At 69.6% G+C, this 56,573-nt stretch carries 48 protein-coding genes and 1 pseudogene (1 of these 49 running past the window's edge); 21 read left to right on the plus strand and 28 right to left on the minus strand.

All coding sequences use genetic code 11. The features are described from left to right. Positions 1–2,178: pseudogene (locus AC1DCG_RS13525) on the minus strand (hypothetical protein); the annotation flags it as partial. Between the two features lie 594 nt (positions 2,179–2,772). Between AC1DCG_RS13525 and AC1DCG_RS13530 the strand changes: the two are divergent. The 15 genes from AC1DCG_RS13530 (at position 2,773) to AC1DCG_RS13600 (ending at position 15,637) form a co-directional block, all read left to right on the plus strand. Further along, positions 2,773–2,955, plus strand: coding sequence for a Flp family type IVb pilin (locus AC1DCG_RS13530; protein ID WP_165255114.1), 183 nt, complete (start codon positions 2,773–2,775; stop codon positions 2,953–2,955). 98 nt (positions 2,956–3,053) lie between these two features. After that, entirely contained in the window at positions 3,054–3,947 is an 894-nt protein-coding gene (gene cpaB, locus AC1DCG_RS13535) for a Flp pilus assembly protein CpaB (protein ID WP_477036672.1), read from the plus strand. A 71-nt stretch (positions 3,948–4,018) separates the two neighbouring features. Next, positions 4,019–5,404, plus strand: coding sequence for a type II and III secretion system protein family protein (locus AC1DCG_RS13540; protein ID WP_477036673.1), 1,386 nt, complete (start codon positions 4,019–4,021; stop codon positions 5,402–5,404). Then, positions 5,376–5,693, plus strand: a complete 318-nt coding sequence (locus AC1DCG_RS13545) for a hypothetical protein (protein WP_477030299.1) — start codon at positions 5,376–5,378, stop codon at positions 5,691–5,693. Before AC1DCG_RS13540 ends, AC1DCG_RS13545 begins: the two co-directional genes overlap by 29 nt. A 2-nt stretch (positions 5,694–5,695) precedes the next feature. Continuing rightward, the gene (locus AC1DCG_RS13550; protein WP_477030300.1) at positions 5,696–7,180 is read left to right on the plus strand and encodes a TadE/TadG family type IV pilus assembly protein; all 1,485 of its coding nucleotides are present in this window, start codon (positions 5,696–5,698) and stop codon (positions 7,178–7,180) included. After that, the gene (locus AC1DCG_RS13555; RefSeq protein ID WP_477030301.1) at positions 7,173–7,673 is read left to right on the plus strand and encodes a TadE/TadG family type IV pilus assembly protein; all 501 of its coding nucleotides are present in this window, start codon (positions 7,173–7,175) and stop codon (positions 7,671–7,673) included. The genes AC1DCG_RS13550 and AC1DCG_RS13555 overlap by 8 nt, the downstream gene beginning before the upstream one ends. Continuing rightward, positions 7,670–8,263, plus strand: coding sequence for a TadE/TadG family type IV pilus assembly protein (locus tag AC1DCG_RS13560; protein ID WP_477030302.1), 594 nt, complete (start codon positions 7,670–7,672; stop codon positions 8,261–8,263). The genes AC1DCG_RS13555 and AC1DCG_RS13560 overlap by 4 nt, the downstream gene beginning before the upstream one ends. Continuing rightward, on the plus strand, positions 8,260–9,474 hold the full coding sequence (locus tag AC1DCG_RS13565) for a CpaE/TadZ family protein (protein WP_477036674.1): 1,215 nt from the start codon (positions 8,260–8,262) through the stop codon (positions 9,472–9,474). The genes AC1DCG_RS13560 and AC1DCG_RS13565 overlap by 4 nt, the downstream gene beginning before the upstream one ends. A 2-nt stretch (positions 9,475–9,476) precedes the next feature. After that, positions 9,477–10,823: a TadA family conjugal transfer-associated ATPase gene (locus AC1DCG_RS13570; RefSeq protein WP_165255101.1), complete on the plus strand. Its 1,347-nt coding sequence runs from the start codon at positions 9,477–9,479 to the stop codon at positions 10,821–10,823. A gap of 4 nt (positions 10,824–10,827) precedes the next feature. Next, entirely contained in the window at positions 10,828–11,823 is a 996-nt protein-coding gene (locus AC1DCG_RS13575) for a type II secretion system F family protein (protein WP_477036675.1), read from the plus strand. Between the two features lie 9 nt (positions 11,824–11,832). Further along, complete coding sequence (locus tag AC1DCG_RS13580) at positions 11,833–12,792, plus strand: type II secretion system F family protein (protein WP_477041517.1); 960 nt, start codon at positions 11,833–11,835, stop codon at positions 12,790–12,792. A 2-nt stretch (positions 12,793–12,794) separates the two neighbouring features. Beyond that, complete coding sequence (locus AC1DCG_RS13585; RefSeq protein WP_477036677.1) at positions 12,795–13,310, plus strand: tetratricopeptide repeat protein; 516 nt, start codon at positions 12,795–12,797, stop codon at positions 13,308–13,310. Positions 13,311–13,331: 21 nt separating this feature from the next. After that, positions 13,332–13,838, plus strand: coding sequence for an A24 family peptidase (locus AC1DCG_RS13590; RefSeq protein ID WP_165255094.1), 507 nt, complete (start codon positions 13,332–13,334; stop codon positions 13,836–13,838). A 291-nt stretch (positions 13,839–14,129) separates the two neighbouring features. Then, positions 14,130–14,756 (plus strand): helix-turn-helix transcriptional regulator, encoded by a 627-nt coding sequence (locus tag AC1DCG_RS13595; RefSeq protein ID WP_165255092.1) that lies wholly within the window; start codon positions 14,130–14,132, stop codon positions 14,754–14,756. 476 nt (positions 14,757–15,232) lie between these two features. Continuing rightward, positions 15,233–15,637, plus strand: a complete 405-nt coding sequence (locus AC1DCG_RS13600; protein WP_165255091.1) for a hypothetical protein — start codon at positions 15,233–15,235, stop codon at positions 15,635–15,637. 92 nt (positions 15,638–15,729) lie between these two features. Here AC1DCG_RS13600 and AC1DCG_RS13605 read toward each other — a convergent pair whose 3' ends face one another. The 10 genes from AC1DCG_RS13605 to AC1DCG_RS13650 all read right to left on the minus strand — a co-directional run bounded on the left by AC1DCG_RS13605 (position 15,730) and on the right by AC1DCG_RS13650 (position 24,440). Beyond that, a complete protein-coding gene (locus tag AC1DCG_RS13605; RefSeq protein ID WP_477030309.1) occupies positions 15,730–16,725 on the minus strand; it encodes a hypothetical protein in 996 nt (331 codons plus the stop codon). A gap of 1 nt (position 16,726) precedes the next feature. Further along, the gene (locus AC1DCG_RS13610) at positions 16,727–19,282 is read right to left on the minus strand and encodes a fimbria/pilus outer membrane usher protein (RefSeq protein WP_477036678.1); all 2,556 of its coding nucleotides are present in this window, start codon (positions 19,280–19,282) and stop codon (positions 16,727–16,729) included. Beyond that, positions 19,248–20,057 (minus strand): fimbrial biogenesis chaperone, encoded by an 810-nt coding sequence (locus AC1DCG_RS13615; RefSeq protein WP_165255086.1) that lies wholly within the window; start codon positions 20,055–20,057, stop codon positions 19,248–19,250. Before AC1DCG_RS13615 ends, AC1DCG_RS13610 begins: the two co-directional genes overlap by 35 nt. Positions 20,058–20,099: 42 nt before the next feature. Continuing rightward, positions 20,100–20,675: a hypothetical protein gene (locus AC1DCG_RS13620; protein ID WP_477030311.1), complete on the minus strand. Its 576-nt coding sequence runs from the start codon at positions 20,673–20,675 to the stop codon at positions 20,100–20,102. After that, positions 20,672–21,286, minus strand: a complete 615-nt coding sequence (locus tag AC1DCG_RS13625) for a hypothetical protein (protein ID WP_165255083.1) — start codon at positions 21,284–21,286, stop codon at positions 20,672–20,674. The genes AC1DCG_RS13620 and AC1DCG_RS13625 overlap by 4 nt, the downstream gene beginning before the upstream one ends. 13 nt (positions 21,287–21,299) lie before the next feature. Further along, positions 21,300–21,866, minus strand: coding sequence for a hypothetical protein (locus AC1DCG_RS13630; RefSeq protein ID WP_165255082.1), 567 nt, complete (start codon positions 21,864–21,866; stop codon positions 21,300–21,302). A 3-nt stretch (positions 21,867–21,869) separates the two neighbouring features. After that, positions 21,870–22,457: a hypothetical protein gene (locus AC1DCG_RS13635; protein ID WP_165255080.1), complete on the minus strand. Its 588-nt coding sequence runs from the start codon at positions 22,455–22,457 to the stop codon at positions 21,870–21,872. A 16-nt stretch (positions 22,458–22,473) separates the two neighbouring features. Then, the gene (locus AC1DCG_RS13640; protein ID WP_477030314.1) at positions 22,474–23,037 is read right to left on the minus strand and encodes a hypothetical protein; all 564 of its coding nucleotides are present in this window, start codon (positions 23,035–23,037) and stop codon (positions 22,474–22,476) included. 25 nt (positions 23,038–23,062) lie between these two features. Further along, positions 23,063–23,650, minus strand: a complete 588-nt coding sequence (locus AC1DCG_RS13645; RefSeq protein ID WP_477041518.1) for a hypothetical protein — start codon at positions 23,648–23,650, stop codon at positions 23,063–23,065. A 118-nt stretch (positions 23,651–23,768) separates the two neighbouring features. After that, on the minus strand, positions 23,769–24,440 hold the full coding sequence (locus tag AC1DCG_RS13650; RefSeq protein WP_477030316.1) for a hypothetical protein: 672 nt from the start codon (positions 24,438–24,440) through the stop codon (positions 23,769–23,771). Between the two features lie 338 nt (positions 24,441–24,778). Between AC1DCG_RS13650 and AC1DCG_RS13655 the strand changes: the two genes are divergently transcribed. Beyond that, positions 24,779–25,360, plus strand: coding sequence for a helix-turn-helix transcriptional regulator (locus tag AC1DCG_RS13655; RefSeq protein ID WP_477030317.1), 582 nt, complete (start codon positions 24,779–24,781; stop codon positions 25,358–25,360). Between the two features lie 4 nt (positions 25,361–25,364). Here the strand turns inward: AC1DCG_RS13655 and AC1DCG_RS13660 are convergent, their stop codons facing one another. The 5 genes from AC1DCG_RS13660 to AC1DCG_RS13680 all read right to left on the minus strand — a co-directional run bounded on the left by AC1DCG_RS13660 (position 25,365) and on the right by AC1DCG_RS13680 (position 33,470). Next, complete coding sequence (locus AC1DCG_RS13660) at positions 25,365–27,206, minus strand: acetyl-CoA hydrolase/transferase C-terminal domain-containing protein (protein WP_477030318.1); 1,842 nt, start codon at positions 27,204–27,206, stop codon at positions 25,365–25,367. A gap of 39 nt (positions 27,207–27,245) precedes the next feature. Next, positions 27,246–29,576 carry an acyl-CoA dehydrogenase gene (locus tag AC1DCG_RS13665; protein WP_477036681.1) on the minus strand — a complete coding sequence of 777 codons (2,331 nt, stop codon included), beginning with the start codon at positions 29,574–29,576 and terminating at the stop codon, positions 27,246–27,248. A gap of 143 nt (positions 29,577–29,719) precedes the next feature. Continuing rightward, entirely contained in the window at positions 29,720–31,300 is a 1,581-nt protein-coding gene (gene aceB, locus AC1DCG_RS13670; RefSeq protein WP_477030320.1) for a malate synthase A, read from the minus strand. Between the two features lie 244 nt (positions 31,301–31,544). Continuing rightward, positions 31,545–31,781 carry a hypothetical protein gene (locus tag AC1DCG_RS13675; RefSeq protein ID WP_477030321.1) on the minus strand — a complete coding sequence of 79 codons (237 nt, stop codon included), beginning with the start codon at positions 31,779–31,781 and terminating at the stop codon, positions 31,545–31,547. Between the two features lie 66 nt (positions 31,782–31,847). Then, positions 31,848–33,470, minus strand: coding sequence for an isocitrate lyase (locus AC1DCG_RS13680; protein WP_477030322.1), 1,623 nt, complete (start codon positions 33,468–33,470; stop codon positions 31,848–31,850). 150 nt (positions 33,471–33,620) lie between these two features. Here AC1DCG_RS13680 and AC1DCG_RS13685 point away from each other — a divergent pair, with 150 nt between their 5' ends. After that, complete coding sequence (locus AC1DCG_RS13685) at positions 33,621–35,045, plus strand: helix-turn-helix domain-containing protein (protein ID WP_165255068.1); 1,425 nt, start codon at positions 33,621–33,623, stop codon at positions 35,043–35,045. Between the two features lie 4 nt (positions 35,046–35,049). On the opposite strand, the gene AC1DCG_RS13690 is transcribed toward AC1DCG_RS13685, so the two are convergent. The 4 genes from AC1DCG_RS13690 to AC1DCG_RS13705 form a co-directional block, all read right to left on the minus strand. Then, the gene (locus tag AC1DCG_RS13690) at positions 35,050–36,150 is read right to left on the minus strand and encodes a pectinesterase family protein (protein WP_477030324.1); all 1,101 of its coding nucleotides are present in this window, start codon (positions 36,148–36,150) and stop codon (positions 35,050–35,052) included. 89 nt (positions 36,151–36,239) lie between these two features. Further along, positions 36,240–39,302: a TonB-dependent receptor gene (locus tag AC1DCG_RS13695; protein WP_477036682.1), complete on the minus strand. Its 3,063-nt coding sequence runs from the start codon at positions 39,300–39,302 to the stop codon at positions 36,240–36,242. 135 nt (positions 39,303–39,437) lie between these two features. Then, the gene (locus AC1DCG_RS13700; RefSeq protein WP_477030326.1) at positions 39,438–40,394 is read right to left on the minus strand and encodes a FecR family protein; all 957 of its coding nucleotides are present in this window, start codon (positions 40,392–40,394) and stop codon (positions 39,438–39,440) included. After that, a complete protein-coding gene (locus tag AC1DCG_RS13705) occupies positions 40,369–40,950 on the minus strand; it encodes an RNA polymerase sigma factor (RefSeq protein ID WP_477030327.1) in 582 nt (193 codons plus the stop codon). The genes AC1DCG_RS13700 and AC1DCG_RS13705 overlap by 26 nt, the downstream gene beginning before the upstream one ends. Positions 40,951–41,111: 161 nt before the next feature. On the opposite strand from AC1DCG_RS13705, the gene AC1DCG_RS13710 reads away from it, so the two are divergent. Continuing rightward, positions 41,112–42,263 (plus strand): lactonase family protein, encoded by a 1,152-nt coding sequence (locus tag AC1DCG_RS13710; RefSeq protein ID WP_477036683.1) that lies wholly within the window; start codon positions 41,112–41,114, stop codon positions 42,261–42,263. Here AC1DCG_RS13710 and AC1DCG_RS13715 read toward each other — a convergent pair. Together AC1DCG_RS13715 and AC1DCG_RS13720 are read right to left on the minus strand one after the other, a co-directional pair. Beyond that, complete coding sequence (locus tag AC1DCG_RS13715; RefSeq protein ID WP_477030329.1) at positions 42,260–42,940, minus strand: HTTM domain-containing protein; 681 nt, start codon at positions 42,938–42,940, stop codon at positions 42,260–42,262. The two genes, AC1DCG_RS13710 and AC1DCG_RS13715, sit on opposite strands and share 4 nt — an antisense overlap. Then, positions 42,937–43,362 (minus strand): hypothetical protein, encoded by a 426-nt coding sequence (locus tag AC1DCG_RS13720; RefSeq protein ID WP_477030330.1) that lies wholly within the window; start codon positions 43,360–43,362, stop codon positions 42,937–42,939. Before AC1DCG_RS13720 ends, AC1DCG_RS13715 begins: the two co-directional genes overlap by 4 nt. A gap of 142 nt (positions 43,363–43,504) precedes the next feature. Between AC1DCG_RS13720 and pip the strand changes: the two genes are divergently transcribed. After that, entirely contained in the window at positions 43,505–44,602 is a 1,098-nt protein-coding gene (pip, locus tag AC1DCG_RS13725) for a prolyl aminopeptidase (protein WP_477030331.1), read from the plus strand. A gap of 179 nt (positions 44,603–44,781) precedes the next feature. Here pip and AC1DCG_RS13730 read toward each other — a convergent pair whose 3' ends face one another. From AC1DCG_RS13730 to AC1DCG_RS13755, 6 genes are all read right to left on the minus strand, one after another. Beyond that, entirely contained in the window at positions 44,782–45,006 is a 225-nt protein-coding gene (locus AC1DCG_RS13730) for a hypothetical protein (protein WP_477030332.1), read from the minus strand. Position 45,007: 1 nt separating this feature from the next. Continuing rightward, entirely contained in the window at positions 45,008–46,594 is a 1,587-nt protein-coding gene (locus tag AC1DCG_RS13735; protein WP_477036684.1) for a carboxylesterase/lipase family protein, read from the minus strand. Between the two features lie 15 nt (positions 46,595–46,609). Beyond that, complete coding sequence (locus AC1DCG_RS13740; protein ID WP_477036685.1) at positions 46,610–48,805, minus strand: beta-glucosidase; 2,196 nt, start codon at positions 48,803–48,805, stop codon at positions 46,610–46,612. Between the two features lie 13 nt (positions 48,806–48,818). Beyond that, positions 48,819–50,795, minus strand: coding sequence for a glycoside hydrolase family 3 protein (locus AC1DCG_RS13745; protein WP_477036686.1), 1,977 nt, complete (start codon positions 50,793–50,795; stop codon positions 48,819–48,821). Positions 50,796–50,877: 82 nt separating this feature from the next. Then, the gene (locus AC1DCG_RS13750) at positions 50,878–53,067 is read right to left on the minus strand and encodes a TonB-dependent receptor (protein ID WP_477036687.1); all 2,190 of its coding nucleotides are present in this window, start codon (positions 53,065–53,067) and stop codon (positions 50,878–50,880) included. Between the two features lie 320 nt (positions 53,068–53,387). Further along, positions 53,388–54,407 (minus strand): LacI family DNA-binding transcriptional regulator, encoded by a 1,020-nt coding sequence (locus AC1DCG_RS13755; protein WP_477030337.1) that lies wholly within the window; start codon positions 54,405–54,407, stop codon positions 53,388–53,390. 403 nt (positions 54,408–54,810) lie between these two features. On the opposite strand from AC1DCG_RS13755, the gene AC1DCG_RS13760 reads away from it, so the two are divergent. Next, positions 54,811–55,545: a response regulator gene (locus AC1DCG_RS13760; RefSeq protein WP_477030338.1), complete on the plus strand. Its 735-nt coding sequence runs from the start codon at positions 54,811–54,813 to the stop codon at positions 55,543–55,545. After that, on the plus strand, positions 55,542–56,573 hold the 5' portion of the coding sequence (locus AC1DCG_RS13765; RefSeq protein WP_477030339.1) for an ATP-binding protein. Its footprint extends 1,011 nt past the window's final position; only the first 1,032 of its 2,043 coding nucleotides appear in the window; the start codon lies at positions 55,542–55,544; its stop codon lies off the right edge, out of view. The genes AC1DCG_RS13760 and AC1DCG_RS13765 overlap by 4 nt, the downstream gene beginning before the upstream one ends.

Genomic DNA, 56,573 nt, shown 5'->3' on the forward strand with positions numbered 1-56,573 from the left:
GCCCAGGGCCACGACGCCGCCTGAGCTGGAGCCGCTGCCGCCGCCGCCGCCCACCGACTGGGCGAAGATGGCGTCGGCGCCCTGCTTGGTGGTCTTCACCGAGCCGCCCGCGCCGGTGGTGACGGTGACCGAGCCGCCCGCGCCGCCGGCCGCGCCGGAGCCGCCCAGCGAGACKAGGCCGCCCGTGCCGGACGCCGCGCCGCCGCCGCCGCCCACGCTCTGGCCGAAGACGCCTCGGGAGTCGACGCCGTCGGTCGAGACGACGCCGCCGCTGGAAATCTCGACGGCTCCGGCCACGCCGCCGGCGTCGCCCTTGGCGCCCAGGGCCACCAGACCGCCGCTGACGCCGGCGCTGCCGCCGCCGCCGCCGACCGACTGGGCGAAGATCGCGTGAGCGTCGGCGCCCTTGGTCGAGACGGCCGCGCCGCTTTCGACCGTGACCTTGGCCAGGCCGCCCGCGCCGCCGGCGCCGCCGCCCGAACCGAGGGCCACCAGGCCGATGGAGACCCCGCCGTTGCCGCCGCCGCCGCCCACGCTCTGAGCGAACAGGGCGTGCGCGCCCTGGCCTTCGGTGCTGGTGGACGAGCCGGTCTTGGCGATGATCTCGGCCTTGCCGCCGACGCCGCCGGCCTTGCCGGTGTCGCCGAAGCTGACGATGCCGCCCGCGTCGCCGGCGTTGCCGCCCGAACCGCCGATCGACTGGGCCAGCACGCCGTGGGCGTCCTTGCCCTTGGTCTGGATCAGGCCCGCCTGCTGGACCAGCACCGCGCCGCCGTTTCCGCCGATCGTGCCGCCGCCCGCGTCGCCGATGATGCCGTAGCTGTCGCCGCCGCCGCCGGCCGCGCCGCCCAGGCTCTGGGCCAGGATACCGATCGCGCCGGCCTTGCCGGTGTAGATGGCGCCGGTGTTGGTGACGGTGACCGCGCCGCCCTGCCCGGCCGAACCGCCCGTGCCGCCGTCGCCGGCGATATAGCCCGTGCCGCCCTGGCCGCCCTTGCCGCTGCGGCTCTGGGCGAAGATGCCGTGAGCCTTGACGCCGTCGGTGACGATGGTCACCGCGCTGCTCAGGGTGACGTTGCCGCCGATCCCGGCCGCGCCGCCGGGCGCGCCCTTGAGGTTGCCGAAGGCGTCGCCGCCGTCGCCGCCGTCGCCGCCCACGCTGGAAACGACGACGCCCGGCAGGTTGTCGGAGACGACCTGGATGTCGCCGTTGTTGGCGACGGTCAGGTCATGGGTGATCGCCGGTCCGGCCTGGCCGGCGCCGCCGCCGCTGGGCGGATAGCCGATGGTCGCGCAGCCGATGAACGGAATGCAGATCCGCACGCCGCCGCCGTCGTGCCCGTCGCCGCCATTGGCCCCGAACTTGGAGTCGGCGAAGGTGTTCACGTCGCCCGTGGCCGGCGTGAACGCGAAGCTGCCCGCGCCGCTGCCGCCCGTTCCCGGCGGGGTCGTGACGGCGCCGATGTCAGTCGACTTGTTGGTGACCACGGCCAGGCTGGAGCTCGCGCCCGAGACCGCTTCCTTGACGGTGACGCCGACCACCCGGTTGTCGCTGTTCTTGGTGACCGCGGTCACCTCGTAGCCCTTGCCGGTCTCCGGGTCGGTGAAGGTGTCGCCGACCGTGGTCGCCAGCAGGATGATGTTGCCCGCCTCGGTGCGGACCGCCACCGTGGTCAGCTTCTCGACCACCTTCTCGCTGACGCCCGACACGGGGTTCACGATCATGTCGCCGACACTATAGACGGGCAGCGCGCCCATCAGGGCGATCGACGCCGCCGACGAGCCCATCAGGGTTCCGCGCAGGCCCGCGCCGGTGTCGCGCGCGGCCGCGGCCATCGGCGCCGTCAGCACCGCGCCCGCGGTGACGATCATGGCCAGGCGCTTGAGGCGCTTGGCGAAGCGCGAGCCGGCGACGGTGGTCTCGACGGCGGGCGTCTCGGGCGCGGCCGGGTCGTCCTTGGCCTGGGCCAGGCGTTCGGCCAGGCGGCCCAGGGCGGCCTTCAGGGCGGCGGCGTCCGGATCGCCCCGCAGCGACAAGGTCTGCACAAGGCCCAGAACCTGGGCGGCGGCCGAGGCGGCTTCGCTTCGGGAGAGGCCTTCGGTGTCGATGGCCAGGATCAGCTGATCGACCAGCGCGGCGGCCTGGGCCAGCCGGGACACGGTTTGCTTCTTCGCCACGATCCTAACCCCCCAGGCGCCAAACGGTGACTGGATGGTGATATTCGAGTTCGCAAACCAGCAGTTTCTCTCCGGGGTTGACGAACGCTCCCTCGTCAATCGGCGCGCGGCGCCGTGCAGCCGGTGCGCGCCCGGGGCGTCATCCTGTCGCACCACCTAGCGACGGCACGCCGAAAAGATCAATTATTTCAAATAGAAACTCGATCTCGGTGTGCGCATCGAACCGCCTGGGCGATCGAGCCGACCTAGTCGAGGGGCCTGCGTTACAGCACCCCCAAATTGAGTAGTACAATCTTTTGGCGATTTTAGGCCGCCTCTCGCCTAGCGAAACACTCGCATCGACAACCTGTCAGCGGCATACGTCGACACACATCTAAAAGTATATTCCCCATATGCGCGACGTTTGCGCCCCAAATACTGAAAAATAGTGCGTTTGACGTATGCCTTCGGGGCCGCCGTACCGATTTTGCATTACGCCGACCGATGTATTTACTTACCAAATCATTAAGACCTTAATTCACGTCGAAGGGGGAAACCTCTTCTTTGCCCGCGAACAAAGATGCGCGGTTGAGAACACTTAGAGGAGGATACGACATGAATACTCTGCGCGAACTGATCTTCGAAGAAGACGGCGCGGCCGCGGCCGAATACGCCCTGATCCTGGCCATCATCGGCAGCGCGATCGCCGTCGCCGCCGTGCTGCTGGGCACCAACATCGGGGTCGCCATCACGGACGCCGCCACCTGCGTGGCCAATCCGTCGGCCGCCAACTGCTGAACCAAGTCGTCGGCGGCGCGGGGCGGCAAGCCGCGTCGCCGACCCATGGTGGTGAGCCAGGACAGGCTCCCCGCTGACGTGGGGAGGGGGTTGCAACAATGCAGACGAAAACCGTCATATCCCTTGGCGCGGCCGCTGTGCTGGGCCTGGGCGCCGTGCTCGCCGCACGGGTCTATATGAGCGCCGGGCGCGTGGACGCCCCGGTGGTCAAGGAAACCGGCTCGACGCCCGTCGTCGTCGCCGCCCAGCCTCTGGCGAGAGGCTTCAAGCTCCAGTCCGCCGTGCTCAAGGTCGCGCACTATCCGACCGACGCCGTGCCGGCCGGCGCCTTCCGCTCCATTCCCGAGGCCGCCTCAGGCCCCGGCGGCGCGCGCATCGCGCTGAAGGACATCGCCGCCAACGAGCCGATCCTGTCCGACCGCGTGTCGGGCTCGGGCGGCCGCTCCAACCTCGCCAGCTCGCTGGGCGAAGGCATGCGGGCGGTGTCGCTGCGGGCCAACGACGTCGCCGGCGTCGGCGGGTTCGTGCTGCCGGGCGACCGGGTGGACGTGCTGCTGACCCGCAGCAAGGACAACAACCAGCCCGAGACCAGCCTGACCCAGGTGCTGGCCGAGAACGTCCGCGTCGTCGGCGTCGACCAGTCCGACGACCAGGGCGCCGACAAGCCGGTGGTGGTCAAGGCGATCACGGTCGAGGTGACGCCCGACCAGGCCCAGGCCATCACCCTGGCCCAGGCGGTCGGGGCGGTGTCGCTGGCTCTGCGGCAGATCTCCGACCAGGCGCCGCTGGGCCGCCGGACCATGACGCTGGCCGACCTGTCGCGGGGCATGGGCCCCACCCAGGTCAACGCGCCGGCGCCGACGCCGGTCCGGGCCGTCGCCCCCCGCCGTCCGGCCGCGCCGCGGCCCGCGGTCTCGTCCATGCCGCCGTCTTCGACCGAGGTCCGCGTGACCCGCGGCGTCGAGACGACCGGCTATCGCGTGGGGCTGTGACCATGGCCGCCACCACTCCCCCTCCCTCCCGCCGGCGCGCCGCTGATGCGCGCGGCGCAGGACCCGCCCACATGACCCTGAAACGCTCGCTGCTGGCCGCGGCGGCCGGCCTGCTGCCCCTGCTGGCGGCGGCTCCGACCACCGCCCTGGCTCAGCCCGCCGCCGCCCTCTCCGACGTCGCCGTCCGCAAGGTCGAGGTCAACGTCGCCGTCGGCAAGGCCCAGGTGCTGGAGCTGCCCGCTCCCTACACCGACATCATGATCGGCAACCCCGACACCGCCGACGTGCTGCCCCTGACCTCGCGGTCGGTCTACGTCGTCGGCAAGAAGCTGGGCGGCACAACGCTGACCGCCTACGGCCCCGGCCGCCGGCTCGTGGCCGCCGCCAACGTGGTGGTCGGCGCCGACGTCGAGACCCTGCGCCAGCGGATGCGCGACGCCCTGCCCAACGAGGAGAACCTGAAGGTCGCCTCGGGCAACCAGTCGATCGTGCTGACCGGCACCGCCAGCAGCGGCGCGGTCGCCGGTCGCGCCGCGGCCCTGGCCGAGAGCTATGCGCCGGGCCAGGTGGTCAACATGCTGTCGGTGCAGGGCAGCCAGCAGGTCACCCTGTCGGTGCGCATCGTCGAGATGGAGCGCGCCACGGCCAAGGCCCTGCGGCTGAACATGAACACCGCCAACCCGGCCTCGCCGAACTACCACAACTTCGTCATCGGCACCGGCGACACCGGCGTGGCCACGACGCTGACCGACACCTTCGGCCTCCTGAAGTTCCCGCTGCGGGCCGGCGACGTCGACCTGGACGTGCTGTTCGACGCGCTGGAGACCAAGGGCCTGGTCAAGACCCTGGCCGAGCCGAACCTGACGGCCATGTCGGGCGACACCGCCAACTTCCTGGCCGGCGGCGAGTTCCCCGTCCCTGTGGCCCAGAACCAGAGCGGCGGCCAGACGACGATCACAGTCGAGTTCAAGCAGTTCGGCATCGGCCTGGCCTTCACCCCCACCGTCCTGCAGGACGGCTTGGTGAACCTGGTGGTCAATCCCGAGGTCTCGAGCATCGATCCCAACGCCTCGTTCGTCAGCAACGGGCTGCGGATCCCCGGCATCAAGGTGCGGCGGGCCAAGACCACGGTCGAGCTGCGCGACGGCGAGTCCTTCACGATCGCGGGCCTGATCCGCGACGACTACCAGGACCAGATCCGCCAGTTCCCGATGCTGGGCGACCTGCCGATCCTGGGCTCGCTGTTCCGCTCGACCAGCTACCAGCGCAACCAGACCGAACTGGTGATCCTGGTCACCCCGCACCTGGTGCGCCCGACCCGAGCCCGCCAGGCGACCCCGGCCGACAACTTCGTGCCGCCGTCCGACACCGAACTGTTCCTGCTGGGCAAGACCCAGTCGAGCACGCAACCAGTCAAGGGAGGGGCCGATGCGCCTCAAGGCCATGTCCTTCAATAGGATCCTGCTGGCCGCCGCGGCGCTCGCCGCGTCCGGGGCCGCCCTCGCCGGCTGCGCCGACGCCCGCAAGGACCTGTCGCCCGACTTCGGGGTGGCGCTGCGGACCAACCTGGCCGCCCAGAAGGCCGACCCGGGCGCCCGCTACGAAGGCGTGCTGCAACCCGGCGGCGACGGCGTCCGGGCCGCCCTGGCGGCCACCCGCTACGGCAAGAACCAGGTGATCCAGCCCGTCCAGGCCAGCACCTCCAGCATCGACAACAAGGGAGCGGCCAAGTCTCCGGCCAACTGACCATGTCGCGCGCGCCCCGCCTTCTTCATCGCTTCGTCCAGGACCGTTCCGGCACGGTGGCCACCCTCACCGGGGTGGCCCTGATCGGACTGGTCGCCATCGGGGGCCTGGCCTTCGACGTCAGCCGGGCCCTGGCCCTTAGGGCCGAGCTGGAGAACGCGGTGGACGCCGCCGCCCTGGCCGGCGCCAGCCAGCTGGACGGCACGAGCGGCGCGATGGGACGGGCCCAGACGGCGGCCATGGGCAGCCTGGTCAGCAACCGCCAGGCCCTGGGCGACACCTTCGAGAGCAACGTGGCCGTCGCGGCCAGCGACATCATCTTCCTGTCCAGCCGCGACCCGGACGTCACCGCCACCACCGACGCCACGGCCAAGTTCATCCGCATCAACCTGACGCCGCGCCCCCGCGGCCTGGTGTTCGGCGCCCTGACCGGCGCGGCGGGGTTCAACGCCACGGCCCGCGCGGTGGCCGGCTACGGCACGGCGATCTGCAAGGTGCCGCCGCTGATGATCTGCAACCCGAACGAGGCCACCAGCCTGGTGTTCGACGGCGACAGCTACATCGGCAAGAACTTCGTTCTGACCCCGCCGCCCGGCGGCAACGGAGCCTGGGGCCCGGGCAACTTCGGCTTCCTGTCGGTCGGCTCCGGCGCGGCGGACGTCAGGAACGCCATGGGCCGCTATCCGCCGCTGACCGAGTGCTTCGGCACGGTCGTGCAGACCCAGACCGGCAACATCGCCTCGGCCGACGACTACTTCAACGTCCGCTTCGACATCTACAAGTCCTCGGCCAGCGGCCTGAAGAGCGACCCGCTGTTCCGCCCGGCCATGAACACGCTGGTCGGCGCCAAGACCAACGCCGGCAACAGCGCCTGCAGCCCCACGGTCTCGGTTCCCAGCAACAGCTGCTCGAGCAGCGCGGCGGTCGCCGGCGGCATGGGCCTGCCGCGCGACTGCAACCAGACCGGAACCGTGGGCAGCGGCGTGTGGAACGTCGCGCAGTACTTCGCCACCAACCATTCGGGCATCAACCCGACCACCTACATCCCCCAGGTTCCAGCGGGATCGACGGGCACGGGCTGGGCCGCCTATGGGCCAACGCCGGTCGCCGGGGCCACCAGCCCGAGCCGGTATCAGGTCTACAAGTGGGAACTGGCGATGCTGAGCGGGTCGATCTCGACCCCGGCCGGCGCCTTCTCCGACGGCCAGACGGCCAACAGCGGCTCGCACGACTACGCCGCGCCCCAGTGCAACAAGAACGGCGGCCAGGCCACGCCCGACCGGCGCACCATCTCGGCCGTGATCGTCAACTGCAACGCCGACAACGTCCACGGCAGCTCCACCGTCAACGTCATCGCCCATGTCGACCTGTTCCTGATCGGCCCGGCCGTCAGCAACTCGATCTACGGCGAGGTCGTCGGCTCGACCACCGACACCTCGTCGGTCGGCGCGGAGACTATGCTCTACTCGGTGCGGCTCTATGACTAAGCGCGCACCCCTCGCACGACGACTGCTGGCCGGGCGCGAAGGCTCGGCGGCGGTCGAGTTCGCCCTGGTTCTGCCGTTCATGGTGCTGCTGTGCTTCGCCTTTGTCGGCGCGGGACGGCTGTTCTGGAACTACCACATCGCCGTCTCGTCGGTGCGCGACGCCGCCCGCTACGCCGCCCGCCTGCCGATGACCTGCGCGGGCCTGACCAACGCCGGCGACGTCGCCAACATCCAGAACCTGACCCGCACCGGCACCAAGGACGGCTCCGGCGCGCCCTTGATCGCCACCTGGACCAGCAACGCCACGGTGACGGTCACCGTCACCTGCGTCAGCAACGCCGGCGGGACCTATTCGGGTCGCTACGACGGCATGACCGACGTGCCCCGGGTGCAGGTCGCCGCGACCCCGCCCTACATCGAATCCTTCGGTCCGCTGACCGGCATCACCCTCACCTCGTTCACGGTCAGCTCGCAGCAGGCGTGGACAGAATGACCCGTCTTCCGACCATAGCCTCGCGGTTCGCCCGCGACGAAAGCGCCGCCACGGCGACCGAGTTCGGCCTGGTGTGCTTCGCCTTCATCGTCATGCTGCTGGCGGTGATCGACATGGGCCGGCTGGGCTGGACCATCAACACCGCCAAGACCGCCACCCGCGAGGGCGCGCGCCTGGCCGTCGTCAGCCCGATCGTCTCGACCTACATGGCGACCTACGACGGCACGGCCACCTATGGCGGCGGCGGCACCGTGCCCGACATGGCCTTCAGCTGCACCGGCTCGAACACGACCTGCACCCAGACGCAGGGCAGCGGCGGCTCGCCGGGCTTCGACAACACCACCTTCAACGCCGTGCTGAACAAGATGCAGGCCTACCAGCCCGACATCACCGCAGCCGACGTGACCATCACCTATCGCCATGTCGGCATCGGCAAGGTGGGCAACCCCTACGCCCCCGACATGGAGCCGCTGGTCAGCGTCAGCGTCGCCAACCTCACCTTCACGAGCGTGGCGCTGCAGATCTTCGGCGTCGCCCCCTTCAACCTGCCGACCATGACGTCGACACTCAGCGGAGAGAGCCTGTCATGAGCCTGCTCCACTTCGGCCGTCCCAAGACCGTCGCGCCGCCGCCCCAGCCCAGCCGCCCCACGGCCTGGCGGGTGGGACTGTGCGGCGCGGGCCTCGGCGCCGATCCCCCGGTGGCGATGCTGTCGGCGATGTTCCCGGCGGTGACCTTCCGCCTGCTGGACTGCGCCTGGCCCGAACGCGCCGCCCACGCCTTCGACCTGCTGATCGTCGGCGTCGACGCCGGGGATGCGGCCGAACTGGAGCGCATGACCTCGCGGATCGCGGCCAGCGCCGGCCGGTTCGAGGTGCTGGTGGCCATGCGCGGCGCCGACATCGAGGCCACCCGCCGCCTGCTGCACCAAGGCGCGGCCGACGTGCTGCCCGCGCCGGTCAGCGACACCACCCTGGCCATCGCCCTGGAGCGGATCTTCTGCCGGCTCGACACCGGCCGGGCCCACAAGCGCAGCGGCGAGATCATCAGCGTGCTGAAGGCCGGCGGCGGCGTCGGGGCCACCTCGCTGGCGGCCCAGACGGCGGTGATGCTGGCCGGGCGCACGGGCGCCGGCGGCGTCTGCCTGGCCGACCTGGACGTGCAGATGGGCGCGGCGGCGCTTTATCTCGACGTCGGCGACGCGGTGACGGTGGGCCAGGTGCTGGCCGCCGGCGGCGCGGTCGAGGAAATGCCCTTCGCCACCTCCCTGCCCTGCCACCGCAGCGGCGTGGCGGTGCTGGGCGCCCCGCAGGAGATGATGCCGGTCGAGGCGCTGAGCCCGACGCTGGTCGACGGCCTGATGGCCGCCTTGCGGCGCGACTTCGAGACCACCCTCGTCGACCTGCCCACCGTGTGGACCGCCTGGACCAACCGCCTGCTGCGCCAGTCGCAGAGGATCGTGCTGGTGACCCACCTGTCGGTGCCGCACGTGCATCTGGCCCGCCGGCAGCTGCACATGCTGTCGGCCCAGCGCCTGGACGACGTGCCGGTGACGCTGGTTTGCAACCAGGTCGAGCCCGACAGCGCCAGCGGCCTGTCGCTGAAGGCCGCCGAACAGGCCATCGGCCGCCCCTTCGACCTGGTGGCGCCCGAGGACCGCAAGCTGATGCAGCAAGCCATCAACCAGGGCGTGGCGCTGAGCGCCGTGCGCCGGGGCAGCAAGCTGGAGGCGGCGATCGCGCGCCTGGCCGACACCCTGGTTCCGGCCCAGCCCGTCGCCCTCGCCCAGGTCGGGAGGTAGCCATGCTCTGGAGCGAAGAGACCCGCCGGATCGAAAGCCAGGCCGCGGCCGCCGATTTCGCCCAGCCCGCGCCGATCGACGACGCCCTGGGCCTGAAGGTCAGGCTGCACCAGCGGCTGATCGACCTTCTGAACCTCAGCCTGCTGGACCGCACCCCGCGCGAGACCCTGCGCCAGGAGATCCGCGGCGCCGTCAGCGGCCTGCTGGCCGACGAGAAGCGCCTGCTGACCCCGGCCCAGACCGACCAGCTGGTCGACGAGATCCTGGACGAGCTCCTGGGCCTTGGCCCGCTTGAGCCGCTGCTCAAGGACGACAGCGTCACCGACATCCTGATCAACACCCACGAGACGGTCTATGTGGAGCGGTCCGGCCGCCTGCATCGCACCAACGTGCGGTTCCAGGACACCCGTCACCTGGTGCGGATCATCAACAAGATCGTCGCGGCCGTCGGCCGGCGCATCGACGAGAGCCAGCCGATGGTCGACGCCCGTCTGGCCGACGGCAGCCGCGTCAACGCCATCATCCCGCCGCTGGCGGTGGACGGGCCGCTGGTCTCGATCCGAAAGTTCTCGCGCGTGCCGCTGGCCATGACCCGGCTGGTCGAGCTGGGCAGCATCACCCAGGAGATGGCCCTGGTGCTGGAGGCCGTCGTCCAGGCCCGCCGCAACGTGCTGATCTCGGGCGGCACCGGCTCTGGCAAGACCACCCTGCTCAACGCCATGTCGGCCTATATCGACGAGCGCGAGCGGATCATCACCATCGAGGATTCCGCCGAGCTGCAACTGCAGCAGCCCCACGTCGGCCGCCTGGAGACCCGCCCCGCCAACATCGAGGGCCAGGGCGAGGTGCAGCAGCGCGAACTGGTCCGCAACGCCCTGCGCATGCGGCCCGACCGCATCATCGTCGGCGAAGTCCGCTCGGGCGAGGCCTTCGACATGCTGCAGGCCATGAACACCGGCCACGACGGCTCGATGACCACGGTGCACGCCAACACCCCGCGCGACGCCCTCTCGCGGGTGGAGCAGATGGTCGGCATGGCCGGGCTCGACATCCCCGCCCGCTCGGTGCGGGGCCAGATCGCCTCGGCCATCCACGTCGTGGTGCAGGCCGAGCGGATGGAGGACGGCCACCGCCGCATCGTGTCGGTCTCGGAGATCACCGGCATGGAGGAGGACGTCATCTGCATGCAGGAGATCTTCCGCTTCCGCCGTGCGGGTCGGACCACCGACGGCCGGGTGGCCGGCTCCTACGAAGCCACGGGCGTGCGCCCGCGGTTCATGGAGGTGCTGCACGCGCGCGGCGTCGACCTGCCGCCCAACCTCTTCTCACCTGGCCGGATCTCGGGGTGACGCCATGCAGGGACTGCTCTTTCCGATGGCGCTGGTGCTGGCCTTCGTGGCCGCGGTGCTGGCCGGCCAGACCATCTTCGGCCTGCTGCTCTCGGCCCGCGAGCAGACCCAGCGGGTCAATCGCCGCCTGACCCTGATGGCCGGCGGCATGAGCCAGGAAAAGGTCTACGAGGCCCTGGTGCGCGACCCGCGCGGCACCTGGATCGACCGCACGCCCTACGGCGCCCTGCACGGCCGCGCCACGCTGTACCTGCGCCAGGCGGGGATCACCGCCGGCCCGCTGCAGGTGCTGGGCGTCGTGGCCGCGATCGCCGCCGGCCTGTGGCTGCTGGCCCTGGTGTTCCTGCGCGGCCAGCCGGTCGAGACGCCGGTCTCGCAGGTGCTGGTCACCGCCGTCGGCGCGATCGTGATCAGCGCCGGCGTCACGGCGATGTGGATCGTGCAGCGGCACGGCGCGCGCCTGGCCAAGCTGGAAGAGCAGCTGCCGCTGGCTCTCGACGTGATGATCCGCGCCCTGCGCGCCGGCCACCCGGTGATCTCGGCCGTGGGCCTGGTCACCCAGGAGATGCCCGACCCGATCGGCACCGAGTTCGGCCTGGTGCTGGACGAGACGACCTATGGCGTCGAGTTCCGCGACGCCCTGGCCAACCTGTCGCGGCGCACCGGCTCGCCGGACGTGGCCTTCTTCGCCGTCAGCATCGCCATCCAGAGCGAGACCGGCGGCAACCTGGCCGAGATCCTGTCGGGCCTGGCCAACGTCATCCGCGGCCGCGCCTCGCTGGCCAAGCGGATCCGGGCGCTGTCGAGCGAGGGCCGGATGTCGGCGCTGATCCTCAGCCTGCTGCCGCTGTTCTGCGTCGGCGTGGTCAGCGTGTTCCGCCCCGAATTCTACACCACCAAGTTCTCGGATCCGGCGTTCTGGCCCGTCGTGGGCGGCGTCGTGGTCCTCTACCTCATCGGCCAGCTGATGATCCGCCGGATCGTCACCTTCAAGTACTGAGGCCTCGCCATGGACCTTTTCCTTTCCGTCGGACTGCAGGTCGCCGTCTTCCTGGCGGTGGGCGCCATGGCCCTGCTGGTCTTCCGCCAGGTCGACACCGGCGCGGCCCTGAAGCGGCGCATGCGCGAGCGGGCCGCGGGCGGCGCGGCCCTGGCGACGGGCCCCGCGGGCGGACTGCTCAAGGACTCCAAGCCCAAGACCCCGCTGATGGGCTGGCTGCAGGCCAAGGCGCCGGGGGGCGAGAGCGCCGAGAAGCGCTCGCGCCTGGCCAAGACCCTGGCCGAGGCCGGCTTCGAAGGACCGGCCGCCGTGCCGGGCTACTTCCTGGTGCGGGTGCTGAGCGCCGTGGGCCTGCCGGCCATCCTGCTGCTGGCCCAGAAGCTGTCGGCCAAGCCCGTGGTCGGACTGCCGCTGATCGCCGGCGCCCTGCTGCTGTGCGGCCTTGGCCTGGTGATCCCCGCGATCATCGTCGACCTGAGGGCGGTCGGGCGCCGCGAGCGGCTGGAGAACCAGTTCCCCGACGCCCTGGACCTGATGGTGGTCTGCGTCGAGGCGGGCCTGGGCGTGGATGCGGCCTTCATCCGCGTCAGCCAGGAGATCAAGCCCTCGCACGCCGACATCGCGCGCGAGTTCAGCCAGGTCTCGCAGGAACTGCGCGCCGGCCGCAGCCGCGCCGACGCCCTGCGGCGGATGGCCGACCGGGTCAATGTCGACGCCCTGCGCGCCTTCGCCGCGCTGATGATCCAGACCGACAGCCTGGGCGCCAGCATCACCCAGACCCTGCGCTCGTACTCGGGCGAACTGCGCGAGCGGCGCTTCCTGCGCGGCGAGGAGAAGGCCATGCGCATCCCGGTGCTGCTGACCATCCCGCTGGTGGCCTGCATCCTGCCGGTGATCATCACCGCCCTGCTGCTGCCCGCCGGCCTCGACGTCGTCCACAACCTCATGCCCGCCATGAAGAGGCACTAGAGATGCGCAAACTGCTCGTCGCTTCCGCCGCCTGCGCCCTGCTCGTCCCGCTGTCGGGCTGCGCCACCCTCAAGCAGCTGGCCAGCGCCCTGATGGGCCCCAAGCCGGCGCAGACCGAGATCCGCGCCCTGGCGGCCCTGCCCCCGCCCGATCCGGCCGCCGCGGTCGACCGGCTGTACGGCCGCGCGGCGGAGGCCATCAAGGCGCGGGACTACGCCCTGGCGCTGGAGCTGCTGCAACTGGCCGCGACCCGTGCGCCGACCGACGTGCGGGTGCTGAACGCGCAGGGCGTGGTCTACGACAAGCTGGGCCGCTTCGACCTCAGCGAGCGCTACTACAACCAGGCCCTGGCGGCCGATCCGCACTCGCGCATCGTGCTCGGCAATATGGCCTATTCGGCCCGCCTGCAGGGCCGCGAGCCGCCGGCCGGCGTGCTGCAGGCCCTGGCCGAGCCCCAGACGACCCTGGCCGGCGGACCGCCGGCCGAGATCGTGCACATGCCCGGCGGCGGCTCGTAAGACCGATCAGGAGATCCTCCGATGGAAATCGACCTCGTCCGCCTGACCGGCTCGGTCGCCTACGCCGTGCTGTTCATCGTCGCCGCCGGCTGGGACGCCTGGACGCGCAAGATCCCCAACTGGACCGTCGCGGCCCTGGCCGTGCTGTTCCTGTTCGCCCAGCTGCTGACCTGGTCGACGCCCAACTGGCTGTCGAGCTTCTGCGCCTTCGGTCTGGTGATGCTGGCCGGCGTGCCGATGTTCGCGCGACGCCTGGTCGGGGCCGGCGACGTCAAGCTGCTGGCCGTGGCGGCGCTGTTCGCGGGGATGGAGAACCTGCTGCTGCTGCTGGTGGCCACGGCCATCGCCGGCGGCGCCCTGGCGCTGGTGGCCCTGGCCGCCCGCCCCTACGCCGGCGCCTTCGGCGGCTGGATCCGCGGCCGCGCGGGCGTGCCCTACGGCGTGGCCATCGCGGTCGGCGCCCTGCACGTCGGCACGACCACGGGAATGCTGGCGATCAGCCAGCGCCTGACCCACTTACAACTTTGAAAGCAAGAAAAGGCGATCTCCTGTATTTGCGCGATTATCTCCTGACAGGAGAAAACCACGTTTTTCGCGCAGATCTGATAGCGTTATCTTCCTGGTTTAGTCATTTCAGCTACCCAATGCAGGGTATGCGAGCCCGCTGGAAATAATATCCAATCAGTAAACCAGCCGTCGGCGGGCAGAATAAAGCAATATGGTTTTTAATCGCGACAGCATTGCAATCGAGAGTTTTATCGCGATCTCGGACCTGATCTTTCTTCCTGCACCGGCGGCGATCCTTACGGGGCGTCGCACATGGGACTGATAAAGATGATCGAGGTGGTGGATTCGGAGGTCGAACGCGGCGTGTTCGAGTCGCACGTCGCCAACGCGATCCTCAATCTGGTGAATTTCGGCGTCATCGTCGCCGACAGCGAAGGCTGCGTCTACGCGGCCAACGACATGGCCTGGAGCTACGTCGCGCAAGGCGACGGCCTGGCCGAGAAAGGCGGCCTGCTGACGGCCGAGAACGGCTTCGAGTCCGAAGCCCTGCACAACCGCATCGCCGCGGCCGTGCGCCAGGGCCGCTCTGGCGCGATGCTGATCCATCGCTCGCGCAGCCAGAAGCCGCTGGTGGTCCTGATCGAACCCTTCAGCACCGACGACAGCGGCTTCCGCTGCGCGCTGGTCACCGTGCGCGAGGTCGGCCGCGCTTCGCCGCACATCGCCGAGCGCGCGCGCATGATGTTCAACTTCTCGCCCGCCGAGGCCGAGATCGTCTCGCGCGTGGCCCAGGGCCGCGAGCCGGCCGAGATCGCCGCCGAGCGCAAGGTCAGCATCAACACCCTGCGCGTGCAGATGGCCTCGGCCATGGTCAAGGTTGGCGTCCACCGCCAGGCCGAACTGGTCTCGGTGATTTCTTCGGCCGACATCCTTGAATGAAATATCTATAGGCAACTATTCTTGCCATTAGTAAGAGTGAGTTATTGCAGCGCGATCTGTATATGTTAATATTTACAGGTCGCGAGGGCAAATCCCCCCGTTTTGTCACCGCCGCGACGAATGACCGGCTCGCCGAGGCTGTCCGCAACGCCATCGACGATCCTCGGCGGCGCGCCCCGCCCGCCGAGCGCCGGGTCTGGACATCAGCACCCCCTCGTCCAGACCCGGCGCCGGTCGATCGCTCGATACACCCAGCACAACCGAACATTCCACGCCGCAGCCCAGCTCGCGGCGCGCTTTGCATTGCTCATAGTAAGAATGCACTACGCAATACACGTTAAACATTAGATTTAGACAATATTTAAGTGCGACACCCTGTCATTCTTACTATGCAAATCGTTTACCATGCTTTAGGGCGCTCTGCTTAACCCTCCCTCGCGATGATCCTCCCATCATCCTCACTCTTGGGGTTTGCAATGCGCTTTCCGATGATCCTGGCCGCCGCCTTCACCGCTCTGGCCGCCACCACCGCCTCCGCCGCGCCGGCCAGCTACGAGCTTCGCCTCGAAGGGCACGTGCCGGTCATCTGCCGCGTCAATCTAGACGCCACCACCGCCTCGGCCGCCGAACCGACCGACCTGGGCCGCATGACCGAGTTCTGCAACAGCGCCTCGGGCTACGAAGTGCGCCTGACGCACGCCCAGGGCCTGACCGACGCCGCCGTCTATGTCGACGGCCAGAAGATCCAGCTGTCGTCGACCGGCGTCACCCTGATCAGCCGCTCGAGCACCGCGGCCTCGCAGAGCCACAGCCTGCGCCTGGACCCCGGCGCCGACGCCGGCCAGGTCGGCGATCTGTCGGTGAACATCACCGCGCTCTGACACCGTTTTGCTCCGCCCTTCCCCCCGGGCGGTCGGCAAAAAGAAAGCCCCGTCGGCTCGCGCCGGCGGGGCTTTTTCAGGCTGGGCCGAGGTCACATGCAGGCGACGGGGGTGGTAGCCGTCGGCACGGCCAGGGGCGTCACGGTCACCGTCAGGATGTCCTGGTAGTTGGGCGACGGAACCTTGCCAGCCCCACCTTCCAGCAGGGTCGGCGTCACCGCCAGGTACTGGCCCGACAGTCCCGCGCGGGCGCAGGTGACGGTGTTGAAGGTCGGCGAGGCCGTGGTCTTGCTCTGGCCCAGGAAGTCCAGCTGGTACGGGATGCGCTGGTTGGCCGTGCCCAGGTTGCCGCCGGCATAGGTCATGCGGAACTGGTTGGCCGAGGTCAGCGCCACCGAGTACGGGCCCGAGCTGGCCACGCGCACGTTGCCGGTGCGCTGCTTGACCGAGTTGGGCGTCGACGGCAGCGAGGCCGTCGTCAGCGCGCCGATCTCGCCGAAGTCCAGCGCCGGCCCCACGAAGCTGGCCTGCAGGGCGCTGAGCACGTTGATGCGGATGTCGAGCGAGTTGGGGATCACGCCCTGCTCGTCGGCCGCGCCGCCGGTGCGCTTGCAGTAGTACTTCTGGTCCAGGAACAAGTCGGTCGTCCCGGCCGGCAGGTCGGCGCCGCTGGGCACGGTGATCGTCACCATGAACGTCTGCACGTCGGGCTGGCCCACCCCGCCGAAGTTCAGCTCGACCTCGTTGGGATTGACGTTGTTGGGGTCGAGCACATGCCCGGGCGGATTTTCGAGAATCTGCCCGCCGGTAGAGGTCTGGACGATCGTCAGGCTCGAGGGCGTGTCCGGCCGGCGCAGGTAGATGAAGTTCACCTCCTGCGTCTTCTTGCCGCCGACCGCCGGCGGACGCCGGGCGGTGATCGCCAGGGTCTGCACCGTCGTGCCAGTCGGGTTGAAGGGGTCGAAGGTGCCCGACAGCACGACGGGATCGAAGGTCACGCACTGGGCCTGGGCCGCGCCCGAGACCAGCAGGATCCCGCCGACGCCGGCGGCCAGTCCGATGAGCAGGGAATGCGATCGGCGTTTCATGTCAGCCTCCGGACGCGTTGGGCTTGAGGTCCCCAGCCTTGACGAAGCCCTCGGCGCTTTGCGGCACGTCGAGGTAGTAGACCGTCGGGGGCGTCGTCCCCATTTCCAGCCGCCAGCGGCCGGGCCGCAGGCCCGAGGCGCCGAAGCGGCCGACTCGGTTGGTGAAGATGGTGATCGGTTCGCTCTTGGATCCGGGCGTCATCTCGACCGCGCGACCCGACACCAGCGCGAGCGGCTGGCCGTCCGCGTCGACCAGGCGGCCGATGGCGGTGATCGAGTAGTCCGACCCGACCTCCAGGCGATAGCCCGAGCGATAAGGCGGGAAGACCCGGAAGGAGCCGGAGCCGAGATCATAGCCGGCCGGCGCATTGGGCGCGTCGACGGTGATGGTCCGCTCGGCATAGGCCGCCAGGTTGGTTTCCAGCGCCGTGCCCAGCTCGCCCGTGTTCGAGGTGTAGCCGAACGGGGTCGGGTTCACGACGACGTCGGCGCCCTTCAGGCTCTTGTGGCCCTTGACGATGGCGAAGCTGTCGTAGATCGGCCGGCCGACCGACACCGCGCCGTCGGCGAAGCCGATCGAGGTGCCGACCCGCAGCGAGGTGCGGCCGTTGTCCGGGCCGTCGAAGGCCTGGAAGTGCGACAGGCCCAGCTCCGCCCGGTTGGCGATGTAGTTGACGCTGCCGTTGAAGGCGGAGTCGTCGGGCGAGCGCGAAACCTCGGCGAAGGCGTTGTAGGAACCAACACCCTGGCCGTGGATCGTCTGGTAGGCGATCCGCGCCCGGTCCTCGCGGCCGTCGTACTCGGCCCGCAGGCTCGAATTGTTCGAGAACTGCCAGGACAGCGAGATCAGGGCCGAGGTCTCGCGGCGGCCGGGCACGTCGTCGTACATGACGTTGGCCGTGATCGCGAGGTTCGAGGTCAGGCGATAACCCATGCCGAGCCGGTAGGCGCTTGCGTCGGGGAACTCGTCCCGGCCGCTGGAATAGCGGCCATCGAAGCTGGCGTAGATCGCGTCGCTGAAGGCGTGCGAGTAGCCGACCCCGATCTCGTAGTTGTAGCGGTTGTCGGGAACGAAGGTGCCCACCGGCCCGAACTCGCGGCTGCGGGTCTCGAACGACAGGTTCAGGGCGTCGGCGCGGCCGCCGGCGAACTGGAACAGCCGCTGAAAGCTGACGATCGCCGCATAGCCCGAGCCATAGGTGTCGATGTGCGACAGCGCGAAATCGACGCCGAGCGTGCCGATCCTGGTGCCGAACAGGCCTTCGGCGCCCATCATCACCGTGGTGTCGTCGGCCTGGCCGTTGACGCCCAGGGTCACCCGGTCGGTGATGCCGCGGCGGTAGAAGCCGCTGACCGTCCACTCCTCGGTGTAGTCGGGGCCGTCGAGCAGCAGCGGCGCCTTCACGCCGGCGAACAGGCCGAACTCCGACAGTCCCGGATCCAGTTGCGAGCGGTCGAAGAAGACGTTGAACTGCAGCGTCTCGCGACGGCCGGTGTCGTCCTCGATGACCAGGCGGACGTCGTTGGCGCCCTGCGCGAATGGGAAGTCACGCACGTTGTAGCGGCCGGGATCCAGGCGGATGCGCCGGGTCAACTGGTTGTTGAGGATCACGCTGACGTCGGAGGTCCGGGCCAGGGTGAAGCTTTCGCGACCCCGCGGACGGGCGATCGTCTGGGGCTGCAGCACGCTGTAGGAGCGGTAGATCGACAGGCCGGCCATGTCGGGCGCGGACTGAAAGCCGCGACCGACGGCCTGCAGGTCGCCGGCGGTCCAGCGCAACACGTTCTTGACGTCGTCATAGACGAAGCGCGTGCCCAGCCGCTGGAAATCCTCGTTGCCGCCGGGTTGCCAGACGGCCTCGTTCTCGAACACCACGCCGTTCAGGCGCACGGCGCTGTCGAGCAGGAAGGTCGGGTCGCCCAAACCCTCGTCGAACCCTTGCTCCACGTAGTCGACCGAGCCGCGGATATTGAGATAGCCGCTGAAGCCGGCCGGGGCGACGTAGGAACCAAGGCCCATGCGGTCCATCGGCGTGACCTGCAGGCTGCGCACGACCTTCAGCTCGGGCGGGATGTTCATCCGCAGTTCGAGCGCCCGGGGATCGTAGGTCATGGTCATGCCGGCCGAGGTGACCACCTCGGGCGAGACCACGCTGCGTCCGGCCAGGGCCGTGCGCAGGGCGCCGACCGCGGGAGCGTCGAGCAACGGCGCGACCAGGCTGAGCAGGCGGTCGGACGGCATCGACAGCTGGCCGTCGGCCGAGATCGCCAGCGGCATGTCGCCGACATAGAACTCGCCGTCCTTCAGCGGAACCGTCAGGGTCACGTCGCGACCGGTGGGGTTCAGCTGGCGGCGGGCGTCGGCCGCGGTGGCCGCGCCGGCCGAGGGCGCGCTGGTCGGCTCCTGGGTCGCCGCCAGCATGGCGTAGGGAATGGGCTCGGCCAGGGCGGCCAAGGGGGCGGCGAAGGGGACCGCGCCGGCCAGGCATCCCGCCATCAGCCAGCGGCGGTAGGCGCGCGACCTAGCGCCCTTCGTCGGACGAGAATTGGGCCTCAAGGGAGCCTCCTGCTGCCGCCGTCAAGGGCAGTTCGATGGGAACGGCGATGCGCCGCGTCTGGCCGGGGGCGATCAGGCCGAAGCCGATCGTCTGTTGGATCTCCGGACCGGGAATGGTCCGTTGGAAGACCGCCTTGCCCGCGGCGTCCTTCTCGATGATCCGCAGCTTTCCGCGGGACAGGTATCCGTGCGTGTTGGACGTGTTGGCGACGTAGACGACCGGGACGGGCTTGCCGTCGGCGTCCGCGCCGATCTCGCTCTTGGACAGGGCCAGGGCCGGCTTGCCGCCCGAAGGCGCGACGCTGGCCAGGACCTGGAAGTTGTAGAGGATCTGGATGGCCGACTGGCCCTCCGGCAGCTTCACCGGCATCTGGGCGACGGTGACGTAGTAGTGCTTGCTCTGCGCCAGGGCCGGATCGCCCACCCACTGGATCCGGAACGACTGGGTCTCGCCCGGCTGGATCACCGCCTGGGGCGGAAAGATCAGCAGGTCGTTGGTCGGCGTGTCGCTGGGGTGGGCGCCCTTCTCGTCGAAGGACAGCTCCTCGGCGCGCAGCTCGACCGGCAGCGGGTTGGCGAAGGTGTTCTGCACCGTGACGATCTGGGACATGCCCCGACCGGTCGGCTTGAGGTCGATGACGACGGGCTGGACGGTCATGGCCAGGGCGCTTCCGCCCAGGCCCGGCGCCCCCTGCGCCGCCAGCCCCGCGAGGGCCAGGAGGCCGGCGCACGCCGCCCCCAGCAAGCGCCCTCGGAAGGTTTTCGAACGAGTCATTCGGTGTCCGCTCCTCATGGATTCAGTTCGTTCAAGTCAGGGTCAGTTCTGGGCCTCGAGCTCGACGACGAGGGTTCCGGCGTAGTCGCCGGCGACCATCGGGGTCCCGCCGCCGGTGACGGCGACGACGAGGTTCATCTGCCCGGCCGCGCCGTTGGCGGTGGCCAGGTTGATCGGGGTGGTCACCGCGCTCGTCCCCGACGCGCTGGCTCCGGCCCAGTCGGCCGTCAGCTGGAAGTCGAGGCGATCACGGAAGCCCGGGGCGGCCGCGCCGCCGCCGACCCGGGACATGCCCGCGCCGTCGGTGCGCACCACCAGGCGGTGGGCCGAGTTGCAGACCACCGGAAAGGCCAGGCTGATCGAGGCGTCGCGCGGCTGGGCGGTCTGGGGATCGACGAACTGCGTGAAGCGCACCACCCCGGCCTGGCCGCCCTGGGCGGCGAAGCTGGTGTTGGCGCCGGCCGCCGCCGAGGGCGGCGACAGCACGCAGGCGCTGGGCGCCTGGCCGATCAGCTGCAGTTCGCTCGAGGCCTCCTCGCCCGTGGGCAGGGTCTGGGCCGAAGCGGCGGCGGCGACGCCCAGCGTCGCGGCGGCGGCGATGAGAAGGACGGTCTTCATTGGGGTTCCACCGTCAGGCGCAGGGTGTCGCGGTAGACGCCGGACACCAGCGGGGCGTTGGTCTGGAGGTTCGTGGCGCCGGGCTGGATATCCAGGCGCAGGGTCACGTCGCCGACGACCGGCTGATCGACCAGGTGAGCGCTGTCGCGGATGCGGCGGGCGCTGGCGTCGGCCTCGAACCGGTTGTTGACCGGTCCCCAGGCCAGGGTCGCGGTGTAGGGCACCGCGTCGCTGAAGCCGGTCGGGGCCGGGGTCAGCCCCAGCTCCGAACGCCACAGACCGTTGTTCTGGCTCTCCAGCACGATCTGGTGGGCGTAGTTGCACACCGCGGCGAAGTTCACCTGGGCCGAGGCGGCGCGGGTCGACAGGGTGGCCGGGTCGGTCAGCTGGTCGACCTGCAGCGTGCCGCCGGTCAGGCTGAGGAAGTTGACCACCTGGCCCGCGCCGATGGTCGGCGAGGCGATGGTGCAGACCTTGGGCACCTGCCCCCGCACGACGAAGTCGCGGGTGTTGTCGGTCTCCTGGGCCCGGGCCAGCTGGCCCATCAGCAGCAGGGTGACGGCCGAGGCCCCGGCGAGGACGGCGGCCTTGAAACGATTGGCTCTGGTCATGGCGCCCTCCCCCTCAGCTGGCCGCCGCCAGGGTGACGACGATCGCCCCCTGGTAGGTGTCGTCGGCGACCGGCCGCAGGCTGGGTCCGCCGGACGTGGCGAAGTTCGACAGGCTGATGGTGATCTGGCCCGAGCCGCCGCTGTCGCGGGTCTGGGACGCGCCGGCGTTGGCGGCCGCTCCGGTCGAGAAGCTGGCGTCCACGGGCGTCCAGCCCGAGGCCGTGGCCGTGTAGTCGACGGCGCGCGAGAAGCCCGAGGGCGGCGCGGCCAGGAAGGCCTGGGCCGTCATCTGGGTGGCGGCGATGGTCAGCTGGCTGGGCGCGCCGCATTGCGTGCCGGTCAGCACCTTGGGCGGCGCCGACAGGTCCGGCAGCAGGAGGCCCGTGGTGGTGTCGATCATCACCCCGACATCGAACAGGTTGTCGCCGTCGCTGAGGTCGCCGATCGTGCAGATGTTGTCGGGCACCGTGGCGGTGATCTGGATCGGCCCGACGCTGTCGGACGGCCCATAGGTCTGGGCCCTCGCGGCGCCGGCCAGCGCCAGGGGCGCCAGGGCGATGAGAAGAAGAGCGCGCCGCATGGTTCAGCTCCCCGAGGCGGCCAGGCCCGCATCGGGCCCGAGCGTGATGGTGACGAGCGCCAGGTAGGCGCCCGGCTGCAGCTGGCTGTCGCTGGCCGTGGCGAAGTCGGAGACCACCAGGGTCAGGTCCGTCTCCTTGGGCGCGCTGCTGGTCGAGGGCGAGCCGACGCCCGAGGCGTTGCTGGCGCTGGTGCGGACCGTGGCCGACGTCGCGCCCCAGGCGCTGATCGTGCAGGTGTAGTCCACCGAGCCGACGAAGCCGGGCTGGGTCGTGGTTCCGGTCACCGCCAGCGGCGAGGCCGTGATGGCCAGGGCCGCGCCGGCGTAGTTGCAGAAGGTGCCGGGCAGTTGGATCGACTGGTTGGCGATGCTGGCCAGCCGGCCCACGCGGGCGCCCGAGCTCTCGGAGATCTGGCCCAGCGCCAGCGAGCCGGGATTGGGCGCGCCCAGGACGCAGACCTGGGCGACCTGGGCGTCCAGGCCGACGGTCCCCTGGACGGGATCCTGGGCCCAGGCGCCGGTCGCCCCGGCCAGCGGGGCGAGAAGAGCGGTCGCCGCGAGTCCGACAAGGCAGGTTCGGTGCAGGATCATGACGACCTTTCTCCCCTCAGGTGGCCGGAGCCAAAGTCACCGCCACCGAGCCCGAATAGGACCCGGAGACGAGCCGACCGCCGGCCGGCGTGGCCGCGTCGGCGAAGCTGACGACGATGTCGCTGGCGAAGATGCCGGTGGTGCTGGCCGCGCCGCCGCCGGAGGCGAGCGTGCTGTCGGAAGCCGACACCGAGCCGCCGGCGGGCGAAGCCGTGGCGGTGGCGGTGTAGTCGATCCGACGCTCGAACCCGGTCGGGGCCGTGCTGGTGAAGCTGGTGTTGAAGATCGGCTGGGCCTCGACGGCCATGGTCGCCGAAACTCCATTGCACCAGCCGTTCAGCGTGGCGCTCCGGCTGGTCAGCTTGACGCCGTCGAGTCGGCCGATGGCCGAGACGTCGCCGGTCTGCAGCGACAGTTCGCCCAGATCCAGGACCACGTTGTCGGTCACGAACAGGCAGCGGTTGGAAACCGTGCCGTTGACCTGCACCGTGCCGGTCACGCTCTGGGCCTGGGCCTGCCCCGAGGCGGCGGCGAGCGCGAGGCTCGCCGCGGCGACGGTCAGGAGAAAGGTGCTACGCATGGCGCTTCCTCCCTTCCCGGCCCGATCACGAGGGCTCGATGGTGATCGAGATCGTGCTTTGGTAGTTGCCGGCCATCAGCAGCGCGCCCGAGGCGGTGTTCAGCGCGTAGGCCTTGACCGTCAGGTTGTCGGCGCTGTTGGCCAGGCTGCTCGACAGGCTCTGCACGGTGGCGGCCGGCAGGGCCGCTGCGGTCACGTAGCTGACCGTCTGGGTCGTGCTGTTGGACAGCGCGGCGTCCAGCGCGGCGGTGTAGTCGATGTTGCCGGTATAGCCGGTCGGGGCGGTGGCGCTGGGGGTCAGCGACAGGCGCGTCGAGCTCAGCGTCACCTTGGGGGCGGCGGTGTTGCAGTTCACCCGGAACTGGGTGGAGCCGCCGGGGCTGGCGTTGGTCGAGCCCGACAGGGTGGTCGACAGGGTGCCGTCGGCCTGCGACAGCTCGCCCAGCGGGATCGAGCCCGAGAAGGTGCCGCCGCTGCCGCCGGTGATGACCACGCACTTGGCCGCGACGCTGCCGGTGACGTTGACCGTGCCGGTGACCGTCTGGGCCATGGCGGCCGGGGCGACGGCCAGGGCCAGCAGGGCGGCGGCGCCGAGAAGGATCGTCTTCTTCATCTCTTCACTCCCAAAGTCTTGCGTCGGCGGGGCCGACTTCTGTTTGTTCCGGGGTCTTGCACCCCCTCCCCCTTCAAAGGACGCCGGATCCGCCGGGGGAGCGGGCCCGGAGGGCGGGTCACGGCGAGACGCTGAGCGTCACCGTGAGCGAGTCCGAATAGGTGTTGGCGGCCGCGAGGATCTGGGCGCCGGCATAGGCGGCGCGATGAACCCGCAGGTACGAGCCGGAGACGTCGTAGGAAGAGCCGTTCAGGCGCAGCCCCTGGCTGGCGCTCGCCGGCCCCTTGAAGCCGCAGGTCGCGCCCGAGGTGCTCTTCAGGTCGCCGGTGTCGCAGGTAGCGTTGACCGTGCCGACCCCGACGTCGCCGACCAGGTTCAGGTCGACCAGATAGGGCGCCAGGTTGGTGTAGCCGGTCGCCGGGGTGACGCTGGAGGCCAGCAGGCCGCCATTGCTCGACACCACCGCGGCGCGGAACGGCACCGTGCACTGCAAAGTAAAGGGGAAGTCCGCCGTGAAGGCGTTGTTGACCTCGCCGACATCCGTCGAGCCGCCGGGCGCCATGCCCGGCGCGAAGCCGCAACGTCCGCCCACGGAAGCCGTCACCGGAATGGACAGGACGATGTTCGGGGGCGAACCGCCGGCATAGGCCGTAACCTGCGCCCGGCTTTCGGTCACGCTGGCCGCGAGGATCACTCCCGCCAGCAAGCTCCCGCCAAGTATCCAGTCCCTATAGGACGGCTTGCGCTGGGTGCGCACGGCGCGAGGAAGCGTCAGTTGCTTGCCAGCCATGTCCCAGACCCCGTTTCTCTTAACAAGTTCTTAATGAACGATTGCAGAGAACCGGGGGCCTGAAATCCCCCACCTTGGGTAGCTAGTACAGTTTCACCCGACAGGAGAATTTGAATAAAATACGGACGTGTAGAGCACGCTTAGTAATACAAATGTATATAGCGAACTCTCAGTGATAAGCATTCTCAAAAATCGTGCGACAAACCGACGCTATGCAACACCTAGTAATCCCAGGTTGTGGATAACTTATCCCTAGTTGGTTTTAACTGCATAACAAAGTCGGCCCGGCCAAAGCAGCTGGGTCCAGCGCCGGCCGAAGGCTGGCGAGGGAGGGAAGGATGGACGGCTCTCATGCCGCAGCGGCGGTTTTCGACACAAGCGCGGTGCGCTTCTGTCTCGATGAGGACGCGATCGCTCGCATCGTTATCGACCAGACCGCCACGGTGCTCTGGCGTTCGCGCGCCGCGGCCGTTCTGCTTTCAGGACAAAGCCCGCTGGTCGATCGCGGCGGCAAGATCGGCGGCGTCGACCGCCGCACGCATCACTTCCTGATGGAACGGATGGCCGAGGCCCTGGCCGGCCACGAGGTCTGCCAGTTCATCGAGAGCGACGACGACGACCGGCGCTTCCTGCTGCGCATGCGCGCCGTGCAGGACGGCGATCAGATGGCGCTGGTGATCGTGCTGAAGGACTTCGACGCCCCGGCCAACCTGCCCCGCCTGGGCGCCCTGTTCGGCCTGAGCATCATGGAGGCCAGGATCCTGGCCGAGATCATCGCCGGCCATAGCGCCGACCGGATCGCCGAGCTGAAGGGCGTCTCGATCCTGACGGTTCGTACGCACATCAAGCACATTCACGGCAAGATGGGCGTGCGCTCKAAGGAAGAGATCCTGGCCACGGTGATTAAGATCTTCGCCTGACGGCTCAGCCCGCCGCCGCGCCGCGCACCGCCCAGGCCAGCAGTCGCTCGCCGAGCGTCTTGGGATGCGCCAGCTCCAGGCGATGAAGGCCGGCGTCGAACCCGGACGACCTCAGCCCTTTCCACATATGGCCGAGCAACGCGAGCGGATCGCCCTGGGCCGCCTTCAGGCGCCCGAGCGCCGGCAGCAGGGACTGCTCCACCGCATCGAAATCCGAGCCGAACGGCAGCAGCGGCGCCAGGCCCGCGACCTTGACCGGCGCCAGCGCCTCGGCGATGCGGTCCGGCGTATTGCGACGGAAGGGCTCGGGGATCACGTAGCCGGCTTCCAGCTTGCCCGCGCTCTTGGCGGCGTCGAGCAGCGCCAGCTGGAAGCGGGAATCCGTGATGTTCAGCATGCGGACGACGGCGTCGCGATCGGTGCGCCCCCGCAGGTCGGCGATCCCATACTCCGTGATCACCACGTCCTTGAGGTGACGCGGGATCGTGCCGTGGGCGTAGGACCACAGGATGTTGGACGCGGCTTTCCGACCACCGCCCCGCACGGCCGGCAGGGTGATGATCGAGCGCGCGCCCTCCAGCGCGAAGGCCTGCGCGACGAAGTTGTATTGCCCGCCCACCCCGCTGACCACGCGGCCGTCGTCGAGCCCGTCTGAGATCACCGCGCCCAGCAGGGTCGCCATCATGGCGGTGTTGACGAAGCGGGCGTCGACCCGGGCCGCCCGCCGGGCCGCCTCGTCGCCATAGATCTCGTTGATCCCCGAGATGGCCTGCATCTGGAACCTGGCCCGTTCGTCCTCGGGCATCTCGCGCAGGGCCCGGTAGAAGGCGCGCGGCCCCAGGAAGAAGCCGCCATGCAGCACCGCGCCGTCGACCTCGCGCTTGAGCACGCCGGCCCGCCGCAGGTCGAGCAGGCAGTCGACGAACATCTCGGTGGCCGCATAGAGGCCGCGCTCGAAGCTTCCTCCGCAGGGCGGCGGCGACCCCGTCGGCGACAGACGCTGAACCGCCTGCGCGAAGACCTCGGGCTCGCGGTGGCGGACGATCAGCCCCTGGGCCACCGCGTCGCTGATGGCGCCGATGCCCATCTGGATCGTGCCGCCGTCGGGAACCAGTGAGGCGGCGTGAAAGCCGATCGCGTAGGAGGCGTCGGGGATCGGCTCCTTGGGCGGGGCGAACAGTGGAAACTGCACGTTTGGCCCGTCGAGCAGATGGCTGAACATCTCGGCGGGCAGGTCGCCGTCGCCGGGCATGAACGGCAGCTCGTCATTGACCTGGCCGACCAGCAGGAAGTCCGCCGCCCCCGCCTTGCGGGCCGCCAGCAGGTCGAGCGTGATGTCGGTGTTGCACGACAGGCTGTAGCGGTCTCCCCTGCCCGCCACCAGCTGGGCGACGACGTTGACGCCCCGTTCGCGCAGATAGCCGGCCGCGTGGGTGTAGTTGGCCGAGATGTAGCTGCGCTGGGCGCAAGGCACGTTCAGGCGCGTGCCCGCCTGAAAGAAGAACTCGTCGACCTCGATGTTGGGCGGCAGGGCGTCGCGCCGCTGCAGGTCGGCGTAGGCCAGCGACGGATAGCCGCCGAGCTTGCGCTCGATGATCGGCCCAAGGAACCGCTTCTCCAGGTCCGACTTCGGGCGCGGCGCCTCCAGGGTCAGGGCCGTGAAGACATGCAGGTGCAGCGACGGGTCAGCCAGCGCCCTGGCCACCAGGGCGTTGACCACGTGGTTGGCCTTGCCCAGGCCCAGCGGCAGGCCCAGGACGATGCGACGGCCGACGCGCGTGATGATCGCGTCGGCCAGTGCGTCGGGGTCGGTGAAGCGCGGCGTCATGCTGCGAGCTTGGACCATCCGGTCATCGGATTGAAGCGCTCAAGCTCGCGCCGCGGATCACGGGCGGGCTTCGAAACTGCGCGCCTCGCCCTGGCCTGGCCGGTCAGGAATGTCGCCGTCGCCCTGCGCGCCCGCGCGCCTGTCGCTGACCGCGCCCAGGCGAGCCTGCGCCCGCGCCTGGGTCGCCAGGCCGTCATGGGCGAAGTCGTCGACGGCGATCACCTCGGCGACGGCCTTGTCGGCGGCCTGCAGTTCGGCGATCTCGGCGGCGGAGACCAGGCCCTGATCGGCGGCGACCTTCCAGTCGCCGATCTTCTGGGCCTTCAGGCGATCATGGATGGGCTGGGTCGCCACCACCCGCTCGAAAGCGTCGATCAGTTGGCCGACCGCCTGGTCCTTGCCGCCGACATAGACGTTCTCGACCAGGCGGTCGCGGGTGTCGGACGGATGCAGCAGCAACTCGGCGCAGGCCTGCGTCGTGCGATCCGACGGGCCACGGCGATGCACGCCGAACGGCAGGATCGCCGCCCGCAGCAGCCACGCCGCCGGACGGTTGGGCAGGTTGGCGAATACCTCGTCGAAGCGCTGCTCGATGGTGGCGAAGGCCGTGTCGGCGCACCATTGCAGCAAGGGGAAATCGGCGTCCTGGCGCCCCTCGTCCTCCCAGCGCTTCAGCGCGCCCGACAGGAAGTAGAGCTCGGAGAGAATGTCGCCCAGGCGCGCCGACAGCATCTCCTTGCGCTTGAGGTCGCCGCCGAGCGTCAGCAGGGCGATGTCCGAGGCCAGGGCGAAGCCGGCGCTGTAGCGGCCGGCCTGGCGATAGAAGCGCCGGGCGCGGCCGGCGTCGGGCGCCGGCGACAGCGCGCCGTTGGTCCAACTGCGGGCGAAGGTGCGGATGCCGTTGCGCAGGGCGTGGGCCACGTGGCTCCAGAACGCCTCGTCGAAGTCCGCCAGGCCCTTCTCGGGATCGGCGTCGCCCAGGGCCAGGATCTCACGGAGCATGTAGGGGTGTGCGCGGATGGCTCCCTGGCCGAAGACCATCAGGCTGCGGGTCAGGATATTGGCGCCCTCGACGGTGATGCCGACCGGAATGGCCCGGTACTGCGCGCCCATGTAGTTGCGCGGCCCCTCGATGATCGCCTTGCCGCCGTGCACGTCCATGGCGTCGTTGACCACCACCCGCATGCGCTCGGTCGCGCCGGACTTCAGCAGGGCCGAGATCACCGACGGATGCCTGCCCATGTCGAGGCCGGCGCAGGTCAGACGGCGCGCGCCGTCGACGAGGTAGGCGTTGCCGGCGATGCGGGCCAGGCGCTCCTGCACGCCCTCGAACTTGCCGATCGAGATGCCGAACTGCTGGCGCACGCGCGCATAGCTACCCGTCGTCAGGGCGCTGAAGGCGGCCGCCGCGCCCGACAGCGCCGGCAGCGAGATGCCACGTCCGGCCGCCAGGGCCGTCATCAGCATCTTCCACCCCTGCCCCACGCGCTCGGCGCCGCCGATGACGAGATCCATGGGGATGAAGACGTCCTTGCCCCAGTTGGGACCGTTCTGGAACGTCTGGAAGGCCGGCAGGTGACGGCGCCCGATCTGGACGCCCGGCGTGGTGGTCGGCACCAGCGCGCAGGTGATGCCGATGTCTTCTTCGCCGCCCAGCAGGCGGTCGGGATCGCGCAGCTTGAAGGCCAGGCCCAGCACCGTGCAGACGGGACCCAGGGTGATGTAGCGCTTGTGCCAGTTGAGGCGGATGCCCAGGACTTCCCGCCCCTCCCAGGTTCCGCGGCAGACCACGCCCTCGTCGACCATGGCCGAGGCGTCCGAACCGGCCTCGGGGCTGGTCAGGCCGAAGGCGGGGATCTCCCGCCCGTCAGCCAGGCGCGGCAGCCAGTGGTCCTGCTGGGCCTTGGTGCCGAACCGCATGATCAGCTCGCCCGGGCCCAGCGAGTTGGGCACCATCGTCGTCACCGCCGCCGACACCGAGCGGGTGGCGATGCGGCGCACGACCTCGGCGTGGCCAAAGGCCGAGAAGCCCAGGCCGCCGTATTGCTTGGGAATGATCATCCCGAAGAACTTGTTCTGCTTCAGGAAGGTCCAGACCTCGGACGGCAGGTCGCGGGTCTCCCAGGTCATGGTCCATTCGTCGACCATGGCGCACAGCTTTTCGACCGGGCCGTCCATGAAGGCCTGCTCGTCGGGACGCAGCTGGGGCTTGGGGAACGACAGCAGCTCGTTCCAGTCGGGGTCGCCGGTGAACAGCGCCGCATCCCACCAGACGTCGCCGGCGTCGATGGCGTCGCGCTCGGTCTGGGACAGGGCCGGCAGAACGCCCTGGGCCCATTGGAAGACCGGCCGGGTGAGGAGATCCCGGCGCAGGGAGGAGATGGTCATGACGAGACGCCCGCCTTGTTTACTGGTCGAGCGTCAAACGCGCCGGGGCTCGCATGGCTCCGGCTTTTCGGGGTCGTGAACGTCAGCAGGCCGACGCAAGCGGCGGCGCTCCAGGGGGATGGAACGCCGCCGCCGCGCCGGTGTCAGCCGATCAGTTCATAGGCCGGAAGGGTCAGGAACTCTTCCAGCGTGTCGGACAGCACCATGCGGGTGAAGAGGTGCGCGGCCTCCTCCAGGCGCGGCGAGCCGAACTCGCGGCGCAGGTCGGTCATCTCCTGGGTGAACAGGCTGACGAACAGCTCGGGGCTGAGCACCCGGCCGTCGTCGAGCTCGGCGCCCAGGCGCACCCACTGCCACAGCTGGGTGCGGCAGATCTCGGCGGTCGCGGCGTCTTCCATCAGGTTGTAGAGCGGCACCGCGCCGCGGCCCTCGAGCCAAGCCTGGGTGTAGCGCACGCCGACGCGGACGGCCTCGCGGGCTCCGGCCTCAGTGCGGGCGCCGTCGTGCAGCTCCAGCATCTGGGCCTGCGTGATCTCCAGGCCTTCCAGCGTCTTGTCCAGCTGGTTGGGCGCGGGCATCAGGCGATCGAAGACCTCCATGGCCACCGGCACCAGGTCGGGGTGCGCGACCCAGGTGCCGTCGTGGCCGGCGCCGGCCTCGCGCTCCTTGTCGGCCCGGACCTTGGCGAAAGCGGCCTGGTTGGCGGCCTCGTCGCCCTTGACCGGGATCTGGGCGGCCATGCCGCCCATGGCGAAGGCGCCGCGGCGGTGGCAGGTCTGGATCAGCTTCAGCGAATAGGCGCCGAGGAAGGCCTTGCCCATCACCATGGCCGAGCGGTCAGGCGTCAGGAACGCCGGCGTGCGGCCCAGGCGCTTGATGAACGAGAAGATGTAGTCCCAGCGGCCGCAGTTGAGGCCGACGATGTGATCCTTCAGCTCGAACAGGATCTCGTCCATCTCGAAGGCGGCCGGGATCGTCTCGATCAGCACCGTGGCCTTGAACGTGCCGACGGGCAGGCCCAGGGCCTCCTGGGCGCGGATGAAGACCTCGTTCCAGAGGCGCGCCTCCAGATGGCTCTCCAGCTTGGGCAGGTAGAAGTACGGGCCCGAGCCCTGCGCCAGGGCCGCGCGGGCGTTGTGGAAGACATAGAGGCCGAAGTCGAACAGCGCGCCGGCGACAGGCGCGCCGTCGACTTCGAGGTGGCGTTCGGGAAGGTGCCAGCCGCGCGGGCGGACCTTCAGGACGGCCGGGTTGGCTCCCAGCGCGTAAGCCTTTCCGGACTTCGGATCGACGTGGTCCAAGACGCCGTTCCAGCGGTCCTTCAGGTTGACCTGGCCTTCGACGACATTGGCCCAGGTGGGAGCCGTGGCGTCCTCGAAGTCGGCCATGAACACCTTCGCCCCGCAGTTGAGGGCGTTGATGATCATCTTGCGGTCGACCGGGCCGGTGATCTCGACGCGGCGGTCGGTGAGGTCGGCCGGAATGGCGGCGACGCGCCAGTCGGCGGCGCGAACGTGCGAGGTCTCGGCCAGGAAGTCGGGCAGCTCGCCGGCGTCGAAGCGGGCCTGGCGCGCCTGGCGGGCGGCCAGCAGCTCGCGGCGGCGACCGTCGAAGCGGCGGTGCAGGTCGGCCACGAAGGCCACGGCCTCGGGGGTGAGGATCTCTACCGCCCGGCCCTCGATGGGGCCGAGGATCTGGACGTTGGCGGCGATGTCGAGAGGCATGGCGTGTTCCGTGGTGTTGGGACGCGGACTTGGAAGAGGTTTATCGGATGCCTTCAGCGCACCCAAGTCGAAGCCGGAGCCCAGGGACCGCCGTGCCGCGCCGGCCACCGCGAAGAAGCCTCGACGCCGCGCGGCGGCCCTGGGTCCCGAACGGGCGCCAGGCGCCCTCCGGGATGACGATTGCAGTGTGGCGGATGAGGAGAGGAAGCAGGCGCCTCCCCTCACCCGCGGGCGCCGAGCGTCTTTAAGCGCTCTTGGGCGCTTCGGTGGCGCGGATGGTCGGGACGATCTGATCGCCCCAGTTGCCCGAGCCGTCGTGGTGGCGCGAGGTGCGCACCAGCTCGACCGAGTAGCCGGCCTCGATGGCGCGGCGGACGGCTTCGTTGAGGCGGTGCGAGGCCTCGGCGAGGCGGTCCACGGCGCGATCCTGGGCCGACGAGTCCGGCATCGCGGCCGGAGCGAATTGCGTGACGTTGGTCATGGCGTTCTCTCCTGTAGGTTTTCGCCAGTGGGGGTGAAGTGGGGGTTATCGGTTTCGGACGCCGAGCTATTCGGCGGCGAACTGGTTCATGGTGTTGGCGTGGCCGCCGGCCTTCAGGGCCCGCTCGCCGCCGACCATCTCCTTGAAGGTGTCGCCGAGGTCGGAACCGACCTCGTGCTGGTGCTTCACGGCCGAGACCCCGCGACGGATCTCCTCGCGCTGCACCGAGTTGACGTAGGCCTGCATCCGCTGGTCGCCAAAGTAGCCGCGCGACAGCTCGTCGACGCTCTTGGCGGTCAGGTGGAAGGTCGGCAGGGTGATCAGGTTGTGGAACACCCCGGCGCGGGCCGAGATGTCGACCTGGAAGCGGGCCAGGCGATCGTCGGCTTCGCGGCCCAGATCGGTGGCGTCGTACTCGGCCGACATCAGGACGTTGCCGTCGGGATAGGAGTCCTCGTGGATCTTGCCCTCGGCGATCCACTGAGCGCGCACCTGCTTGCGCAGGTTCAGGGTCCAGTTGAACGACGGCGAGTTGTTGTAGGTCAGCTTGGCGTTCGGCACGGCCTTGCGGACCTCGGCCACCATCGAGGCGATCTCGTCGACGTTGGGCGTGTCGGTCTCGATCCACAGCAGGTCGGCGCCGCCTTGCGTCAGGTTGGCGATGCAGTCCTCGATCACGCGGGCCCGGCCGGTGCCGTCCTGGAAGACGAACAGGCCGTTGGCCATGCGCACCGGCTTGACGAAGGCGCCGTCCTTCATGATCGCGATCTCGCCGTCGCGCAGCGGGTTCTCGGCCGTGATGGCTTCCGTCTTCAGCCACTTGATGTATTCGGCCGCCAGATCGCCCGCGCCCTGGCTGACGGGGACCTTCTGGGTCAGGCCCGCGCCCAGGCTGTCGGTGCGGGCGACGATGACGCCCTCGTCGACGCCCAGTTCCTCGAAGGCTAGGCGGCAGGCGCGCAGCTTCTCGATGAAGTCCTCGCGCGGCACGGTGACCTTGCCGTCCTGGTGGCCGCACTGCTTGGCGTCGCTGACCTGGTTCTCGATCTGCAGGCAGCAGGCGCCGGCCTTGATCATCTCCTTGGCCAGCAGGTAGGTCGCGTGCTCGTTGCCGAAGCCGGCGTCGATGTCGGCGATGATCGGAACGACGTGGGTCTCGAAGGTGTCGATGGCCTTGATCGCGGCCTGCTCGGCGACCTGGTCGCCGGCGTCGCGGGCGGTCTTCAGGGCCTTGAAGAGGTCGTTGATCGCCACTTCGTCGGCCTGGCGCAGCGAGACGTAGATCTCTTCGATCAGGTCGACGACCGAGGTCTTCTCGTGCATCGACTGGTCCGGCAGGTGGCCGAAGCGGTTGCGAAGACCCGCGACCATCCAGCCCGACAGATAGACGTAGGCGCCCTTGGTCGTGCCGCGCAGGCGCTTGACCGACTTGATCATCTGCTGGGCGTGGAAGCCAGACCAGCAACCCAGCGACTGGGTGAACTGGCTGCTGTCGGCGTCATAGGCGGCCATGTCGGCGCGCATGACGACGGCCATCTCGCGAGCGATGTCGAGGTGGGTGTTGAAGGTGTTCTGCAGCTTCAGCTGGATGATGTCGTCGATGGCGACGCCGCCGGGCGTCACGCCTTGCGGATAGCGGGCGGTAAGGTCCTGGCGGTGCTCGGCGTAGGTCTTGCGCATGGTCGTCATTCTTCCCCATCGGGGCCCGCTTGTTGGGAGGCGGGCTGTAAGCTGTGACAGGGAACTAACGCCGATGCGGCAAGGCGGTCGAACCTATTGAAGACGATTTGTCACAAATCGACTTTGTGTATTTTGTAAATTCGTGACAACGTGACAGACATGGTCACGACCGACAAAAAGCTGTTCCTGGGCGGCCGCCTCAAGCGCCTCCGCCGCGACCTGGGCGTCACCCAGAGCCGCATGGCCGACGAGCTGGGCGTGTCGCCCAGCTACCTGAACCTGCTGGAGCGCAACCAGCGACCGGTGACGGCCCAGATGCTGCTGCGCCTGGCCGAGGCCTATGACCTCGATTTGCGCACCCTGTCGGCCGACGACCCGGGCGGCGGCGCGGGGCTGGAAGAGGTTCTGGCCGACAAGATGTTCGCCGACCTGGGCTTGGGCCGGCATGAGGTGGCGGAAGTGGCCGAGCTGTCGCCGGGCCTGGCCGAGGCCATGGCCCGCCTCTATCGCGCCTATCTGGATCGCGGCCGCATGATCGACATGGGCGCCTTCGAGCGTCCGGACGGCCTACCCTCCTCGTCGTCGCAGTCGCCGACCGACTGGGTGCGCGACCTTGTCGGCTCGCAGCGCAATCACTTCGCCGAACTGGAGACGGCGGCCGAGGCCATCGTCGCGCAACTCGACGCCGACCTGCAGGACCTGGGCCCGGCCGTGCGCGAACGCCTGGTCGCCCGCCACGGCATCCAGACGCGGGTCATGCCGGCCGAGGTCATGGCCGGCTCGCTGCGCCGCTACGACCACCACCGCAAGCGGCTGATGGTGTCGGAGACCCTGGCCCCGGCCAGCCGCATCTTCGCCATGTGCTACCAGCTGGGACTGATGGAGGCGCCCGAGGCGCTGACCCGCCTGGCCGACCGCTTCGCCGCCCCCGACCGCGCCACGCGCCAACTCTTGAAGGTGTTCCTCGACAACTACCTCGCCGCGGCGATCATGATGCCCTACGAGCCGTTCCACGCGGCCATGGAGGCCAGCGGCTACGACATCGAGCGGGTGCGGCCGCGCTTCGGCGTCAGCTACGAGCAGGCCGCCCAGCGCCTGACGACGCTCAGCCGCCCCGGCGCGCGCGGGATCCCGTTCTTCATGATGCGGCTGGACGCGGCGGGGAACATCTCCAAGCGCTTCGCCGCCGGCCCCTTCCCGTTCTCGCGCTTCGGCGGGGCCTGCCCGCGCTGGAACGTCCACGACAGCTTCAAGACCCCCGGCCGCATCGTCACCCAGGTGATCGAGACCCCGGACGGCGAGCGCTATTTCACCCTGTCGCGCACCGTGCGGCGGACCTCGGGCCTGCAGGCCGGGCTGGAGGACGAACTGGTCATCGGCCTGGGCTGCGAGCTGAAGTTCGCCGGCAAGCTGGCCGCCTCGCGCGGGCTCGACATCGCCTCGCCGCTGGCGGTCGAAATCGGGCCATCGTGCCGGATCTGCGAGCGCCCGGCCTGCCCCCAGCGCGCCGCCGCCCCGATCAACCGCACCCTGCTGGTGGAAGAGGCCAGCAAGTCGGTGACCCCCTTCCCGTTCGCACGCTGAGGCCTCAGACGGCCCAGCCGTCCAGCACGGCGCGAACGTCCATCGCCCTGGCCTCGGCGGCGCTCAGCGTCCGTCCACGACGGAAGGCCGCCGCGCCGGGGCCACGGGAGCCGTACTGCGAAAAGCGGACATCCTCCGGCTGCAGCATGGTGCGCGGATTGCCGTCCTTGCCGGTGTACCACATCTCCGTCCAGCCCTCCGGCGCGACGTGGTGGTCCATCCAGCAGTCGATGAAGGCGGTCTGCGCCACGTATTTCGGGTCGCCATAACGGCCGTCGGGGAACTGGCTCGACGGCCGCCAGGGCCGGCCCAGATAGACCGAATGACGCGCCGTGCCCGGCGCCTTGGTCAGGCGGCAGTCCTTGAAGACGAAGCCGAACGGCTGGTCGATCGGGGTGCTGGGCGCGACCACGTAGCCGTCGACAGGGTCGACCGGGCGCGGCAGCGAGCGGATCTCGCATTCCCGGAAAAACGCCCTGCCCGCTCCGAAGATGAAGTCGTAGCTGCCGGCGATCAGGCAGCGCTCGAACAGGCTGCGCCCCGCGTCGGGAAACAGCGTGTCCTGGTAGCTGAGAATGTCGACCTGCCTGAACCGCGCGCGGTCGCTGCCCTTGTCGAGCATCAGGGCCACGGCCTGCGGGCCGCCGCCGTCGTGCGAATGTAGGCCGCCGGGCTTGCTCATCTCGGCCAGGCCGTCGAAGGCGTTGCGGATGGTCAGGTTGCTGGCCGAGAAGTCCGGCGCGCGGACGAACAGGGTCGGCGTGCGGAACGTGCCCCAGCGCTTGCCGTCCGGCGCGGTCAGGCCCGAGGCCGCCAGGTGGGTGATGATCGAGCCCGTGCGGCTTTCACCGACCAGGTGCACGAACGGCTTGTCGATGACGACCTGCTCGTCGAAGGCGCCCTTGGTCACCAGGATGCGGAAGGGCCGCGTCCCATTGGCCGGCGCGGCGGCCACGGCGGCCGACAGCCTCTCGTAGGTCGGGACCGAAAACCGGCGCGGGTCGTTCGGGCGCTTGAGCACGGCGTCGTAGCGCGGCGCGGCCGAGGCGACGCCAGGAAGCAGCAGGAGCCCGGCCGCCACGGCCCGTCGCGAAACCATCGTCATCGAAGCCTCGAAAGAAAAAGAGCGGGCGCCGGCCGGGAGGGACGGCCGGCGCCCAACATTCCCCTGGGAGGAGGAAGGTCCGGTCCAGCCTAGAAGGAGTACCTCAGGCCGAAGTTGTACTGCCGGCCGGTGTGCGAATAGACGTAGATGCTGTCGCGCATGCTGTCGGTGTACTGCTCGTTGAAGGCGTCGGTCAGGTTCAGCCCCTCGAAGGTGACCTTCAGGCGCTTGTTGATCTGGTACGAGGCCGAGGCGTCGACGGTGAAGGTGTCGCGCACCCCGTCGATGTCGTTGGTCGACGTGCCGCTGGGCACGGCGGTCAGGTACTTGTCGCGATAGGCGCCGGAGACGCGGGCGCTGAACTTGCTATCCTCGTAGTAGAGGGTGGCGTTGAAGGCGTTCTTCGACAGGCCCACCAGGTCGTTCTGCACGAAGCCGGTGGCCGAGCGCGACGAGATGTAGTCGATCTTGGAGTCGACGATCGTGACGTTGAAGATCGCGCCCGTATGGCGCAGCGGGCCCGGCAGGAAGCTGAACGGCTGCTGGTAGCTGATCTCGATCCCCTTCAGCGGCCCGCCCTCGGTGTTGACCGGCTTGCTGAACAGGAAGGTGTCGTTGGCCGACACGCCGGCCAGGCCGTCGAGTAGGCTGGTCGGCAGGCCCGAGGCGGCGAAGGTCTGCGAGATCCGCTGCGTCTGGATGTAGCTGTCGATGTCCTTGTAGAACAGGCCGACCGACAACAGGGCGTCCTTGGCGAAGTACCATTCGGCCGACAGGTCGTAGGTCGTGGCCCGGATCGGATCGAGATACGGGTTGCCCGAACTGACGCTGAACACGCCCACCACGCTGAGGCTGCCGCCCGGCGTCAGGCTGCCGAGGTTGGGACGGGTCATGACCTTGGCCGCGCCGAAGCGCAGCAGGAAGTCGGGGGTGACCTCGGCGGTCAGGTTCAGGGCCGGCAGCACGTCCTCGTAGTCGCGATCGACCGTGGCCTGCTGGGCCGCGCCGGCGACCAGCTGGTAGCCGGTCGAACTCTGCTCGGTCTTGACGTAGCGCACGCCGACGTCCCCGCGGATCGGCCAGGCGAAGCGATCGGAGTTGAAGTCCAGTTGCACGTAGGCGGCGGTGTCCTTCTCCTCGACGCTGCGGATGTTGCCCCGGGCGGCCGAGTTGCTGGCGCCCGACAGCTCGAACAGGCCCGTGCCGCTGTAGATGTTGAACAGCTTGGCGAAGGCGTCGAGGTCGGGAGCGGCCCAGCTGGTGGGATAGCCCGAACCGCCGAGGTTCTTGCCAAAGCCGCTGACCAACTTGGTCAGGCTCGACAGCGTGACGCCGGCCGGCAGGGTCGGCACGACGGACTCGTTGACCCGCGCCAGGGCCCAGGAGTCGAACTCGTACTTCTTGAGGTTCACCCCGGCCTTCAGGCGGAAGGTGTCGGAAAGCTCGTAGTCGCCGTCGAGCTGGGCGGTCTGGATGGTGTTKGTCACGCCCTGCGGCCGCAGGCGGATTTCCGAGCGCGCGGCGCCGAAGTTGTAGGCCAGCGGGTCGGTCACATCGAAGCCGAAGTTCATCGCCGGCAGCTTGGCGTTGTTACGGTAGTCGTACGAGAAGCCGTCGGCGTTCTCGCGGTTGAGGATCACCGTCGTCTGGATCGGGTTGTCAAAGTCCGACTTCGAGAAGCCGACCAGGCCCGTCACCTTGAAGCGGTCGGAGAAGCGGTGTTCGACCGTGAAGGTGCCTTGGGTGTACTTGGTGTCGAGCTTGTCGAAGCGGGTCTCGCTCTCGACGTCGACGTCGTCGAACAGGCCGTAGACCATGTCGCCCTTGGAATTGACGACGCCGTCGCGGACGATGATCTCGGGCCGGCCGCCCTGGGCGGCGTTGCGCGCGAAGGACAGGGCTTCCAGCCAGTTCTCGGTGCGGGTGGCCTTGAAGTCGGAATAGAGGAAGTCGGCCGTGACCAGGGTCTTCTCGTCGGGCCGGAACTGCAGCGAGGTGGTGACCCCGAGACGCTTCTGGTCGTGGGTCAGGCGGCCGTAGCGCGGGAAGCGCGGGGTGAACACGCTGGCCGAACTGGCCTGGGTGAAGGTCGAGGCCGGGCTGTAGCCACCGACCTCCGTGCCGTTCAGCCAGCCGCCGGAGCCGTGGCCCTCTTCCAGCAGGTTGCGTTCGGTGTAGGCCACCGAGACCAGGGCGCCGAGCTTGCCGTCGGCCCAGGTGTTGGAAGCCAGCAGGGCAAAGCGCGGGTCCCAGCTTTCCGACAGGTCGTTGTAGCCCTGCTGGGCCGAGACCACGAGGGTTGCGCCCTTGTAGTCGAACGGCCGGCCGGTCTGCAGGTCGACCGTCGCGCCCAACGAGCCCTCTTCGGTCGAGGCCGAGGCGGTCTTGCGCACGGTGATGCTGTTGAAGAGCTCCGAGGCGAAGACGTTGAAGTCGAACGAGCGGTTGCGGTTGGCGCCGCCCGAGCTGTCGGTGCCGCTGGCCGTGCTCTGGCCCTCGACGCCGTTGATGCGCACGCGGGTGAACTGCGGACCCAGGCCCCGCACCGTGATCTGGCGGCCTTCGCCGGCGTCGCGGGCGATCGAGACGCCTGGCACGCGCTGGATGGACTCGGCGAGGTTGGCGTCGGGGAAGTCGGCGATGTCCTCGGCCTTGATGACGTCGACGACGCCGCTGGTGCGCTTCTTGATGTTCAGCGCGCTGCCCAGGCTGGCGCGGAAGCCGGTGACGACCACCTCCTCGACGGCGGCGGGCTCCTCGATGGTGTCGCCGATCGGCGCGGATGACTGCTGCGGAATGGCCACGACGGCGGTCGAAGCCAGTTGCACCGAGCCCTTCTGGCCCAGCACGGCGGTGCGGCCATCGTTTGAGACCACGGTCAGGTTGGCGCCGTCGAGCAGGCGCGAAAGGCCTTCGGAGACGGTGTAGGTCCCGCGCACGGCGTTGACCCGCTTGCCCTGGACGGCCGCCTGCGGGGCCAGGATCTGCAGGTCGGCCTGCTTGCCGAACTGGGGAATGCCGGTGGCGGCCGCCTGGGCCGGCACGTCGAACTTGCGCGTCTGGGCCTGGGCCTGGCTGCTGGCCAGGACCGCGGCGGCGCCCGCCGCCAGCATCAGGGCCGATTTTCCGTAGACGTCTCGCGGATAACCCATTCCGCGCCCTCCCTATTGTTTGTTTCGCACGGCGCTTCTGGGAGCGCCTGTCTTGAGCGATGGGCGGGAAACCGGTTTCCGTCACGACGCTGCGAATATTTTTCAGAGGCCGTCCATCCGTGGACGGCCAAACCCCTACTCCGCCAGGGGCGCGGTCGACTGGACGAGGATGGCGTCGCCGCGCACCGTCACCCGCGCGCCGAAGCTGGCAGCGGCGGCGCGAGCGAAGCTTTCGGGCTCGTTGGTGCGGAACCAGCCGACCAGCTTCTGCTCGGCCAGGGCCGGATCGGCGATGACGATCTTGCGGGCGTTGTAGCGGTTGAACTCCTCGGCGGCCGCGCCGAAGGCCTCGCCGTCGAGCACGATCTGGCCCTCGCGCCAGGCCAGTTCGCGGGTGATCTCCAGCGACGCAGGCACCGGACGAGCCGCCCCGGCGCTGTCGGAAGCAAAGACCCGCTCGCCGGCCGTCACTCGCCGGGGCTCCTCGCCCGCGCCCTCCGACCAGACCTCGACCACGCCCTCGGTGACCAGCACCTCGCAGCCGCCGTCGCGGCGGCGCACCGAGAAGGCGGTCCCGACCGCCCTCACCCGCACAGGACCGCTTTCGACCACGAACGGCCGCTGGACGTCCTTGGCGACCTGGAACCAGGCCTCGCCCCGGTCGAGCCGCACCTCGCGCTTGCGCGGCTTCATCGCCACCTCCAGCGCGGTGTCGGTGTTGATGGCGGCCAGCGAGCCGTCGGCCAGCGGCACCCGGCGGATCTCGCCCACGGCCGTGCCGTAGCGGGCGGCCAGCAGGCGCGGGGTCGCCACCACCGCGACGCAGGCCGCCGCGGCCGCGCCCAGTCCGGCCAGCAGCCCCCGGCGATCGACGCGCGGCTTGGTCTTGTCCGCGGCCTCTTCACCACCGAGCGCGCGACCGCGATCGAGCAGGCCCCAGGCCGCCTGGGCGCGCACGAAGGCGCCCTGGCGGCGCGTGTCGCCGGCCAGCCAGGCCTCCAGTTCGGCCTGGTCCAGATCTTCGCGATCGGCGCGCACCACCCATCGGGCGGCGGCCGCCTCGATGTCAGCGGCGCTTTCGCGTTCGGTCATGCGTACTCGGCCTCCTCGCGGCCGCGGTTCCTTCGGTTTCACCCTCGGCGAGGGCGGCGAGGATGGCGCGCAGCCCCCTCACGGATTCGTTCTCGACCACATTCTCGGTCACGCCCATGCGGCGGGCGATCTCGCGTTGCGGCAGGCCCTCGATCTTGCGCATCTCGAAGATCCGGCGGCAGCGGTCGGGCAAGGCGGCGATCAGCCGCCGCACCCGCTCCAGTTCGCGCCGCCCGCCGGCGATGCGCTCGGGCGAAGGCTCGTCCAGTTCGACGTTCAGCGCGTCGATTTCCGTCACCGTGTCGATCCGCACCACCCGGGCCCGCCGCAGCTGCTCCAGCGCGACGCTGCGGGCGGCCTGGAACAGATAGGCCCGCGGCTCGCCGATGTGGTCGACGTGGGACAGGCCCGCCAGCCGGCAGTAGGTCTCCTGCACGATGTCGTCGACGTCGCCGGCCGTGGCGAAGGCCCGCCGCAGCCAGGCGCGCAGGTCGGCTTCGTGGGGCAGGATTTCCCGCCCGATCCAAGCCACGACGCGCGCACGCCCCTCCGACACCGTTTCCGTCCCACCCACTCTGGTCGAGTTGTTCTGGAGGGAGCGATGCACGGGCGCGAAACTTCCGTCAAACCCGCCGCGATTTTCTTCGGAGAAGAAACCCGAGTGGTCTTATCGACGCCCCTTCCAAAGCCTGACAAGCGTGGGCGGAGGAGACGCCGATGACCGATTCCAGACACGGCTCGCCCACCCGCCGCGCGGTCGCCGCCGGCGCGCTGGGCCTGATGGCGCACCAAGCGGCGCAGGCGGCGTCGCGGGACGAGCAGCTCGTCTACGTCGGCGGCCAAGCGGACAAGGACGGCCAGGGCATCTTCGCCGCCCGGCTGAACGCGCCCAGGGGCACGCTCACCCCCATCGGCGTTGTGGCGACGCTGGAGCGCCCTACCTGGCTGGTCGCTCATCCCTCCTTGCCCGTGCTCTACGCTCTAAGCGAGACCGGCTATGGCCCCGGCGAACAGGGCAAGGTCCACGCGCTGAAGGCCGATCGGGCGACGGGCGCCCTGACCGTGATCTCGACGGTCGCCTCGGGCGGCGGCGGTCCGGCGCATATGTCGCTGGACGACAGGGCCGGCGGGCTTTTGGTCGCTCACTACGGCACGGGCCATGTCGCCGCCCTGCCCGTCCGCGCCGACGGCGGGCTGGAGCCGCCGGCCTCGGTGCAGGCCAACACGGGCTCTGGCCCCTCGCCGCAGCAGCAAGGACCGCACGCCCATGCGGTGATAGTCGATCCGACGGGGCGCCAGGCCCTGGTCGCCGATCTCGGCGCCGATCGGGTCTTCGTGCATCCCTACGATGCGGCGACGAGGACGTTGGGCCCGCCCGGCGAAGCGTCCGTCGCACTGCCGCCGGGAACGGGGCCCCGTCACATGGCGCTGCATCCGACCGGCCGCTACCTCTACCTGCTCAGCGAGATCGTGCCGGAGATGCGCGCCTATCGCCTGCGGGGCGGCCGGCTGGAGCTGCTGCAGACCCTGCGGGCGGGTGGAGAGCCGCCGATCAACGGCGCCGAGGTGGCTGTCAGCCACGACGGGCGCTTCGTCTACGCCTCGATCCGCGTGGAGCACGTCATCGTCGTCTATGCGGTGGATGAGGCCAAAGGAACGCTGCAGGAAATCCAGCGCATCGCCACTGGCGGCAAGACGCCCTGGAGCTTCTCACTCGACCCGACAGGCCGCTGGCTGCTGGCGGCCAACCAGGGCTCGGGCGCGGTGACGGTTCTGGCGCGAAACACGGCCTCCGGCCGCCTGGGCGCCACCGACCAGGTCATCGCCGTCGACCGTCCAACCTGCGTGGTCTTCCCCGCCTGGGGCTAGAACAGGCGCTGCTGCAGCCAGACGATGGCCGGATAGGCCGCCATCCAGGTCCAGAAGAAGCGGTTGAGGCCGAACAGGCAGGCGTTAGCCAGGTGGAAGGTCGCCGCGACCGCCAGGCCGACCATCAGCGACGGCGGCGACAGCAATGTCAGCGGAAAGGCCAGCTCGAACAGCATCACCGCCCACGACATGGCCAGCAGCAGGCGCGGCCGGTCGGCCCAGCCGCGCAGGCTCTCGGCCACCGGATAGGCCGAGAAGGCGAACACCTGGCGCAGAGCCACGCCCTTGCGCCAGCCGGGGTTCACGATCTTCACCCAGCCGGAGATGAAGTAGGACAGCATCAGCTGCACGCCGAGATAGCCGAAGGCCAGTTCGCGCCAGGCCTCGACCGGCAGCGTGCGCGCCAGGGTCACGCACCACAGGGCCAGCAGACCCAGCCGGTCGCTGCCGCCGTTGTAGGGCCCCTGGAAGCGCTGGAGGATCAGCAGCGACAGGCCCGCCAGGGCGACCAGCGGCCAGGGCGAGGCTGCGCCCGCAACGACCAGCCCACACAGCAGGATGCGCGCGCCGAACAGCAGCCGCTCGCGACGAAAGACCCGCAGGTGCTCCAGGCTCTGCTGGATCAGCGCCAGGGCCAGCAGCACCTCGGTCAGGCGCAGGGCGTGGTCGAAGCTCATCGGACGTCGATGTCCGCCAGCCGCCGCGGCGCGGCCTGGTAGAGCACTTCGCGCTCGCCTGCGGGGTCGACGAACTGCAGCCGGAACGACAGCCAGACCCGTGCGTCGGGGCAGCCGGCAAGATCGGCCGCGATCCGGCGAAAGATCTCGTTCTCGGCGTGAGCGGTCGGCTCTTCGACCAGCCGCTCGGCGCAGCTGACCAGATAGAGGCTCTCGTTCCAGCGCGGGTTCCAGAACAGGCGGCCCAGCATGACCGCCGGCGACAGGCGTTGCGGACGCGGCCGAAACTCGGTCCAGTCTTCCAGCGTCGCCTCGCGGGTGTCGGCCAGGGCGTACTCGACGCGCGGCGAGGCGGCGATGACGTCGAAGAAGTTCCAGGACGGGATCAGCGCCGGCGCCAGCAGCGAGAAGGGATTGGCCATGGTCCCTCCTTTCGGACTAGGGCGAAGCGACGGGGTACGCGGACGCCCCGATCCTGTCGAGAGCCGCCGATTTTGACTTGCGGTCGCCAGTGACGAGCGCATCTAAACGGCACGGGCGAACAGCCTCACGAAAGGTCGAGTTATGAATTTCTCGCGGTTGCGGACCACCAGCAAGGTCACTGGTGAATGGAAGTACGATCAGCCGGTCGCCAACAAGAGCGGCCTGCTGCAGGTCGACGCCGCGCCCGACCACAAGCTCTATTGGGAAGAATACGGCAACCCCGACGGCGAGCCGGTGATGTTCCTGCACGGCGGCCCGGGCGGAGCCTGCGCCCCGCCGATGGCCCGCTTCTTCGATCCCAAGCGCTATCGTGTGATCCTGTTCGACCAGCGCGGCTGCGGAAAGAGCGAGCCGACGGTCGCCTCCGCCGGCCCGCAGGTCGCGCTGACCAACAACACCACCGACCATCTGGTCGACGACATCAACAGGCTGCGCCACGCCCTGGGGATCACCGGCCGCATGCACGTGTTCGGCGGCAGCTGGGGCAGCACCCTGGCGCTGACCTACGCCATCCGCCACGCAGACAAGGTGGCCTCGCTGATCCTGCGCGGCATCTTCCTCGGCGCGACCGAAGACCTGCTCTACATGTACCAGGGCAATGCGGCGGCCTTCACCAACACCCCCTACGCCCTGACCGAGCCGGGCGCCTACATCGCCTATCCCGACGAGTGGAAGGCCTTCGTCGAGGTGATCCCGGCCGAAGAGCGCGGCAACATCATGGGCGCCTACAAGAAGATCTTCGACATGGTCCCGACCAGCGAAGCCGAGCGTCAGCGCCAACTGGAAGCGGCCGTGGCCTGGTCGGTCTGGGAAGGCACGATCTCGAACATGATCCCCGACAACGCCGACGCCGGAAAGTTCGGCGAGGCCGACTTCGCCTTGTGCTTCGCCCAGATCGAGGCCCACTTCTTCGCCAACGGCCTGTTCCTCGAGCTGGACTACATCGTCGACAACGTCGACAAGCTGAAGGGCCTGGACATCCACATCGTCCACGGCCGCTTCGACCAGGTCTGCCCGCTGTCGCAGGCCTCGCGCCTGGTCGCGGCCCTGGACAAGATCGGCGCCCCGCCGGCCAGCTACGTCAAGACCGACGCCGGCCACAGCGCCATGGAAGGCCAGACGGTGCTGGCGCTCACGGCCATCATGGACGGGCTGCCCTCAATCACACCTCTCCCATAGGGAGAGGGAGGGGCCCGCGCCGCAGGCGTGGGAGGGTGAGGGGTTACGCCGATGGCGGTCCCCTCCCCTAATCCTAGCAAACCAATTCAGGGCAATCGGCCGAAGTCCCTAACCCCTCACCCTCCCAGGCTTCGCCTGGGCCCCTCCCTCTCCCTATGGGAGAGGTGGCCCGGGTCGACCTACGCCGCCCTTCGCCCCATCTCTCCGCACATCCGGCTATAGCGCTCCAGCAGCCGCTCCAGCGTCGCCTGCTTGACCGGGCGGCCGTCGCGCAGCTTGACCCAGGTGGTCTCGCTGATGCCGAAGGTCTCCTGCAGGCAGGCCTTGGTGGCGGCCGGCAAGGCGCGGCGCAGGGCCTGGAAGGTGTCGCGATCGATCACCGCGTGCGCCAGCCGGACGGCCACGTCACCGCCCCGCCGGCTTTGGGGTCGTGGCCTGGACCAGATCCAGCCGCGCCTTCAGCGGATCCGCCCCGGTCTGCACCCCGTCATTGGTGAAGTCGATGATCGCATCACCGGCGGCATCGTACTTCGGCCAGGCCGGCTGGCCGGCCGGTGCCGGCGTCCCGTTGGTCGCGAACGCGATCCAGTAGGCGTGGGCGGCCTTGGCGGCGGCGGCGTCAGCCGGGGTCAGGGCCGCGCCATAGCGGGCGTCGACCGTGTCGAACACGAACGGGATCTCGGTGGCGTGCGGGGCGCTCCACCACTCCTTGCGCTGGCTTTCGGCCACGTAGGAGAAGCGGAACGACCATACCGGCGCGCCTTGGGCGGCCAGCGTGCGAGCGACTTCCCGCGCGGGCTCGATGAACATCCGGTCGCCGGCGGCCTTCCAGCCATAGACCTTGATGTCGCCATCGCCGGTGGGATCGTAGAGCGCCTCGGCCTCGGCCCGCCGCTCGCCGAACGGCGCGAAGACCTGGTCGCGGGTCCCGCCGAAGAAGAAGCCGTCGGCGCCGGTGGCCCCGACCATCACCGGCACCCTGGTCCATTCGCCCGCGGCGAAGGCGTCGAGCACCGGCTTGGTGACGATCCTGCCGTCGACCATCGGCCCGCCGTTCCAGGTGGGAACGCCGGAGGTGGCCATGTTCAGGCCGTCGACCACCGTGTCGGCCGGCAGGGCGCGCAGGGCGGCCAGGGCCTCGGGCCCCTCCCCGGTCACGCCGGCCGTGGCGGCGAAGGCGACGCCGACGCTCTCGGCCGAGCGCTCGCCGGGCGCGGCCTTGATCGGCAGCGACGGCAGAAGGCGCGGCCGGCCGCCGCCCGACTGGATGATGGCCTTGTGGAACAGGCCCTGCGCCAGGGGCGTGGTCAGCAGGGCGTTGACCGACATGCCGCCGGCCGACTCCCCGAAGATCGTCACGTTGTCAGGATCGCCGCCGAAAGCCTCGATATTGGCCTGCACCCACTTCAGGGCCGCGATCTGGTCCATGAAGGCGTAGTTGCCCAGTATGCCGCCGTCCGCGTTTTCGGCCGACAGCGCCGGGTGAGCGAAGAAGCCGAAACGTCCGACCCGGTAGTTGAAGCTGACCAGCACCACGCCGTCTCGGGCAAAGCGGTCGCCGGCATAGACCGACGGCGAGGAGCCGCCGTTGACGAAACCGCCGCCGTAGATCCAGACCATCACCGGCTTCTTCGCCTTGGCCTTGATGGCGTCCTTCGGCGTCCAGACGTTTACATAGAGGCAGTCCTCGGCCGGCTTGACGCCCAGGGGCGCGGCGTCGCCCGGGAACGGGTTCTGCGCGCAGTCGGGGCCGTATTCGGCGGCCGAGCGGACGGCGGTCCAGGCCGCGGGGGCCTGGGGCGCGCGCCAGCGCAGCGGGCCGACGGGCGGGGCGGCGAAGGGCACGCCCTTGAACGCCGCCACCGTTCCGCTCTCGACGCCCTCGACGGGACCGTTGGCGGTCTTGACCACCGGACCGGCGGCCAGGGCCGGCAGGCCCATGGCCAGCGCCAAGGCGAGGCCCGAAACCAGGGACTTCCCTGAAGATCTCATCGCCATGCCCTTCCCTTACGGCTTCAGCGTCCGGGCCTTGACCTTGGCCCCGCCCTTCAGGGTCAGGTCCGTAGCCGAGGCGCCAACCGCCACCTGATAGTCGCCGCCCGTGACGACCCAGCGACGGCCCTTGGCGTCGAAGCTGGCCAGCAGGCGCGGATCGGCGGTCAGGGTCACGCGGCGGCTCTCGCCCGGCTTCAGCGCCACCTTGTCGAAGCCGATCAGGCGCTGCAACGGCTTGCCGGCCGCGCCGGTCAGATAGACCTGCGGGGCGTCCTTGCCCTCGACCTTGCCGGTATTGGCGACGTCGAAGCTGACCGTGACCGACTGTCCGCCTTCGACCTTCAGGTTCGAATAGGCGAACGAGGTGTAGGACAGGCCATAGCCGAACGGGAACAGGGGCTTGTCGCCGGTGGCGGCGAAGCGGCGATAGCCGACGTCCGAGCCCTCGGTGTAGTTGACGTCGAAACGGGTCTTCTCCGGCACGCCGCGGCCCGGTAACGCCTCGCGCGGGTACTGCGACAGCGACGCCGGGAAGGTCACCGGCAGGCGGCCCGACGGATTGACCGCGCCGAACAGCACGTCGGCGATCGCCTCGCCGCCCTTGGCGCCGCCGTACCAGGCCTCGACCACCGCGCCGGCCTGGTTCAGCCAGGGCATGGAGACCGGGCCGCCGGTCTGCAGTACGACGATGGCGTTGGGGTTGGCGGCGACCACCGCGGCGATCAGTTCGTCCTGGCCGTTGGGCAGCGACAGGTCGAAGGCGTCCTCGCCTTCGCCCATCCACTGGTTGCCCATCACCACCACCACGTCGGCGGCCTTGGCGGCAGCGACGGCCGAAGCGACGTAACGGCCGTCGTCGAAGGTGACCTTGGCCTCCGGCGCGGCCTTGCGGATGGCGGCCAGCGGCGAGGAGCCGTTGAAGTACTGGCTGCGGAAGGCGCCCATCATGCCCTCGCCGCCCAGCGGCACGACCCGCTTGGCGCCGCCCGGCGGCACCACCTGCGAGGAGCCGCCACCCGACAGCACGCCGGCGTCGGCGTGGCCGCCGATCACGGCGATGGTCTTCGCGGACTTCGCCAGCGGCAGCAGGCCTTCGCGGTTCTTCAGCAGTACGATGCCTTCCGACGACGCCGCACGGGCGACCTCGGCGTTGGCGTCGTAGTCGATGGCGCCGCCCGGGGTCACCGGCTTGTCGAACAGGCCGGCGGCGAACATCGAGCGCAGGATGCGGCGCGTGGCGTCCGACAGGCGCGCGGCCGGGATCTCGCCCTTCTCGACGGCGGCCTTCAGCGGCTCGCCGAACCAGATTTTGGCGTCCAGCTGCTCGCCCGACTGCTGATCCAGGCCCTTGACGATGTAGTCGGTGGCGTGGACCGCGCCCCAGTCCGACATCACCCAGCCCTTGTAGCCCCAGTCGCCCTTCAGCACGTCGTTGAGCAGGTGGGGGTTGCCGCAGCTGTAGTCGCCGTTGACCAGGTTGTAGGCGCACATCACCGAGCCCGGCTGGCTCTTTTCGATGGCGATCTGGAAAGCCAGCAGGTCGCTTTCGCGGTGCGCGGCCTCGTCGATCACCGAGTTGGCGAAGTGGCGGCTGGTCTCCTGACCGTTCAGCGAGAAGTGCTTGATGGTCGAGACGATGCCCTGGGCCTGGATGCCGTTGATCTGGGCGGCCACAAGGTTGGCCGCCAGCCACGGGTCCTCGCCCAGATACTCGAAATTGCGGCCGTTGCGCGGGTCGCGGGCCAGGTTCACGCCGCCGGCCAGCTGGACGTTGAAGCCTTTCGCACGAGCTTCGCGGCCGACCACCGCGCCGCCGTCATAGGCCAGCTTGGTGTTGAAGGTCGCCGCCAGCGACAGGCCGGACGCCAGGGCCGTGGCGCCGTCGCCCGGTCGCACGCCCAGCGGGTTGGTGACGCCGAGGCTGGCGTCGCTTTCCTCCAGGGCCGGCACGCCCAGGCGCGGGATGCCAGGGATGTAGCCGGCCGAGCCGATGGCCCCGTCGGGCTTCTTGATGCCGAAGATCGGCATCGACATCGGGCCGTGGACCAGGCCGATGCGCTCGTCGAGGGTCATCTCCTTTTCCAGCAGGGCCGCGCGCTCGTCGGGCGAGAGCTTGGTGTTCATCCACGGCTGGGCGGTCTGGGCCTGGGCCGCGCCGGCGGCCAGCGAGAGGGCCGCGATGCTGGCGGCGGTCGTCATGCGGATCATGGTGTCGGTCCCCTCAGTAGGTCAGGCCGTAGTGGATCGGGTAGAGCGGCTTTTCGCTGTCGTGCGGGGCGTCTTCCGCCTGTTGTTCGACCGCGGCCATCGACGAGGGCAGCTCGAACGGAAGCTTGCCGCGCGCCTTGGCCTTTCCGGTCAACGCATCAAGCAGCGCTTCGTCGCTGGAGCCGAAGTCGCCGACCAGGGCCGCGGCCTTGTCGCGGACGTTGGTCAGGATCGCCGGGCGGTCGAGATAGACGCTGACGATGGTCGGAACCTTGGCCGAGGCGGCCTTGATGGCCTCGTAGTCGGCCGCGCCGTCCTTGAACGACAGGTCGCCCTCGTGCTGGCGCACCCCGAAGGTGTAGTTCGGGTGCAGGGTTTCGAACGGGGTCTCGACGCGGATGATGGCCAGGTCCGCCTGGGCCAGATCCGTCACCGGCGTCAGGCCGTAGGCCTTGGCGACATCAGGCGAGACGCCCTCGAGCCAGACCTTGCGGCCGGCGGCCTTCAGCGGCAGCAGGCCGTTCTTGTTCTCCAGCAGCGTCAGCGCCGCGCTCTGGGCCGCCCTGCCCTCGGCGACGAAGGCCTTGGCGCCGGCGATGGCGTCGGCGGCCTTGGGGTCGACATAGGGGTTCTCGAACAGGCCCTGCTCGAACTTGACCAGCAGGATGCGCTTCACGGACTCGTCGATGCGGGTCTCGGTGATCTTGCCGGCCTTCACCGCGGCCACCAGCTCGGCCGTGTCCTCGACGCCGCCGAACTGGTCCAGGCCTGCGTTCACGCCCTTGGCGTAACGGTCGACCTTGGCCAGATCCTCGACGCCCCAGGCGGTGGAGAAGCCCTCGAAGCTGGGCGTCACGCCGGCCGGGAAGCCGTTGCGGCAAGTATCGCCGCAGTCGTTGGTGATGGCCCAGTCCGACAGCACGACGCCCTTGAAGCCGTGCTTGTTCCGCAGCAGGTCGGTCAGCAGCTGCTTGGAGAAGCCGGCGGCCACCGGTTCCAGCGGCTGACCTTCCAGGGCCACGTCCTGCAGGATGGCGTAGGTGGGCATCACCCCGACGACGCCGGCCGCGAAGGCCTCGTCGAACGGTTTGACGTGCAGGTCGAACTGGCCCTTCGGGAAGACGGCGTAGCGGCCGTAGCTGTTGTGGCCGTCGAAGCCTTTGGCCGAGGCGCCGTAGCCGACCCAGTGCTTGACCACGGCCGAGACGCCGCCGGTCGCCAGGCCCTTGTCGCCGCCCTGGAAGCCCTGGACGTAGGCCTTGGTCATCTTGCCGACGAGATCGGCGTCCTCGCCGAAGGTGCCGTTGGTGCGCGACCAGCGCGGCTCGGTCGACAGGTCGGCCATCGGCGACAGCGCCTGGTGGATGCCGACGGCGCGGTACTCTTGCCGGGCGATGTCGCCGAAGCGCTTGGTCAGGGCTGCATCGCCGATGGCGGCCAGGCCAGGCGCCTCGGGCCATTGCGAGAAGCCGCCGGGGGCGACGCTGGCGCCGGCCGTGAACTGGAAGTGGTGGCGCGGATCGGTGCTGATCGTCGCGGGCACGCCCAGGCGGCTCTTCTCGGCGATCGCCTGGATGGTGTTGTTCTGCTCCGCCAGGAAGCTCGGCGCCCCGGCCAGGCGGGTGATGAAGGTGGTGACGTGACGGTCCACGACCAGGGGCGCGGCCTTGGCCATGTCGTAACCCGAGCCGATGCCGGCCACGCCCATCGGGCCGGTCGCCGGCAGGGTGCCGTGCATCATCTGGCCAGCCTTCTCGTCCAGCGTCATGCGGCCGGTCAGGTCGGCGGCGCGGACCTCGGGGGAAAGGCGCCAGTCCTCGTAGGGCGAAAGCTTTCCGTCGCGGTCGAGGTCGCGGAACTTCAGGCCGTCGACGGTGATCGTCTTGCCCTCGCGCACGCCCAGTTCGGGCTGCTTGGGCGCCGCCTGGGCCGCGCCGCCGAGGACCGCGACCGAAGCGGCCAGGAGCAGAAGGCGTCGGGTGAGGATCATCGGCTAAACTCTCGTATCTACTCGAAAAAGAAAGGCGCGCCCGACGGGCAGGGTCCGCCGGGCGCGAGGGGGAGTGAGGAGGTTAGAAAGTCACGCCGAGGCGCAGGCCGTAGGTGCGCGGCGGCGCGTAGAACTCGCCGGCGCCGTTGGTGGCCAGACCCGTGGTCGAGTTCGGCGCCGAGGCGGTGCGCACGTCGTCGTCCTCGAGGTTGCGGACGTAGCCCTGCAGGGTCCAGCGGTCGTCGGGGCTGGCGTAGGTCAGGCTGACGTCCGTCTTGGTGAAGGCGCCTTCCTTGTTCTCGGCGAAGCCGTGGTACTCGAGGTTCTTGCTGGTCTCGTAGTGGGTCTGGATCCGCCCCGTGAGGGTGCCGCCGAAGCTGGGCTCCCAGATGTGCTGGTAGCCGAGGTTGAAGGTCCACTCGGGCGTGCGGGCCATGCGGCAGCCCGAGAAGTCGGTCGAGCGCGGAGCCGCCGTCGCGTAGTTGGCGGTGTAGCAGGCCGCCACCGTGGCGTTGGCGTTGTTGTTCGAGAACGAGTCCCCGCGCGGCAGCACGAAGTCGGTGTACTCGGCGTGCAGCCAGCCCAGGGTCGCGTCGATCCGGTCATGCTCGGTGAGCGCCAGGTTGGTCTCGAACTCCAGGCCGTAGATCTTGGCCTTGTCGGCGTTCAGGGTGACCGTGGCGTCCTGGCCGCCGATGGTGCCCAGGGCGCTGACCTGGAAGTCGCGATAGTCGTAGAGGAACGCGGTGGCGTTCACCTGCAGGCGGTTGTCGAGGAAGCGGTTCTTCACCCCGGCTTCGTAGGAGGTGATCTTCTCCGGCGCGTAGACGTTGTCGGCGATGCCGTCGTAGTAGCCGCCCGCCTTGTAGCCGGTGGCGACGTTGGCATAGAGCATCGAGGTCGAGGTCAGGTCGAAGTCGGCGCCCAGCTTCCAGTTGGTGGCGTCCCACTTGGCGTCGGCGACGTTGGCCACCACGGTCGAGACGATCGCGCCCGCCGAGTTGGTCAGGTAGGTGCCGCCCACCCGGCCCTTCTTGTCCTCGGTGTAGCGCAGGCCGCCGGTGACGCGGAACCGGTCGGTGACCTCGTAGGTCGTCTGGCCGAAGACGGCGATGCTCTCGGCCGTGATCTCGGGCTGGATGAACGACAGGTACGAGTTGGTCGCCAGGAAGACGCGGAAATCGACGTTGTTGTCTTCCGTGAAGCGATAAAGGCCGACCACCCACTTCAGCTTGCCGGTGTCGCCGCCCAGGCGCAGTTCGTGCGACCAGGTGTAGTCCTTGCCCAGGAAGTAGTTCGGCGCGCCGGTGCTGGCGTTCTCGCCGGTGCGGTCGAGCTTGGAGAAGTTGTAGCCGACCAGATAGGTCAGGTTGGCGAAGCCCAGGTCCCAGTTGGCCTCGGCGCCGGTGCTGAAGAAGCGGTTGTTGCGATAGAGGTTGGTCGAGCAGTAGCAGGTCCACGGATCGCCGGTGACGCGCGTAGTGCCGTAGGTGCCGTCGCCGCCGCCCGCGCCGCCCTGGTGCAGGTAGTCGGCGTTGACGATCAGCGAGAAGCTGTCGCTGGGCTTCCACAGCACCCGCACGCGGGCCGACTTGTCGTCCTGGTCGTAGCGGTCGTTGCCGCCGGTGCCCGGCCCCTGGTTGATGGCGTTGACGTAGCCGTCATGGCGGCTCTGCTGGAACGAGGCGCGCACGGCCAGGGTGTCGCCGATCGGCACGTTGATCAGGCCCGAGGTGGTGACGGCGCTATAGTTGCCGACCTCGATCGAACCCGCGCCCTCGTACTCGCCCAGCATCGGCTTCTTGGTGATGACGTTGATGGCGCCGGCGGTGGCGTTGCGGCCGTAGAGGGTGCCCTGCGGGCCGCGCAGCACTTCCACCCGGTCGATGTCGTAGAACAGCGCGCCGACCGAGGTGGAGCGGGCCTGGTAGATGCCGTCGATGTGGTAGGCCACCGCCGGATCGCCGACCTCGGTGGTGTTGGTGCTGCCGATGCCGCGCAGGAAGACCTGGGCCGCGCCCGAACCGCTGGAGGTGATCTGCAGGGCCGGCACCTGGCTGGCCAGGTCGACCACGGTCTTGACCCCCTGGGCTTCCAGCTTGTCGCCGGTCACCGCCGACACCGTCAGCGGCGTCTTCTGCAGGTTCTCGCTGCGCCGCTGGGCGGTGATGACCACCTCGTCCAGCGCCACCGGAGCGTCCTGGGCGAAGGCTGCGGGCGCGTTGAAGCACACGACCGCCAGGGCGGCCGACGTAAAGAGCATGGTGCGCATGTTGTTCCCCTTTCCTGCGCGGACCGGTGACGGCGCCGAGGCGTCGTTCCAGCCAGGATCCCGGCGCCGCAGCGGACGTCGGGCGATGTTTCCTCCACCCCTTGTCCCGGGGTTTGAGCTCCGTTCCGTCTCGGAATGTCCCGATGACGACAACGTTGTCGTAGATTGACACCACGATACGACAACGTTGTCTATGCCGTTTTCAGAAGACACCGCTGTCTAGATTTTCCACCTACCAAAGACGGAAATCAGTGGATCATAATGCCGGCAATGTGCGCAAAATCGCGCAATACAAACCTCAACCCGTCCGCGAGTTACCGCTAGCGGGAGGCCGAGGATCCACGCTCGACGATGTGGTAGTCGAGCTGGCGAGCGGCGGTCCGGCTGCGGAAGCGGGGGTCGCCGAATCCTTCGATCAGCATTTCGGTCGCCGCCTCGGCCATCTCGGCGATCGGCTGGTGCACGGTCGTCAGTCCCGGCCAGGACGACTCCGCCAGCGGGCCGTCGTCGAACCCGACCACCGAAAGGTCGCCCGGGACCGACAGCCCGCGCTTCGAAGCGGCCGACATCACGCCCATGGCCATGGAGTCGTTGGCGGCGAAGATCGCGGTCGGCGGCTCGGGCAGGCCCAGCAGCCGGTCTCCGGCCTCCAGCCCCGACAGCGGCATGAAGTCGCCTGGCGCGATCCATTCGGACTTCACGCGCGCGCCGCGCTCGGCCATGGCGGTCATGTAGCCCTCTCGGCGACGACGGGCCGAGCCGTGATCGGCAGGGCCGTCGATGAAGCCGATCCGGCGGTGGCCGAGATCCCAGAGCCTGGCGGTCATGTCGTGGGCGGCCTGTTGGTCGTCCATGAACACGTAGGGCGAGCGGCCGAAGTCGCGGTCGGGCGCGACGCGCACGTAGGACAGCCCCTGGGCCTCGATGATGGCCAGGATCTCCGGGTCGTCGCAGACCGGCGGCGTCAGGACGAGGCCGTCGAAGCGACCGGCCTTCAGGGCCTGCTCCAGCCCCGGCCCCCTCGCCTGCCCCGGATCGTCGACCTGCTCGATGACCATGTGATAGCCGGCCCGGCGGCAGGCGCGCATGGCCCCGACCTGGACCTCGCCGACATAGTGATAGGCGCCCACCCGCATGAAGACGACGCCGATCAGGTAGCTGCGGCGGCTCGACAGCGAGCGGGCCGAGACGTTGGGCCGATAGCCGAGCTTCTCGATCAGGTCCTCGACCCGCGCCCTGGTGGCCGGGCCCACGCCCTCCTCGCGGTTGATGACGCGCGACACCGTCTTGATCGAGACGCCCGCCTGCTTGGCGATATCGACGATGGTGATGTCGCTCATGCGTGCGTTCGGCCCTTCCGCGCCCGGCAGTCGGCGCGACGCCCTGTGGTAGCGGGCGCGCCGATCCTCCCGCAAGTCCGTGGCCGCGTATCGCGGGCCGCGCCCAACGATACAAGGCGGATACATAGCGACAAATTGCAGACGTGTTACGCCTGCAAAGCTGGCTCATGGGCCAGGATCCGCAACGATTCCGTACTTTTCGGCGACCATCGCCGGCCGTTCGAATCGACGAAGCATGTCCGCGCCGCAACCATGGAGCGGAACCTTGAGCCCGCCTCCCGCGCCAGTCGCGCCCCCAGGCGCGCCCCAGACGCCGCCGCGACGTCATGACGCGCGCCGCCGGCCTCTCGCCCTGCCCGCGGCCGGGACGCGGACGCTTTCGCCATGTCATAACCGGGAGCCTATGACCCCCGACGCCTCGATCACCGAGACCGCGACCGTCCTGCTCGTGGAGGACGACGACGTCCTGCGCCGCGAGATGGCCGCCTATCTGGCCGCGCAAGGCTATGCGGTGCGCCAGGCCGGGGCCGTCGACGCCGCCCGCGAGATCCTGGAAGCCCACGCCGTCGACGTCGTCGTGCTGGACGTCAACCTGCCCGGCGAGGACGGCCTGTCGCTGTGCCGCCAGCTGGCCCGTCCGGACGGCCCGGCGATCCTGATGCTCAGCGCCATGGGCGAGGCCGTCGACAGGATTCTGGGCCTGGAGCTCGGCGCCGACGACTACGTGGTCAAGCCGATCCCGCCGCGCGAGCTGCTGGCCCGGGTCAAAGCCCTGATGCGCCGCAGGGCCGCCGCCGGTCCGCAAGGCCGCAACCCCAAGCGCAACACCTACGCCTTCGCCGGCTTCCGCATGGACCTGTCGGCCCGGCAGCTGACCGCGCCCAACGGCATGCTGCTGCTGCTGACCCGGGGCGAACTGGCCATTCTTTCGCTGCTGCTCGACAACGCCCGCTCGGTGGTGTCGCGCGAAGACCTGCTGACCGTCATCCGCGGCGAGGCCGCCGAGACCGTCGGTCGCGGCGTCGACCTGCACATCAGCCGCCTGCGCCGCAAGATCGAGGCCCAGTGCGACCAGGAACTGATCAAGACCTATCGCGGCGTCGGCTACGTGCTGGACGCCAAGGTGGTGATCGAATGAAGCGCCTGATCGCCCAGCTGCGCCGCCCCGACGCGCCGATCGCCCTGCGCATCGTCTGCCTGCTGGTCGGCAGCCTGGTCGTGGCCCAGCTGGCGACCATGGCGCTGACCCTGCTGCTGCCGCCCAAGCCGCCCGAGCAGCACAGCCTTGCCGACATCGCCGCCGGCCTGAAGGGCGCCGCCATCGACACCGCCGCCAGCCGCCCGCTGGTGCGCACGCTCGAGGACGAACCGCCCAGCCTCAACAGCCCCGGCTGGGTCGCCTCGGAGCGCTCCAGCGCCGATCTGGCGCGGCTGCTGAACGCCGATCCGGACGACGTGCGCCTGCTGTTCTACGCCCCGCCGCCTTTCGCCGGCGCCGGCGTCGCGCGCCAGCGGGCCGAGGCCGCCCCCTCGCCGCTGACCTTCCTGTTCACCTCCTACGCGCAGGCCCAGCCGATGGCCGGCCCCGGCGGGTTCCCGCGCCCGGCCCCGGGCGTGCGGCCGTCGGTGGGCCCAGGCTCGGTCGGCTTCCCGGTCAACGCCGTTCCCAACGTTCCGATGTCGGGCGGGACCTGGCGTCCGGGCCGCGGACCGCAGGGCGCGACGCGGGCCGACTACCGTCCGCCGGGCGGCGTGATCGGCGACGCGCGACCGTCGGGACGGCCCGGCCAGGCCTTCCAGGGCGCGCCGGGTCGACCCGACGGCGCCGGCCAGGCGATGGCGGGGCCGCCGCGCGCGATCCCGCGCCTGGCGCCGCGGCTGTCGTCCGACCCGCTGTTCACCGCGCCCTTCCGCACCTCGACCTTCGTGGCCGTCTCCGAGCCTGCCGAACCGGTCGCGGCCCCCGCGCCGCCGCCCGCGCCCGAGCCGATGACGACCCATGCCGTCGTCGCGCCGCCGACGCTGACGCCCCGGGCCCGGCCCGTGGTCGAGACGGTCGCCGCCGCCCCGCATCTGGCGGCCCCGGCCGCGGCGTCCAGGCCGGTCGTCGCCGAGGCCAAGCCCCAGCCGCAGGGCCGCGCCCTGCCCGCCCCCGTCGCCCGCGGC

The organism is Caulobacter sp. 10L414, from assembly GCF_056395525.1.

What these genes read in the sequence shown, in the direction of transcription:
- AC1DCG_RS13545 (WP_477030299.1), top strand. Translation starts at nt 5,376, where the DNA reads ATGCGCCTCAAGGCCATGTCCTTCAATAGGATCCTGCTGGCCGCCGCG.
- AC1DCG_RS13735 (WP_477036684.1), bottom strand. Translation starts at nt 46,594, where the DNA reads ATGAGATCTTCAGGGAAGTCCCTGGTTTCGGGCCTCGCCTTGGCGCTG.
- AC1DCG_RS13700 (WP_477030326.1), bottom strand. Translation starts at nt 40,394, where the DNA reads ATGACCGAACGCGAAAGCGCCGCTGACATCGAGGCGGCCGCCGCCCGA.
- AC1DCG_RS13555 (WP_477030301.1), top strand. Translation starts at nt 7,173, where the DNA reads ATGACTAAGCGCGCACCCCTCGCACGACGACTGCTGGCCGGGCGCGAA.
- AC1DCG_RS13760 (WP_477030338.1), top strand. Translation starts at nt 54,811, where the DNA reads ATGACCCCCGACGCCTCGATCACCGAGACCGCGACCGTCCTGCTCGTG.
- AC1DCG_RS13675 (WP_477030321.1), bottom strand. Translation starts at nt 31,781, where the DNA reads ATGACCAACGTCACGCAATTCGCTCCGGCCGCGATGCCGGACTCGTCG.
- AC1DCG_RS13550 (WP_477030300.1), top strand. Translation starts at nt 5,696, where the DNA reads ATGTCGCGCGCGCCCCGCCTTCTTCATCGCTTCGTCCAGGACCGTTCC.
- AC1DCG_RS13720 (WP_477030330.1), bottom strand. Translation starts at nt 43,362, where the DNA reads ATGGCCAATCCCTTCTCGCTGCTGGCGCCGGCGCTGATCCCGTCCTGG.
- AC1DCG_RS13630 (WP_165255082.1), bottom strand. Translation starts at nt 21,866, where the DNA reads ATGCGGCGCGCTCTTCTTCTCATCGCCCTGGCGCCCCTGGCGCTGGCC.
- cpaB (WP_477036672.1), top strand. Translation starts at nt 3,054, where the DNA reads ATGCAGACGAAAACCGTCATATCCCTTGGCGCGGCCGCTGTGCTGGGC.
- AC1DCG_RS13530 (WP_165255114.1), top strand. Translation starts at nt 2,773, where the DNA reads ATGAATACTCTGCGCGAACTGATCTTCGAAGAAGACGGCGCGGCCGCG.
- AC1DCG_RS13690 (WP_477030324.1), bottom strand. Translation starts at nt 36,150, where the DNA reads ATGACGATGGTTTCGCGACGGGCCGTGGCGGCCGGGCTCCTGCTGCTT.
- AC1DCG_RS13615 (WP_165255086.1), bottom strand. Translation starts at nt 20,057, where the DNA reads ATGACTCGTTCGAAAACCTTCCGAGGGCGCTTGCTGGGGGCGGCGTGC.
- AC1DCG_RS13620 (WP_477030311.1), bottom strand. Translation starts at nt 20,675, where the DNA reads ATGAAGACCGTCCTTCTCATCGCCGCCGCCGCGACGCTGGGCGTCGCC.
- AC1DCG_RS13665 (WP_477036681.1), bottom strand. Translation starts at nt 29,576, where the DNA reads ATGACCATCTCCTCCCTGCGCCGGGATCTCCTCACCCGGCCGGTCTTC.
- AC1DCG_RS13590 (WP_165255094.1), top strand. Translation starts at nt 13,332, where the DNA reads ATGGAAATCGACCTCGTCCGCCTGACCGGCTCGGTCGCCTACGCCGTG.
- pip (WP_477030331.1), top strand. Translation starts at nt 43,505, where the DNA reads ATGAATTTCTCGCGGTTGCGGACCACCAGCAAGGTCACTGGTGAATGG.
- AC1DCG_RS13575 (WP_477036675.1), top strand. Translation starts at nt 10,828, where the DNA reads ATGCAGGGACTGCTCTTTCCGATGGCGCTGGTGCTGGCCTTCGTGGCC.
- AC1DCG_RS13570 (WP_165255101.1), top strand. Translation starts at nt 9,477, where the DNA reads ATGCTCTGGAGCGAAGAGACCCGCCGGATCGAAAGCCAGGCCGCGGCC.
- AC1DCG_RS13600 (WP_165255091.1), top strand. Translation starts at nt 15,233, where the DNA reads ATGCGCTTTCCGATGATCCTGGCCGCCGCCTTCACCGCTCTGGCCGCC.
- AC1DCG_RS13645 (WP_477041518.1), bottom strand. Translation starts at nt 23,650, where the DNA reads ATGAAGAAGACGATCCTTCTCGGCGCCGCCGCCCTGCTGGCCCTGGCC.
- AC1DCG_RS13755 (WP_477030337.1), bottom strand. Translation starts at nt 54,407, where the DNA reads ATGAGCGACATCACCATCGTCGATATCGCCAAGCAGGCGGGCGTCTCG.
- AC1DCG_RS13595 (WP_165255092.1), top strand. Translation starts at nt 14,130, where the DNA reads ATGGGACTGATAAAGATGATCGAGGTGGTGGATTCGGAGGTCGAACGC.
- AC1DCG_RS13680 (WP_477030322.1), bottom strand. Translation starts at nt 33,470, where the DNA reads ATGACGACCATGCGCAAGACCTACGCCGAGCACCGCCAGGACCTTACC.
- AC1DCG_RS13750 (WP_477036687.1), bottom strand. Translation starts at nt 53,067, where the DNA reads ATGCGCACCATGCTCTTTACGTCGGCCGCCCTGGCGGTCGTGTGCTTC.
- AC1DCG_RS13565 (WP_477036674.1), top strand. Translation starts at nt 8,260, where the DNA reads ATGAGCCTGCTCCACTTCGGCCGTCCCAAGACCGTCGCGCCGCCGCCC.
- AC1DCG_RS13605 (WP_477030309.1), bottom strand. Translation starts at nt 16,725, where the DNA reads ATGAAACGCCGATCGCATTCCCTGCTCATCGGACTGGCCGCCGGCGTC.
- AC1DCG_RS13640 (WP_477030314.1), bottom strand. Translation starts at nt 23,037, where the DNA reads ATGCGTAGCACCTTTCTCCTGACCGTCGCCGCGGCGAGCCTCGCGCTC.
- AC1DCG_RS13650 (WP_477030316.1), bottom strand. Translation starts at nt 24,440, where the DNA reads ATGGCTGGCAAGCAACTGACGCTTCCTCGCGCCGTGCGCACCCAGCGC.
- AC1DCG_RS13635 (WP_165255080.1), bottom strand. Translation starts at nt 22,457, where the DNA reads ATGATCCTGCACCGAACCTGCCTTGTCGGACTCGCGGCGACCGCTCTT.
- AC1DCG_RS13560 (WP_477030302.1), top strand. Translation starts at nt 7,670, where the DNA reads ATGACCCGTCTTCCGACCATAGCCTCGCGGTTCGCCCGCGACGAAAGC.
- AC1DCG_RS13745 (WP_477036686.1), bottom strand. Translation starts at nt 50,795, where the DNA reads ATGATCCTCACCCGACGCCTTCTGCTCCTGGCCGCTTCGGTCGCGGTC.
- AC1DCG_RS13710 (WP_477036683.1), top strand. Translation starts at nt 41,112, where the DNA reads ATGACCGATTCCAGACACGGCTCGCCCACCCGCCGCGCGGTCGCCGCC.
- AC1DCG_RS13540 (WP_477036673.1), top strand. Translation starts at nt 4,019, where the DNA reads ATGACCCTGAAACGCTCGCTGCTGGCCGCGGCGGCCGGCCTGCTGCCC.
- AC1DCG_RS13580 (WP_477041517.1), top strand. Translation starts at nt 11,833, where the DNA reads ATGGACCTTTTCCTTTCCGTCGGACTGCAGGTCGCCGTCTTCCTGGCG.
- AC1DCG_RS13660 (WP_477030318.1), bottom strand. Translation starts at nt 27,206, where the DNA reads ATGGTCCAAGCTCGCAGCATGACGCCGCGCTTCACCGACCCCGACGCA.
- AC1DCG_RS13740 (WP_477036685.1), bottom strand. Translation starts at nt 48,805, where the DNA reads ATGATCCGCATGACGACCGCCGCCAGCATCGCGGCCCTCTCGCTGGCC.
- AC1DCG_RS13625 (WP_165255083.1), bottom strand. Translation starts at nt 21,286, where the DNA reads ATGACCAGAGCCAATCGTTTCAAGGCCGCCGTCCTCGCCGGGGCCTCG.
- AC1DCG_RS13685 (WP_165255068.1), top strand. Translation starts at nt 33,621, where the DNA reads ATGGTCACGACCGACAAAAAGCTGTTCCTGGGCGGCCGCCTCAAGCGC.
- AC1DCG_RS13585 (WP_477036677.1), top strand. Translation starts at nt 12,795, where the DNA reads ATGCGCAAACTGCTCGTCGCTTCCGCCGCCTGCGCCCTGCTCGTCCCG.
- AC1DCG_RS13715 (WP_477030329.1), bottom strand. Translation starts at nt 42,940, where the DNA reads ATGAGCTTCGACCACGCCCTGCGCCTGACCGAGGTGCTGCTGGCCCTG.
- aceB (WP_477030320.1), bottom strand. Translation starts at nt 31,300, where the DNA reads ATGCCTCTCGACATCGCCGCCAACGTCCAGATCCTCGGCCCCATCGAG.